Source organism: Ralstonia sp. RRA, assembly GCF_037023145.1.
GTDB lineage: Bacteria > Pseudomonadota > Gammaproteobacteria > Burkholderiales > Burkholderiaceae > Ralstonia.
Genome location: NZ_CP146093.1, coordinates 341,601 through 398,589 on the forward strand (window position 1 = coordinate 341,601; position 56,989 = coordinate 398,589).

Consider the following 56,989-nt stretch of genomic DNA (forward strand, 5'->3'; position numbering starts at 1 on the left):
TCGTCTTGGACGCCTTGATGAATACCGGCAGCAAATCCACCACGATTTTTCCTCCCCTCTTGATGCTCGCAATACGGATTTGCGACATAGCTATGGGCTGCGTTTCACAGCTTTCAGCCTATTGAAATAGCATTGTTGCAGACGTTGCTGGCCTTCCTTGGCGCTATCCCCTGGGGATAATCTCTGTTCTATGGCTTGCGAAACAACTCGCGCAGTCTGGCAATGTGCTGGCGGGCAACCTCGGGCGGCACTGGTTTACCCGGTGGTGGCGTGGGTGGGGCCGGCGGCCTTGATGGCCCCGCACTGGTTGCGGGCTTCAGCGCCGACGCAGGGTCGGACTTGGCCCATGCATTGAATTCGCCACGAATGGCCCGCTGGATGATGCCGAACAGGTATCCCGCTGGATTGCGAATGCCGTGGTTGGCGCACCGTGCGGCCCATTCGTCCAACACGGCCTGCCTCAGCGAAGCATCGACCTGCTGCAACGCCACCTTGGCACCTGTCTGTTGCTCTGACTTCAGATCCGTGAACCGCTTGGGCCATTGCAGATCGCCCAGCGCGCGCGCCTGCGCGGTAGTACGTACTTCATTCATACGACTACTACGTACTGTACGGGCCTGTTTCGGATTCCGAAGAGAGCCGTCTGGCGCGGGTTTCGACCCTGCTTCGGAATCCGAAGTGGGGTCATCACGATTCCGAAGAAAGCTTGAATCACCATCTTCGGAATCGTGAGTGGCACCCTCCTGTGAATAACTTTCGGGCGCCCCGATGCCCCGGCTGGCAAGGCGTTCGGCCAGGACTTGCAGCCTGGACGGCAGGGTGCGCCCGGCCAGCAAGGGGTCTTCACCAATTTCCCGGAGGGTGTGCAAGCCCACGACCTGCACGGCCTTGGCGGAATGGCCCAGCGCCTGGCTGACGAGCTGCAGGTAGTCCGGGTCGAGCTGCATCGCTTCAAAGGGCGTCAGCGGCTCGTCGTGCAAGACATAGAGGTTGCCGAGGATGCGGCCGGTCTTGGCGTCGCGGCGGCGCCGTACCAGGCTCAGCCAGCGGGTCAGGCGCAGTAGCGTCAGCGCCCGGGCCACGGTTTCATGCGAGGCTTGGCCGGCGCAGGGCATCGAGGCTAGCCAGGGCCGTAACTGCTCATAGGTCGGGAATGCCGTCACGCCGTCGTCGTTGAGCATTAGCCGGAACACCTGCCAGGCGTTGCGCTCCAGCGGCGTCAGCCGGCGATCGAGGAACAGTCGCCGCGGCACGGTCTCATGCCGGTTGCCACTGAAGAGGAACGCATCGCCGGACGCTGCTGGCGTTGCAGGTGACGGCGCAGGTATAGGCATGCGCGTGGGGGTGGGCGTGGGCGGGCTGGGCCTGGGCGCAAGGTCTTTCAGCGCCGCGTCGAACAGGTCCGCGAGTGCGACGGGGCCACGGCGTGGTGCGGTGTCGTCCATGGCCATGGCTCAGGCCAATCCTTGATCGACCCACGAATTGATCGCGGCCCAGACCACCGACAGTGGCAAATCCATGCCTTCGGCAAGATCCATGGTCGCGTCGAGGATTGAGGTCTCATCCTCCAGATCGACGTTTTTGCTGCTGGTGATGGCTTTCCAGCGCCGCCACAGCTCCGTGTCCTGGGTTTCGTCCAGAACGGGATGGCGACCCTTGCGCTTGGGCAGGCCCAGCACCTCACGGCGCAGGGCGACTTCCTGGTGGGTCAGGCCGTAGAAGCGGCTGACCATCTCGGTGCTGGCGCCCAGGCGCAGCATGCGATCGACGGTGGCGATCTCTTTTTCCACATCCTGGGCCTGCGCCAGCAAACGCCGCAGCACCTCACCATTTACCGTGACGGAGCACCACGAGACATTGGCGTTGGCCAGCACGCTCACCATGGCGGGGTGCTTGAGCGCATCCAGTTCGGTCTCGCTGAAGCCCATGGCCTTGCAGCGGCGCAGTTGCCCGTTGCGCAGGTCATAGAGCGCCTGGGCGATCACGGCTTGATTGAGCGGGTGGGGTGCGGACATGCGGGTCTCCTTCGCTCACGTCCCTGGGGCTGCGGCGCCGGATTCCAGATCCAGCAGGCGCCGCGCCAGGCGGAGCAATCGGAACAGCTTGACCAGTGCGGTATCGCTCAGGCGCTGAGCCGGATTGCCCTGGCCATGGAGCAGCGCCGGCAGCTCGGCGGCCAACTGCCCGCCGTCCACACCTGCCTCGGGGAAGACCTCGCCGGCCAGACACGCCAGCAGCGCAAACACCGCGCGGCCCTGCGGCGATGGCGTCCGGTCTTGGGCATGGCATACGAAGCCCACGCCGTCGGTGCGGTCCTCGATGCAGTCGCCCACACCGGCCTCGCCCGCGATCTCGCGCGCGAACTGGGCGATGTGGATGCGCAGACGGTCGGGCGTGTCGAGGCCAGGGTCGATATGCCAGATGTCGGAAATCGGATAGAGCCCGCCCGCCTGGACGGGGATGGACTGCAAGACATTCGCCGAGAAATCAGGCAGCGCATCCCCCAGCTCATCGGCGACCATCCGCTGAATGGACTGGAGCCGCTCGGTCGTTGGCGCCGGCGACACGACGTGCCCTTGCAGTCGATCACCAAATGCCGGGCTTCCTGCAGACGACTCGCCCGAATCCGAATCGTCCTCGCGTGGCTGGACGGCAGTCGCTGGCGCCGCGGTGGATGGCGTCGGTGCGGTTGGGGGACGTGCAATGGTTTCAGGCTCGGGCAGTGCAGGCGGCGCCGATGGCGGGGTGGGATCGCTGACCAGGGCGCGATGGCGACTCTCCGATTCGGTGAGATCGAGGGCCAGTACGTCATAGTCGATGCTCAGCAGTTCGGACATCTGGCCGATCAGCTCATCCTGCACGCGCTGCGGAGCGAACTCGTCGGCCTGCGTGTCGAACTGCGACAGCACCTCCTGAAAGAAGTCGTCGAAGTCCTGTACCAGGGTGCGGCCCTTGGCGTAGCGCTCCCAGGCGAACATGCAGGCTTTGCGCGTGACCGACAGGCGCTCCACCTGGTGGCGGCCGAGGCCCCCATAGAGCAAGGTGGGGATCGCGGGCAGTAGGTAGCGCACCGCGTCATTCATGCGGCTGATGTGCGACTGCTGAACGGGGAAGCCATCGGCCGCGAGGCGGCGGGCCAGTTCGGACTGGCTCAAGGCGGTGCTGCTTTCCTGCTCGTAGAACTCGCGCGCCTTCTCGACGCCGAGGGCGCGCTCGATGAAGGTGAGGCCGCCGCGCAGTTCGTTCTCGGCCAGGTGGCCGGTCAGCATGACCACTTCACCGCGGCGGGGCCACGGCCGGAACAGGCACGCTATGCGAAAGAACTGCTCGTCCTTGGTCTCCGACCACAGTTCGCGCAGGATCGCTAGCCGCGTGTTGCCGCCGTTGCGGATGATGTAGTAGTCCTCGCCGGGACGGCGGGTGATGGCCGGTGCCGCATCCAGGCCACGTTCGCGGATGGATGCCTTGATCTCGTCGTAAGCCGGGTTGCGCTTCTTGCGTGGGTCGTGGTCGTAGGGGCGCAGCTGGTCCAGCGTCACGACCATCGGTGTGTCGGCGATTGGATCGCTCAAGGCAGTGGCAGTGGGGCCGCTGCGCTCGAACCCGGCAGCGAGCAGCTTGCCGGCCATGTCCTGGGAGGTCATGTCAGCCATGGCGGCCTCCGCAGGCGTTGGATGCCATGGCTTCGCGTTCTGCACGGCGGATTTGGGCACGGGCGTTCAGCGCCGCCCGGTGGTCGCTGGCTGTCGAGCTGGTGTAAATCGCAGCGCAGCCGGCCTTGGTGAATTTGAGGTGTCCGCCCGGCGTACGCTTGACGTGCCAGCCTTCGCCCACGGCGAACTCGATCAGGGCGCGCAGCCGCTTGTGGCCCCGGGCCAGTTCATGTGCGTTCGCCATGGGGCCTCCCAGTATCAAGAGGGAGTGGCCCAATTGGGTGGGGCGGACGGCCCGACACCGCGGCAAATCGGTGGTGCCACTGCGGGAACAGTTCGCCCGCGAGGCCGCGCATGGTGTCGAGCGCGGCAGAGGCGACTCTGCCCGGCGGCTGGCGGTGTTCGACCCGATGCACCGGCATGCCGCGCGTCGCGGCGCGCGGGTAGGCCTCGATGGCCGGCACGTCGGTGGCCAGCACGCGGATGCCGGCGTGGTCCTGGAACAGATCGCGCAGGGCTTGCTGGATCAGCCGGGCGTTCGCGGACACTGGATGGACACGGTTGATGAGCAGGTGCAGCGGCGGCGGCTCGATGCCCAGGTGCCGGTACGGCGCAATGTCTTCGAGTAACTGCATGGTGCCGCGCCGAAGCTCTCGGGCCGCAAGGATCTCAGGCGTCACGGGCGACAGCGCGAGGCCGGAAGCCAGCACCGCCATCTCCAGCAGCACCGAGCGCGCGCCCTGGGTGTCGATCAGCACCAGGTCATAGAGCGGAGCCAGCACCGGCAGCAGATGCCGCAGCCGCAGGCGTCCATCCGGTGCGTGTAGCAGCATGGTGTTCAACTCGCCCCGGTGGTCGTTGGAGATCACCAGGTCTAGGCCCGCCACGATGGTGCGGGACACGAGCTGGCCGAGGTCGCGCTCGTTGAAGGCCAGCAACTCGTAGATGCCACCAGGCGCGCGGTGGGTCAGCTCGTAGTACGAGGACAAGGTGGGCTGCACGTCGAGATCGAGCAGCAACACGCGCAGCCCCGCGTCCGCGGCGAGCCCGCCCAGGTTGGCGGCCGTGGTCGTCTTGCCGACGCCGCCTTTCGTTGAAATGATGGATACGACCTGCATGGCGCTCTCCGTGTGAGGATGGGAAATCCGCGCGAGAACGGATCAGGTCCGGCTGTTGACGCGCTCGGCGATCCACTGGTCGATCTCGATAGAGTCCCAGCCCACGGCGCGCACGCCCAGGCGAAGCGCCTGCGGGAACTGGCGCTTTTTCATCAGGTTGTAGATGTGGGCGCGCTTGAAGCCGGACTTCGCTTCGACTTCATCCAGGCGCAGAATGCGACGCTCGCTCGGCGGCAGTACGGGGGATTGCGACATGGCGGTCACTCCTGAACGCTCAGTGGCGTTTGTTGGCGTGATCTCTATTCAATAGACATGGATGCCAAAAGACATTGCATATGCAATCTCCTGGATTGCACATACAAGCTGGAAGATTTCACTCGGATGCGCTACGGACGTTCTTCCTAGCGTTGGCGAACTTGCCATTCAAGGTTCGCTCCGTGATGCCCACGGCGCCACCGCAGTTGGCAAGCATTGCAGAGACGATGGCCTCCTGCGTTCTGAATCTGGAGTAAGGCACACCCGCAGGAGACTGGCCGAGCATCAGCGCCAGCATCGCGCCGATGATGTTCAGGTACGTGGTCTCTGCCCGGTGGCTGATTGCGCGCTGATTGGAAGCCAGCAGCACGGTTGATTGCTTCAGCAGGGTTTCGTGCTGCTCTCGCAGTTCGTGCATCTGATGCTGGGTATGGTCCAACGCTGCTTTGAGAGCCATTCGCTCCAAGAGGAGCGCCTCTCCTGTTTGTATGGAGATGAACGGGTGGGCCATGCGCTCGCCACGGCTGAAGAGAAAGGCGGGGCGATGCTCAGGATAGTGGGCGCGCATCCAGCGCTTGAGATCGACATGGCGGATGGTCAGGTCCGGCGAACTCACCAGCGCTGGGTCGTTGAGCGTGATCCCGTTCTTGCCGTAAGGAAGCTCAGCGTGGAGGATGCCGTCGTAGATGCGTTCCGAATACAGCCGACACTCATTCCATCGCGGGCAGTCCAGTGTCTGTGGCAGGCGCAGCGGCGATGTGATCGATGCGAGGATCATCGTCTTGAACCGCAACAGCCCGGCCCACCGTATGGCAGCTTCGATGGGGCGATAGAACACCTTTGATAATGGAGGTTCCTTGTGCATGGTCTCGTCTCCTTTCGGAAGCGCTACATCACCGGCTCCTTTTCTGCCCCATCAAGGGCTATTGTATTGATTGGCCTGTGGCGCATGCCTGAGACGACTCTCAGGAACATGGGGGAGGCGATCATGGCGTTCGCCACAGGTGGTCCTCTCTTGTCTGTTGTGCAAGAATTGACCGGTTGCCGGCGCATCGAGCCACGAGGAAGAAGCCCGCTCGATTGGCGCTCACGGTGCCAGCGTCACGGGGGCGGGCAAGCCCATCAAGACTGATTCGATATGGTCTGATATCCAGGCGGTTTCAGAAGACGCATGGTCCAGCTTTTTACGGATCAACGTCGATCTGAATGGAGAAGAAGCGGCACACGTCATGCTTGTTTCGACATCCTGATATATCGATAAAGCATTACCGCGCCGGCCGTCATTCGTCGCTGTTCCCTGCTTCTTATTCTTCGAATGTGGAGCGCACGGCCTGCACAACATGTTCTGCCCGTTGGGCCGCGCTAAGCTGAGAGTAGGTCTTTCTCAGCTTGCCCGATACCTGCTAGCCGTTTTCCTTGATAGAGTCGATGATGCGGTTCGCATCCTCAGCCTATGCCTGCAAGTAGGCGTCTAGCAGATCGGCAGTGACGTGAGGCAGGAGCGCTTCGACGGGAGAAAGTTTGTAGGTATAGGAGACGGGAGCTGGGCCATGCAGAGCGAACCCTGAAGCACGCATTCCTGCCCAGAACAAAGCGAGGTTCTTGTCCCCTGTACACAGCATGATCTGCTCTTGCGGAAATAGAGCAAAGAAATTGATCAGCAGCTCCAGCGCCCTCAGATCGGCCAGCGCGTTGTAGGCGTCCTGTTCGGAATACTGTGCGGAAGGCTTGACCAGACGCTTGGCGGGGCCTGCGCCGTTTTCAACGCAGACAATGCTCAGGGCAGCAAGCACCGCCAGCGTATTTCGCTGCAAGCCGCAGCGCTGGGCAGCTTCAAGAACCTGGTTCCACATCTCGGGGCGTCGGGCTGCGCTGATGGGCGACTGCAGTGCAGGGGCCACCTGACACAAGAATTGGACTTTGCGCTCCATGCTCTCGCGCATTTCCTCCAGGAGTCCGGTCAAGCCAGCGACTGCCGAGTCGGGGGTGAGTTGGGCTTGCGGAAGCGCCGAGCGGATTTTTCTGCAGGCTTCAGCCCATTGGTCCTCGACCTCTTGCGGCGTGGGAATCTGCCGCTTGTTGCCTTCCAGAGCGAACAGGCCGGGATTGATCCGCACGGGCTTGTCTTGGAAGAGGTCGAGAAAATCGTCCCCGCCGCGGACCTTCCGTCCATCTTTGTAGCGTGACGCAAGCTCGCTGATGGTGCAGCGATCGGGCATGACAAGCATGTTCGACCGCAAAGCCAGGCCGGATGGCAGCCAGCCGCCGCGAACGAGGCCGATGGCCTTGTTCGAGTATTGGCTCTCCAGCGTTGTGCGAAGATTTGCGGCTGCCTCTACCGACAGTTCCGGAATGCTGCTCTCGACGATGCGTGCATGGGACCAGTTCAGTGGAATGTTGACAGGGCCATTGAGCTTCATCCCGTCAAGGTCCGAGTACCGCAGCGGCTGTAGATCCACGCCGTCAAATGAGGCCGTTCGGCCCGTGGGCACGCCTTCAGCGTCTTGCTCTTTGAAGATCCAGACCCCTGCTGTCTGGGGTACTTGCTGATTGGTCATAGTCACTGCTCGATCAAGGGGGGGGAAGTCCTGGAGCCTGCAGGCCGACTGAACTCTGCGTAGAGGGCTTCTGCCAGCTCCTAGCCATCAATGAAGCCAGCCTCTTCGGATGTCAGGCAGATCGCCAAGACTTTGATACCTCCATTGTCCAGGTGCTGCTGGATGCCTGCGTGGTGATATCCATGGTGTAGCCGGGCCGAGTCCGCCATGTTGTACGCACGGAGCGACGGGTAGCTGCTCCTGGACCTTGATGGAAGTCTTTGGACGAACTTTGTTGTCGAGGGCAAAAAACAAGGCTATAATCAAGTTCTTCGCTGCTCACCACAGGGAAGGAAGTGATTGGGAAACAACGACTTAGCGCTCAGGTGTTTGTCTGTTTTCCGACTCCATACGCCGGACCGGCTTACCCGAAGGCCTATCGGCCCACTGCAGTACCTGGGCCCATCTACCTCGCAACAGCGCGCTTGCGAATCTGATCCTCCCCACACGCGGCGACCCATTGCCGCGAGCCTTGATTTCAGCCGCCTCCCGGCGGGATGTCTGCGGATTCCCGTCTGGATCGGGCCCGAAGGAAACCTTGTGTGGGGAAGACCATCATGCATTCCGTTCTCAGAATCGCCGCATCTCTTTTGTTCGGTGTCGCCGCTAGCGCCGCCTTCGCGGGTCCCAACTGGGACGCCATCAACAGTGCACGCGCGGCTGCAAAGCATTCTGCCGCCGTTTCCGGCACCGCGTCGAGCAAAGAGGCGATGCAGAAGCAGTGCGCTGAAATGATGAAATCGACGGATGCCCGTCCGATGGACGGCGTCAGCCCGAAGGGCGCTCCCGAGGCGAAATGAGCGCGTGCGCTTCGGCCTGATGGCCGGGCCGCCCATATCGACGCCACCGGCTCCTGGAGTTAAGCCGCTTGATCTTGCGGCACATGGCATCGGCGGCGAACAGCTTCAAGCTCAATCGAATATGGAGATCGACATGAAGACGAGATCACACGTGGCCGCAACGCTTGTGCTTGCCCTACTTGGGGCCGGTGGCTGGAGCGTGGCAGCCAGCCCTAGCCGTGGCGCCGACGGCACCAAATCGGGGTCACCAGACCCCATGCATTCCATGATGATGAGCCACATGATGGACAGCGGCATGATGGGCGGTTGTCCGATGATGGGGCAACTGCCGCCCGGCAACGAGAAGCTCTCGATGCAGATGCACGGCGAGATGATGCAGGCGATGGGAGAAATTCTGCGCAAGTACGCGGACAATATCCAGACACCCTCGTCGAAATGACGGTGGCCGGCCGTATCGAGAACCACCGAGTACCACAGGAGTACCGCTATGAAATGCAATACGAGAACCATGGCCGCTGTGGGCGCTGCCCTGGTGGCGATCCTGGCGATCGCCTATACCGTTTTCCCGTCAGTTCGTGCCTTCGTGCTGGGCATTGGCCCCTACCTGTTGATTCTGGTCTGCCCGCTATCGATGTGGCTGATGATGAAAGGCATGCAAGGTCAAGACGACCAGCGGCGTTCGACAACCGACGACACGCCTGAGCGGAAGCAGCCGTTTCGGATCGAAAAGTGAATCGTGGCGCGGTGCAGGCACGTATCACAGATGCGAGCACCGCCACGAGCACGCCAAGGACAGGAGGTGGCGTGATGGGCGAACTATCGACATGGAAGGTGGTCTGGATCGTCCTGGCCGTCGTCGGCGCCATCGCGATCCTCGGGGGATTGGGCATGCTGGCGATGCACCGTTGCATGACAGGCAGTTGGACGTGCTGCCAACAGACTAGCCATACCGTTGGTTGGGTTGGGCCGACTGCGTTGGAAGCTGGAAGCTCACAGGACTCGAGGACACGCGACGTTCAGCACGCGTGATAGCGCCGCTGATGGCTTCCTGGACGTGCAGGACTTGAAGACATCGAGAGCGTAACGAAAACTGGCGCAGCAGCCGGGGTATCAAGGAGACGGTCATGAGCATCAAATGGGTGATTGCCATTGTTCCCACCGAACTGCTGGAGCAGCTAGAAAGGAAGCTTGCGACCGTCCACGCCCCGGACCTGACGATCACAAGGGTCAAGGGGTATGGCGAGTACAAGAATTTCTTTTCCAGCGACCTGACCAGCGTGCATACCAAGGTTGAAATTTTCGCGGACGAGGCCGACGTCGAGGCCATCACCAACGCCATCGTCGAGGTCGGAAAGTCGACGGTGCCGGGTGCCGGGATCGTGGCGGCTGTTCCCGTCGAGAAGCTCTTGCACCTTCACATCGAGTCCAAGTGATGTGACAGGCAGTACTCACGTGCGCAGCCCCCAGCCTGCGGTACTCCACCACACGTCCAGGCACGTTCACCATTGCAAAACGTTTATACCAAGATGACATTTCTGTCATCTTTGGTTGCGGCGATGCTTTCCGGTCTACGCTGGTGCCGAAATCTGGAGCCTCCGGACAACCGGTGGCTCCAACCGTTCGAATCGCACTCAGGGCGCCATGCCGAACTATCGTGTCAGCTTTCAAGAACCATCAAATCATGCACGGTCCCCGCTCGTTGGCGTGGCGGACAAGTGCACTTGCGACGTTGGGAACGATGGCAGCAGTAGTCGTCCAATCGGTCTTTGCGGGCTCAGGACAGATCGCAGCGACCCCAAGTCTCACCTGGGCTCTCATCTGGGCGCTGATCCTGCCGCTGATTGTGGGTATGTGCACCCATCGTCTGGTCTCGCGCAGCCTGTCGCCAATGCGGTGCCTCGCAGCCAAGGGCGATCAGACAGCCTTTGGGATTGTTCATCTTTCGCTGTCGGGAAGCATACCGACCGAAGTTCAACCGTTGGTCGATGCCTTGCGCGACGTTTCGTCGAAGCACGAAGAGACCGTGGCGGCTGTGCGCTCGATTTACACCGATCTCAATCACGACTTGCGCACTCCGCTGCATACTCTCGCCTTGCAAACAGAAGTGACATTGATTGCCCCTCGCAGCGCCGAAGAATATGAGGCCTTGTTGCGCTCGAACCTGGAGGAGTTTGCGCGGCTAGCGACTGCTACCGACAGGACGCTGCAGGCGCTACGCGAGCTCGCGCTGCGGCGCCATGAATCGTGACGATGCGACTCGCGCGCACGGACACCGGAGCCAAGCGCCGCTCGGCGCTCTACATGACAAGATTGTAATAAGGTCGTCATGAGCGTGCGGGTGCCGTCTCCGTAGACTGCTCACACGGTCAACCACGGTGGTTGACCACTGACACGGAGAACAAAGCCATGAAGACCACGTCCAAGATTGCAGTTGCCGGCATCCTGCTGTTTGCTTCGACGATGCCTTCGTTTGCGGCCGGCATCGGCACCCAGGTGAACTCGGTTCTCGAGAACGCTCGCGCCCAGGGCCCGCGCGACCCGTACACCGATGGTGGCCGTGCGCAGTCGCGTGATCCGTACACCGACGGCCAGAGTGTCACGCAGCGGGACGTCTATACCGGCGGCGCGAACGTTGCACAACGCGACGTCTACACCAACGGGCTGTAACTCAGTCATTGGAATTGACGATCGCTGATGCTTTCAAAGGCCGGCGACTCGCCAATCGCAGCGGGTCCCGCAGGGCAGCCCCTGGTCCTCCATACTGAAGCGCTACAAAACTACGGATGTAAACGCATGAGTCTGCTCAAGCGATTGTTCGGCGGTCACCACGGTGGCCACCGCCCGAACGGCGGTCACCACGGCAGACGCCATGGTGACGCTCACGACCGCGCCCAGGCGGGGATCCCCTCGAATCCTTGGCCCACCACTTGTCTCGGGTGTGGCTCGATTGCATCTCAGCGCGCCCAGTTTTGTCCGCAGTGCGGCAAGTCACTGGCTGGGGTGGTGTGCGGCCAATGCGGGAGCGCGGCCCAGCCGGGCGCAAAATTTTGTGCCGAATGCGGCACCGCGCTGTAGCGCCGACCTCGTCGTGCACTGCGCGGCTCTCTCCGACAAGCAGGCCTTTTGGTCTCGGTCGTAGCCGCCGGATTCGCTCCCGGATGCAGTCTTGTGTTGGGCGCGCGCGCCGCTAGACCTCGCCCTGTCATCATCCGTATCCCGCTCTTCGAGTAAACTGACGCGCAAATTCGTAAAGCGGTGCCATTTGCGCGCGCCAGCCAACACTTCTTCAGCCATTCATGCGGCGGTTCTGCTTGATCCTGCTTTTGTTGATCCTGCCATTCCAGTTCAACTGGGCGGTAGCGGCCGCCTATTGCCAGCATGAAGAGGCCAGCCAATCCAAGTGGCATTTCGGCCACCACGAGCACCACCATCAATCCAGCACAAAAGCGGGGCATGACAAGAAGGCCGTGATCGATACGGACTGCGGCGTATGTCATCTGGTCTCCGCTGCGATGGCCTGCGGTCAGCCGCTTCGCCTCGACACGGTCGATCGCGCCCAGACGCCGCCCGTTTCACATGCGTTGAAACTGACCTCATCTAGCACCCGCGCACCGGATCGCCCCCAGTGGCGCCGTCTCACATAGACGGCGAGACCCACTGAGCCTGCGTCTCGCCGAATTCCCACGGTTTGTATCCTGGTGCAATTCGATGCGACGACTATTTTTGCCGCTTGGGCTAGCGGCTGTTGTGATCAGCCCATCTTTTGCTGCGAATTCCAACGCGGCACCCCTTGTTTCTTCCGGCACAGTACTGGAGGCTCCTGGTCCTTTGACGCTTGAGCGCGCCATGGAATTGGCGAGTGCAGGTAACTTCACGCTTTCTGCTGCGCAGAAAGAAGTCGATGCCAATGAAGGTGCGGTCATGCAGGCACGCACCATTCCCAACCCCGAAGTGGCCGCGACCATGGAGGACACGCGCTCGGAGTCGCGCACGACGACCGGACAGCTCAATATTCCTGTGGAGCTGGGCGGCAAGCGTTCGGCGCGTATCGTCGCGGCCGAAAAAGGCCGGGAACTCGCGCAAGCGCAACTGGCGACAACGCGGGCCGAACTGCGATCCAACGTGATTCGCGGCTTCTTTGAAGTGCTGGTTGCCCAGGAACGGGTCAAGCTCGCGCAGGCCTCGGCGGACTTGGCCGCCAAGGGCGCGCAGGCAGCAACGCGCAGAGTGGCAGCGGGCAAGATCTCGCCGGTCGAAGAAACCAAGGCAAAGGTCGAGCAAGCCAACGCCGAACTCGAACTCGACAACGCCAACGCCGAACTGCGTTCCGCACGGGCCTCGCTTGCAGCGCTCTGGGGCAACGCCACGCCGCAGTTCTCCGCGGCGCAGGGTAGCCTCGACGCGCTGCCGTCACGGCCCGGTCTCACGGAGCTGCTGACCGAGCTCGACCACTCGCCGCTCGTATTGGCCGACCAGGTCGAGCTGGATCGCCGGCAAGCCCTGGTGGGCGTGGAGCGCAGCCGCCAATACCCCGATGTGACCGTCAGCGTGGGGGCCAAGCGCGACAACAGCGCGAATCGCAATATGGCGGTATTGGGCGTATCGATTCCGCTGCCCTTGTTCGATCGCAATCAAGGCAACCTGTACGAGGCCATCCGGCGTGCCGACAAGGCGCAGGACGAGGTGCTGGCTAATCGCATCCGGCTGGCAAATGAGATGCAGCAAGCGTCGAACGAGTTGACGGTCTCTCGTCGCTCCGCGCAGACGCTCAAAGAGACGATCCTGCCGGCCGCCGAGCAAGCCTATAGCGCAGCGGCACGGGGCTTCGAAGCCGGGAAGTTCAATTTTCTGGATGTGCTGGACGCACAAAGAACGTTGTTCCAAGCACGTATCCGTTATCTCGACGTGTTGGCGAAGGTCTATCAATCCGTGACGACCATCGACCGCCTGTTAGGCCGCTAACTCAGAATCCGAACCATGTCTATCACGAATAAGCAGAAGACTGCGATCGCAGCTCTAGTGGCTGCTGGCCTGATCGCCACCGGCACCGTTCTATTGTTGGGGCCCTCGACAGAGGGCAATGAGTCCGCTCGCGAGGCGGCCGAACACGCAGAGTCCGCCGGTCACCAGGACCGCGAACACCACGGCGAGCCGTCGAAGGACAAGCATGAAGACACGGCAGCACATGGCGACCAGGAGCACCATGACGCGCCGAAGAAGGGTCCACACGGCGGCAATGTCTACGCTGCTGGCAACGCTACCGTCGAGTTCGGCATGGCCGAGGACGGTGGGGAGCCCAAGCTAAGGCTGTGGGTCGTCCGAGACGGTAAGCCTTTGGTTGCCAATATCTCGGCCACTGGTGCCATCAAGCGAGCGGCGGGCGAATCGACGCCGATCAACTTCATGGCTGGGAAGGACAGTCTGGAGAGCGAGGCCGCTATTGCCGAGCCCCACGTGTTTGACGCGACCGCGTCCGTCACGTTGCCGGGCGTTCAGAAACCGATGACGGTCGCCTTCTCCAAGGAGGAGGGCAAGATCGAATTGACCGTCGACCAGGTCGCCAAAGCCGGCGTGGGTGTGGAAGTCGCAGGCGCTGCAGCCGTCCAGTCGGGCGTGCAATTCCCGGGAGAAATCCGCTTCAATGAAGACCGTACGGCGCATGTGGTACCGCGCCTTGCGGGGGTTGTCGAGCGTGTCCCCGCCAATATAGGCGAGCAGGTCAAGAGCGGACAGGTGCTGGCGGTCATTGCGAGCACTGCACTGTCCGAGCAACGCAGCGAGCTGCTTGCCGCCCAGAAGCGCTTGAACCTGGCTCAGACGACCTACGCGCGCGAGAAGCGCCTGTGGGAAGAGAAGATCTCCGCTGAGCAGGACTACCTGCAGGCCCAGACTGCACTGCAAGAGGCGCAAATCGCCGTGCAGAACGCGCAGCAAAAGCTGGTTGCGATCGGGGCCGCACCGGCCACGACGGCCCTGAACCGATTCGAGCTGCGTGCACCATTCGACGGCATGGTGGTGGAGAAGCATCTGGCAATCGGCGAAGCCGTCAAGGAGGATGCGAACGTCTTCACGATTTCTGACCTGTCCTCCGTGTGGGCCGAGTTCGTGATGGCGGCCAAGGATCTGGGCAATGTTCGCGTCGGTCAGCAAGTCACGATCAGTTCGACTGCCTTCGACAGCAAGGCGACCGGCACGGTGTCCTATGTGGGCTCTCTGCTTGGTGAGCAGACGCGCACGGCAAAGGCGCGCGTCACGCTGGCGAACCCCGACATTGCTTGGCGCCCAGGCCTGTTCGTGACGGTGCAGGTTTTAGGGCCAGCCGTTCAAGTCCCTGTTGCAGTCAGGGCGGATGCGATCCAGGAGGTCAATGGCAAGCCGGCAGTGTTCGTTGCGGTGCCGGGCGGTTTCGTCGCCCAGCCGGTCAAGACCGGGCGCTCCACTGGCAAGGTGGTGGAGATCACGGAAGGCCTGAGCGCCGGCGCGCGCTATGCCACCGCGAACAGCTTCGTCCTCAAAGCCGAACTCGGCAAGGCTAGCGCCGAGCATGAGCACTGACACGGAGACGGGCATGTTCGAACGCATCATCCGGTTTGCCATTGAGCAACGTTGGCTCGTCATCCTCGCCGTGCTCGGGATGGCGGCGCTCGGCGTCTACAACTACGGGAAGCTTCCCATCGACGCGGTGCCTGACATCACCAACGTCCAGGTGCAGATCAATACCGCGGCGCCCGGGTATTCTCCGCTGGAGACCGAGCAGCGGATTACCTACCCCATCGAGACCGTGATGGCCGGCTTGCCGGGGCTCGAGCAAACGCGCTCGCTGTCCCGGTACGGCCTGTCCCAGGTGACAGTGATCTTCAAGGACGGCACGGACATCTACTTCGCCCGCCAACTGGTGAACCAGCGGATCCAGGAGGCCAAGGAACGGCTGCCCGGCGGGGTCACGCCCGCCATGGGTCCAATCTCCACGGGGCTGGGGGAAATCTACCTGTGGACCGTCGAAGCGGAAGACGGCGCTCGCAAGCCCGACGGTGCAGCCTACACGCCCACCGACCTGCGGGAAATTCAGGATTGGGTGGTCAAGCCGCAACTGCGCAACGTGACCGGTGTGACCGAAATCAATTCGATTGGCGGCTACGCCAAGGAGTACTTGGTTGCGCCCAGCCTGGAACGGCTGGCTTCCTACGGGCTGACGCTCACGGATCTGGTGAGCGCACTCGACAAGAACAACAGCAATGTCGGCGCCGGCTACATCGAGCGCCGCGGCGAGCAGTACCTCGTACGCGCCCCTGGACAGGTCAAATCGCTCGACGATATACGCGACGTCATCGTGGGCACGGCGCAAGGGCAGCCCATTCGCATCCGCGACGTCGCCGATGTTGACATCGGACGGGAGCTGCGCACCGGTGCCGCCACGGAGAACGGCAAGGAGGTCGTGCTGGGTACAGTGTTCATGCTGATCGGCGAGAACAGTCGGGCGGTATCCCAGGCCGTCGACAAGAAAATGGCGGAGATCAATCGTACGCTGCCCGCCGGCGTCAAGGCGGTGACTGTGTACGATCGGACCGTGCTGGTCGACAAGGCGATCGCGACGGTCAAGAAGAATCTGCTCGAAGGCGCGATCCTCGTTATCGCCATTCTTTTTCTGTTCCTGGGCAACATCCGCGCCGCTGTCATCACGGCGATGGTTATCCCGCTGGCGATGCTGTTCACGTTCACCGGCATGGTCAGCTACAAGATCAGTGCGAACCTGATGAGTCTGGGGGCGCTGGATTTCGGCATCATCATCGATGGTGCCGTGGTGATCGTCGAGAACTGCGTGCGTCGCCTGGCGCACGCCCAGGAGCACCACAAGCGAGAGCTGACCCGCAGCGAGCGCTTCCACGAGGTGTTCGCAGCAGCGCGGGAAGCGCGGCGACCGCTGCTCTTCGGCCAGTTCATCATCATGATCGTGTACCTGCCGATCTTTGCCCTGACTGGCGTGGAGGGCAAGATGTTCCACCCCATGGCGTTCACGGTGGTATTGGCGTTGCTTGCAGCCATGGTGTTGTCCATGACGTTCGTGCCGGCTGCGGTCGCCCTGTTCATCGGGCGCAAGGTGGCGGAGAAGGAAAACCGGCTGATGGAGTGGGCCAGGCATCGCTATCAGCCGATGCTCGACGCGTCATTGGCCAACACGCCCATCGTGCTGACTTTTGCGTGCATTGCGATCGTCTTCTGCCTGGCCGTGGCATCCCGGTTAGGAAGCGAGTTCGTGCCGAATCTGAACGAAGGCGACATCGCTATCCAATCACTGCGCATCCCCGGAACGAGCCTGTCTCAATCGCTGGAGATGCAAAAGCAAGTCGAGTCGACGCTCAAGGCCAAGTTCCCCGAGATCGAGCGCATCTTCGCCCGTACCGGGACGGCGGAAATCGCCTCCGACCCGATGCCGCCCAACATCTCGGACGGCTACATCATGCTCAAACCGCAGGCGCAGTGGCCCAAGCCAAAGAAGACAAAAGAGGAGCTGCTCAGTGCGATTCAGGCGGAAGCTGAGAGGATTCCCGGCAACAACTACGAGTTCTCGCAGCCGATCCAGCTGCGTTTCAACGAGTTGATCTCCGGCGTTCGCTCCGATGTGGCGATTAAGATTTTCGGCGACGACAACGATGTGCTCAATGAAACCGCCGGCAAGGTTGCGGCGGTATTGCAAGGCATACAGGGCGCTACGGAAGTCAAGATCGAACAGACCACGGGGCTTCCCATGCTGTCGGTCAACATCGATCGTCAAAAGGCGGCCCGGTATGGATTGAACATGAGCGATGTGCAGGATGCGGTTGCGATTGCGATCGGCGGGAAGGAGGCAGGCACATTCTTCCAGGGCGACCGACGGTTCGACATTCTGGTGCGCCTGCCCGATACCGTGCGGGGTGACTTGGAGGCGTTGCGTCGCTTGCCGGTGCCACTACCAAAAAGCGCTGCTGGCGAGTCGAAGACGACCTACATCCCCTTGAGTGAAGTGGCCTCGCTCGACTTGGCCCCCGGGCCAAATCAGGTGTCGCGCGAGAATGGCAAGCGCCGCATCGTCATCAGCGCCAATGTGCGAGGCCGGGACATTGGGTCGTTCGTTCCGGAGGCCGAGGCCGCAATTGAGCGGCAAGTCAAGATTCCCACGGGGTACTGGATAACCTGGGGCGGTACGTTCGAGCAATTGCAGTCCGCAACGACGCGGCTGCAGATCGTCGTGCCGGTTGCGTTGCTGCTCGTGTTCGTCCTACTCTTTGGGATGTTCAACAGCGTGAAAGACGGGCTTCTCGTGTTCACCGGCATTCCGTTTGCGTTGACCGGCGGTATTCTCGCGTTGTGGTTGCGAGGCATACCGCTCTCCATTTCGGCAGCGGTCGGCTTTATCGCGCTCTCCGGTGTCGCGGTGCTCAACGGTCTGGTGTTGCTGTCGTTCATCCGATCGTTGCGCGAAGAAGGCCAATCGCTTGATACCGCGATCCGCACCGGGGCCCTCACGCGCTTGCGGCCCGTGTTGATGACAGCGCTGGTCGCCTCGCTTGGCTTCGTCCCGATGGCCATTGCGACTGGAACGGGAGCCGAGGTGCAACGACCGCTGGCCACCGTGGTCATTGGGGGGATTCTGTCTTCGACGGCACTGACCCTGCTGGTATTACCGGTCCTCTATCGCCTGGCGCACCGCAAGGACGAAGCCGAGGACATGGAGCGGACGGGCGAGATGGCACCGCGGTCCGCCTGACGGAGATGGAGTTGACGGCGCGGACCCCGATGGTCCGCGCCGCTTACGCAAGGAGCTTTCGCCATGGGCGCAGGACATGACCACAGCCATGCAACCGGGAACGAGCGTGCATTGAAAATCGCGCTCGCGCTGACCAGCACGTTTCTGCTCGCCGAGTTGATCGGCGGCATTTTGACCAAGAGCTTGGCGCTGATCTCCGATGCCGCGCATATGTTCACGGATGCCGCGGCACTGGCCATTGCGCTCGCAGCGATCCAGATCGGCAAGCGGCCGGCAGACAAGCAGCGGACGTTCGGGTACTACCGTTTTGAGATTCTGGCGGCGGCCTTCAATGCGCTGTTGCTGTTTGGGGTAGCGCTGTACATCCTCTACGAGGCATATCAGCGCTTGCGCGCGCCTGCCGAAGTGCAATCGTTGGGCATGCTGGGGATCGCCACCATCGGCCTCGTCGTCAACATCGTCAGCATGCGAGTTCTCGCAGGCGGCCGAGAACAGAGCCTCAACATCAAGGGGGCCTACCTGGAGGTCTGGAGCGATCTGCTGGGCTCGATCGGCGTCATTTTTGCGGCGATCGTTATCCGGTTCACCGGTTGGACCTGGGTCGATTCGGCTATCGCCGTGCTGATTGGGCTGTGGGTGCTGCCTCGCACCTGGATCCTGCTCAAATCCAGCATCAACATTCTGCTTGAAGGCGTGCCAGAGGATATCGACTTACCATCCGTGGAGCAGGCGCTGTTGACAATTCCCGGCGTTCGCAGCATGCACGACCTGCATGTGTGGTCCTTGACGAGCGGCAAGACCAGCTTGACGGTGCACTTGGTCAACGAACCCGCCGTCAATCCCGAACGCGACATTCTGCCGGTCGCCCGAGACCGGCTTGCCGAACGCTTCGGCATCACGCATATCACCATCCAGTTCGAACTGCGGCCGTGCGCGCAGGCGGATGCCGTGACGCATTTCCGGCCCAGCGAGCCTATTGCTGCTGCGACGAGCGGCCAACCCGACGAACGCCACGGTCATCAAGGACACTCTCATTGAAAATACTGGTCATCGAGGACGAGGCTCGAACCGCGGAATACCTGCTCAAGGGCCTGACTGAATCCGGATTTGTTGTCGATATTGCCGCAAACGGCATGGACGGGGCGCATCTCGCCAGCGAGGTGCGGTACGACCTGATCCTGCTGGATGTCATGCTGCCGGGTGCAGACGGCTGGAGCGTGATCAAGATGATCCGGCAGAAGAGTGATGTCCCGGTTCTGTTTCTGACGGCGCGGGATGACGTGGCCGATCGGGTACGTGGTTTCGAACTCGGCGCCGACGACTACTTGGTGAAGCCGTTCGCGTTTGCCGAACTGCTCGCCAGAATTCGCCGCTGCCTGCGGCAAAGCAGCGGTCGCGAATCCGAGCATCTGAGCGTCGGCGATCTCGATATCGATGTCCTTGGCCGCAAAGTCGTACGCGCCGGCGTCAAGGTGGAGTTGACCAGCCAGGAGTTCGTCCTGCTCCATCTGTTGGCTCGCCGCAGTGGGGAGGTGCTTTCCCGCACGTCCATCGCCTCGCACGTCTGGGATGTCAACTTCGATACCGACACGAACGTCGTGGACGTGGCGATACGCCGTCTTCGCGCCAAGCTCGATGAGCCGTTCGATACCAAACTGATCCATACCGTCCGGGGCATGGGTTATGTCCTTGATCCTCATCGCGGAAAATGAGACGTGGCGCGTTCACTGATCGGTCGGCTGACCTCGCTATTCTCGATCCTGGTCACGTTTGCGCTGGCTAGCATGGGGGCCTACGCCTACTACGCCCTGGATACTCAACTACGCTCGCGGGACGTAGAAATCATCGAGGCCAAGCTGACGCAGGTGAGCCACCTGGTCCGAGACGCTGGCAGCCTTGAGCAGACCGAGAAATTCGAACACAGCTTGTTCGATCTGGTCAGGGGATACGATGGTTTGACGTTGAGACTCCGAACACCGCAAGGCCGGCTCGTCTATCGAACGGCTGACGACCTGCCATCGGATTTCGATCAGGCGGCCACTGGGGTGGGAATTCATGACGACGGCACATGGATCATTGGAAAGCGCCTCGTCGAGGCGAGTGATGACGTACCGTTCGCCACGGTATCGGTGGCCAAGAGCGGTAACGATAGGCGCCAGGTGGTGACCCGACTGGGCAATAGCATTGTCGTCGGCATTCTGGTGGGCGCGGTTTTCACCGCGCTTCTGGGCGCCTTGATCACCCGACGAGAACTCAGGCCAGCACGGGCATTGATTCAGCAGGTGCACCGGATTAACGTCGAACGACTCAGCTACCGCATCGACGCCCCCAGTGCGCCAACGGAGGTCCACGAAATTGGCGTCGCATTCAATGCCATGCTGGAGCGACTGGAGTCGGGCTATGAGCGGTTGTATCGTTTTTCCGCCGATCTCGCGCACGATTTGCGCACGCCATTGAACAACCTGATCGGCCACACCGAGGTGGCGCTCTCGCGTGAACGAGAAGCAGCCGACTACGTGACCCTGCTGGAGGACAACCTGGCGGAGTATCAGCGCCTCTCGCGCATGATTGACTCTATGCTCTTCCTGGCACGCGCCGACGCGGCGACGGTCGAACTGGGTCGTGTGCCAATCGAGCTCAGCACCGAGTTGTCCAAGCTGGCGAGTTACTTTGCCGTGCTGGGTGAAGACAAGGGCGTGAAGATTGAGGTCTCGGTGTCCGGCAGCGTGAGTGCCGACCTGACCATGTTCCGGCGCGCCGTCGGCAACCTGCTCTCGAACGCGGTCCGCCATGCTGACAATGGCTCGGTCGTGAGCTTGAACTGTCAGCGTGACGAAGACTCTGTCACAGTGCACGTATTGAATCAGGGCGTCCCGATACCTGACAAGGATAGGGAACGCGTTTTTGATCGGTTCTATCGTGGCGACCAAGCGCGTTCCCACTCTGATCAGTCGACCGGTTTAGGGCTCGCCATCGTGAGATCTATCATGGAGTTGCATGCGGGCACTGCATCGGTCGCGACATTCCCTGGCAGCGTCACCCGGTTCTCACTCCGGTTTCCGTTCGTCGATTAGCGAGCTGGGTGCGCGTATAGCGAGGCTTGGCGTCTCGCATTTGACAAGCATGCGAGCCGGCCCGACAGATGCAAGACCAGCGGAGATTGGCTGCTGGGGCACCACCATACGTTGCCGTGGAAAGGTGAACGTTTTTGGGGTGTGGCACTTGGCATCTCGCCTAACGACGAACCGCGGCTACGCAAGGTGAGTTTTCGCGTTGCCGGCCGCAACGTACTGTCGCCTTCCGCCGTGAGACAGGTGAGCGCGGCCAGCATTTCGAGAATCGCGCTTTTCTGGAGTTTCGTACCGAAGGTTTGGACTGGAGCCCTATGTGAGAGGTTTCACACGTGATAATCCGCCATTATCACGTGTGAGGAACCGCCTCCGAGGAGCCACCTTGACGCATCGATTTGGTACGTATATACATAGTACGTAATACGGTATCAAATACTAACGCCATGGCCCGTGCCGGACTCAGTCGTATTGACATCAAGCGTGCCCGCGATTCGCTGCTCGCCCAGGGGCAGCACCCGTCGATCGATGCGATACGTATCGCGTTGGGCAACACGGGCTCGAAAACGACCATCCACCGCTATCTGAAGGAACTGGAAGAAGAGGAAGGCGTAGCGCTCAAGCGGGCTGGCACGACCTCCGACGCCATCCTCGACCTGGTCGGCAGATTGGCGGCGCGCCTGCATGAAGAAGCGCAGGCGGTGGTTGACCAGCAGGTTACGGCTGCCACGGCACAACGCCAGCAAGTCCGGGCAGAAGCAGACAGGCTGTCGGCGGACCTCGCCGTGCTTCGCGCCGAGCTGGCGCAGGCTCACGCCACCATTACCAACGTGCGGGCTGCGCTCAGCGACACGCAAGCGGCGCTGCAGCAGCATGCCCTGGAGGCCGAACGGCTGGCGCAGCAGGTCCGGGACCTCACTGAACGGCAAGCCGAGCAAGAAGGCTTCCGGCGCTCACTGGAGGAGAAGCTGCAGCACGCGCACCAGGCGCTGGAACACTTCCGCAACGCCAGCAAGGAGCAGCGCGATCAGGACACGCGGCGGCATGAGCAACAGGTCCAACAACTGCAGGCGGAAATCCGGCAGGCCAACCAGGCGGTGATCGTCAAGCAGGGCGAAATCACGCTGTTGAACAAGGACGGCGCACGGCTGGTTGCGGAAGTTGGAGCGGCAACCAAGCGCGTCCGCGAACTGGAAGCACGCGGCGAGCAAACAGTGGCGGCGCTGAACCAAGCGCGCACCGACCACACGCGGGCGGAAGCAGAACGGGATACGTTGCGCGCGACGGTGCAGGCCCAGGCGGATGAGCTTGCGGCCGTGCGTGCGGAACGTGAGCAGACGGCGACCGAGTTGGCCAGGTTGGCTGCACGGCTCGAAGCCCAGCAGACGCTACTGACTGACTACCGGACACAGCTCGGGGTGGCGGGGCCGGCGGCCTGAAACCGTAAGATTCGGCACGAAAAGGACGTGCTCTTACGAAATCAGCATTTCCCCAACTTATTGATTCACAAGGTAAATTCGAACGAAACCGTAAGAAATTGCACGAAAAGGACGACTACCCCCACGTGGCGAAGTGTTCGACCTCGGCAAGAGCCTTTTCCAGTTTGCCGGCGTCGACGTGCAGGCTGGGCTCCATCATCCAGACAGAGCCCATGTCCATTCCGTTCGCCTCCGCTTCGACGAGTAGCTCGCGCTCGCGATCGTCCAGGAAAAACAAACTGCGGTGCTTTGTGAGTTCAATCGGCGCGTGCGTCGGCCTGACACGCGTCAGGCTCCCTGGGTGCTGTGAGCGGTTCCGCGCCAGGATGACCTGCTCAAGCAGATCCAAGTCTGCGCCGCTGTCCAAGAACTTCACGCCCAGGTGCTCCGCGAAAACAGCCTCGTACCCTCGGAGCCATCCGTGTTTGAACACGCGTTTCCGCACATCTTGGTCGACGTTGATAGCCGAGCAACCGCTGGCGCGTGAGGTCCGAGAGCGGCCCAAGCTCGTGCGCGCCGCACCAGCGCATCAGGCGGCGCAGTTCGGCGCCATAGGCGCGCAACGTGTGGGGCGAGCGCCCGGTTCGGTCGCGCAGGAAGAGCGCCAGCGCCTGTGCATCGTCGGCGGCGCCGAGCGTGTTGGCCGCCGCGTGCGGCTGGGCGAAGCGGCCGGCGCGCGTGAGCCACGCGTGGTCAGCAGGGCCGTAAGCGGCCAGCCACGGGTTCGCCGCGACAGCTCCCCTCGCTTCCGCGGCGGTCGGCACCGTTGCTTCGCTCGCTAAGGCGGCGGTGGACCGGATGCGGCGCCGGTGCGTGTGCAGCAGCCGCGCGAGGACCGTCTCCGGGCGGGGCGCCAGATCCGCCGTCACCGTGCGCAGGCGCCCGCGCTCCCAGTATTCGACTGCCCCATCGTGCGCCAGCAGCAGCTTGAGCACGGTCGGCTGCGCGGCCTTGGCGTCGGCCAGCGAGCCATAGCGGCGCTTGACGCGCGCCAGCGTCCAGTGCGCGTAGACCGGGTGCCCGAGTGCCTCCGCCAGGTAGGCGAGGGCCGCCGCGACGGTGGCCGGCAGTGGGCGCGGCGGCACCGCGCCCGTATCGATCCAGTCGGCCGGCTTCATGACTGGGCGGTCCGCTTGGCGGCCGCCTTGCCCGTCGATCTGGGCACGCGCGTCTTGGCCGCTGGTGGCGCCGCGGCCAGGGTCGCACGCAGCAGCTCGTCGAGCTGGGCGCGCTGGCTGGCGGTGACGGCCTTGAGTGCGCTCGCCTCGCCCGCGGCGGTCTGGCGCGCGGCCCGCTCGCTGGCCAGGTCGGCGTCGAGTCGTGCGCGCTCGTCTTCCAGCGCGGCGATGCGCCGCTCGGCGAATTTGAGTTGGGAGGCCAGTTGCGCGCGCTCGGCCCGCACCGCGTCGCGCTGGTGCGCGGTTTCCTGCAGGAGCTGCTTCGACAGCGCCTCGTAGCGCGCCTGGGTGGTGGCGATCGCCTCGGTGTGGGTGCGCTCGCCCGCCGTGGCGCGCTCCTGGGCGGTCGCCAGCGCCGCCTCGAGCTCGCCCCGGCGTGCGGCTTGCTCATCGGCGCGCGCGCACGCCGCCGCCTGGGCGGCGCACGCTACGGCCAGCGCGGTGTCGCGCGCGGCGAGCTGGCCGCGCACCTCGCTCAGTTCGGCCCGCAGCAGCTCGACCCGCAGTTCGGCCTCGGCGCGGGCGGCCTCGGCGGTGTCGGCTGTGGCTTGCGCCTCGCGCTTCAGGCGCACCACGTCGTCGAGCTGCACCGCGACCGCGGCCTGCCACAGCGCGCGCATCGCTTCGGCGATCTCGACCGGAATCTCGGGCAGGGCGAGGTCGGCCAGGCCCGAGCGCACCACCTCGGCCTCGATCGCGTTGAGCGTACGCGACAGCGTTGCAGGGTCACCGCCGCCCAGGCGGTCACGCAGCTTGCGCACCGACACCACGCGGCGAAAGCGTGCGGCCGTGGGCGGCGCCGCGTCGCCGGCCTCGGTGAGCATGGCCAGCACGGTGGCGCGGATCTGGTCGGGGGTGGCGGCGAGGCGGGGCATGGCAGTTTCCGGAGGCGCATTTCAGCCTATCTTACGCACATACCTAACGTTAGAAAAGCCATTTATGTGTTGCTTGGGAAAACCAAAGACGGATAAATCTAGTTATCTTGCGGAAACAATGGCTTCCAGCCACAGGGCGCGCTTGGCCGCGCGGCGGGGGCGGTCAACGTTCCAAAACCAAGGGGAAAAGGACCAGTCAGCAAGTGACTGATTTGACTAGGGTTTTAGGGTGGGCATCACCCTGGAACCCGCATGGCTGCTACGGGTGGCTACCCCGGTAAATTGCGGCGAAATCAAGGGGACCCCTGATCCAGACATTCGTCTATTCGCTGGCCTGGCCGCATATCCAGTGGGCGGCGATGCTGGTGGTGCGGCTGCGCCCGGGTGCGGGTAACTAGTCGCTGGACGAACTGTAGGGGGCGAGCACTAACCGTCTCGCGCGGCGGCTTGCGAACCATAGGTCGGCCCGCGGCCGGAAAAATGCTTGACCTTCCCTGCCGTGGGAACGTCCATATTAACCATGGGGGACAGAAGCCCCTGCGGCGTGGCAGGACCAAGTCGGCAGAGAGCATCGGATTTTCCGCCGGAGGTTAGTCAAATGGGCGTTCCGGGGCGCACGTTGTATGAAGAGGTCTTTGCGGTGTTCGAAAGGGCATGCCAGGAAAGCGATTTCGAGCTGGCCGAGGACCTCCTGCTCGCCCTAGAAGCGATGGATCGCCGGCAGGAAGCTCATCGGCAACTCGACCGCGCCTACCTGCTGCTAGCCGATCTCTGAGAACGGGAGTCCCCCGACTTTGGTTTCTACCTGCTTGCCATCGGCTGGCCAATGCCCCTGGGGACAGCAGTGGTCCTCTTCCATGCCTTAGCGTGCAATATTTTCCGTTTTCTGAAGTGACCCCTTCTTTACGGAGTCCCGCGTATACCAGTCGTTCTTCTCGACAACCGGCTCTTTGCGATAGTGCCGCATGACCCGAAGAAAGCACTCGAGAGGCTGTTCTTCTTTCGTAACCATCGGGCCTAACGTCGTCGGAGACAATTGCACGTTCCGGCTAATTCGAGAAACATCGTCTATTTTGCAGAAAGCGGCCGCTAACCGATCGAGCGGGGGAGTATCCGAAGGTCTTGCGAGCGCCGAGGCAATTTCTTCCATGTGCGCCGGGCTGCAAGGAAACTCATGTCGATCGGACAGTGCGCTCACTTTGGCTTGCAGAGCCGGGTTCGTGCCCTCGTGAAGGTACGCAAACAGGTTGTAATCCAGGTAAATTCTCATGCGATGGAGTTTGCGTATTGTTAAGCGCGCTCATACGTTTGGGAAATGCTGGCCGAACCTGAAGTTGGCGCATTCGCGCTGCACGTGGCTTGGGAGCAGTGGGAGTCTTACTTCTTCGACATTTGAAGGATTCTGAGCACGATGAGTGCGAAGGCAGTCGCGACGATGGCCGTCACCGCATGGCCCATGCCGGCGGCCACGCCGATCGCGGCAGCAATCCAGATGCTCGCGGCAGTTGTGAGCCCCCTGACGTGTGTCTCATTGTCCGGCTTCAGGATCGCCCCTGCACAAAGGAATCCGATGCCTGACGTGAGACCCTGAAGCACGCGGCTCATGTCGGCAAGCTGCACGCCCGCCTGGAGGGGAACCACGACAAAAACGCATGCCCCCAGCGCGACGAGCATGTGAGTGCGCACGCCTGCGGATTTTCCCGAGCTCTCCCGCTCGTACCCCAGCAAGCCCCCCAAAACGATAGAGACGGTCATTCGAACGACGGCACGTACTGCCTCGGCAGCATTAGCGAGATCGGAGAATTCCGAGCTCAATGTGCGGATGATGTCGTTCATTGCGGAGCGTCTCTGGGTGTGTCCTGAAAATGGCCAAGACAGTCTATGTCGCAGAAGATGACTGTCAGATTGCCGAGCTATGACACAACCGGATTCGCTGGCCCGGGGGCAAGATTAACAACGTATTACATTTCGGCAATAAAGCCTGACAACGGAAGGGCAACCTTAGAATGCCGGCCATTAGTGCTCGTTTTCGCGCCAGTGTGTCCACTCGAAGTGCGCGACATTCTCCTCCAGCCCCCGAACCGCATGACCGATTCTTCAATCTCCCCGTCCCAACCCGCTGGTCTCTCGAGGGCGCTGGACAATTTCCTGACACGCCACCGCATCGGCGTTTGGCGTGTTGTCGTAACGTTTGTCCTGGCAAGTCTGGTCTTTGGCCATTCTCGCTGGGACGGTACCTGGGTGTCGCCGCTGCTGCTGACGCTGGGGATGTTGGGGGTGAGCCTGGCCACGGTCGGGCGGCTCTGGTGCGCGTTGTACATTTCCGGGCGCAAGAACAATACCTTGGTGACCTCGGGTCCATATTCACTGTGTCGCCATCCGCTCTATGTCTGCAACTTGCTAGGCATTATCGGACTAGGGGCGATGACCGAGTCGCTGGCGGTTACCGCAGTCCTGGCGCTCGCATTTGCGCTGATGTACCCGGCTGTCATCCGGACGGAAGACCGCTTTCTGGCTTCCGCCTTCCCGGAATTCGCCGAATACGCACGCCGTACACCAGCGTTCTTTCCCCGTCTGTCGCTGTATAGGGGGGAGTCGACATGGACGGTCCATGTGTCTTCCTTTCAACGCAATATTGCGGACTCGGTCTGGTTTCTCGGCCTGTCGGTGGTCGTGGAGTCGTTTGATTTGTTCCATGACGCCGGCGTCCTCCGGGCGGTCGTGACGCTTGCCTGATGCGGGCAACTCCGCATACACGTACAGCCATGCACTACGCTCACGTCTCCGATTCTGTTGTCGAGAGCATGCTCGTGATGCTGGTCGGCCTGATCGTCCTGTATGTGGGGTTCGCTGTCTATTTGCGGTGGAAGCATGGGCCCGCCCCCAAGCGTAAGACTGATGAGGGGCGAAAGCGGCACCCCAAAACGAGCAGGCGAAAGCGATAATCGTAATCTGCTCTTAATGCTGGTGATCGAGGATTCATGTAAACTTCGGCGACGGCCCAGCCGTTAGTACTTCAACCCCAAGCCCCCCGCACAGTCTCCCAAGGAATGCGACGTTTCGTTCTGATCTTCGTGCTGCTCATTTTGCCGTTCCAGTTTTCCTGGGCGGCAGCGGCACGCTATTGTCAGCACGAGAAAGCCACGGCCACTTGGCACCTTGGGCACCACGAGCATCGTCATCAGCAGCCGGAAGGTAAAACGGATGCCGAGAAAAAGCCATTCGTGGATACAGACTGCGGGGTATGCCATCTGGTCTCCCTCCCGTTCGTCTATGGACAGACGCAGGACGTGTTGATAGCGAATCGGGTAGAAGTGACCGATACTCAACATGCGTCCGAGTTCTCGTCTCTGAATGCCAGGGCTCCCGACCGTCCTCAGTGGCAGCGTCTCGCTTGATCGGCGAGACGACGACTCTTTTTCTCCTTTCGTCTCTCGCCGAATTCTCCTGGTCACATACCTTGGTGCAATTCGATGCGAAGACTATTTCTGCCGCTCGGGCTGGCGGTAGCATTTCTCAGCCCAAACTTTGCCGTAGCGCAATCTGACACCGGCACGTCCATGGTGCCCGTCTTCCCAAGGGAAGCGGCGGGACCGTTGACCCTCGAGGCCGCGTTGTCGCTGGCGGCAGGAAGCAATTTCAACCTGTCCGCCGCCGCCAAGGAACTCGATTCCACAGAAGGTGGGATCATGCAGGCCCGGGTTATTCCGAACCCGGAACTCCAGACGCTGGTCGAGGACACGCGGAAATCCACCCGTACATCCACCGCCCAGATGAATATCCCCATCGAACTGGGCGGCAAGCGCTCGGCTCGTATCAATGCCGCGGAAAGGACGCGCGAACTGGCGCAGGCAACGCTGGCTGGCGTTCGCGGTGACATTCGGGCGCAGGTAATCGAGAGCTTTTTTTCCGTCTTGATCGCACAGGAACGCGTCAAGCTGGCAACTGGCTCCGCGGATATCGCTGCGAGGGGCGCGCAAGCCGCTTCACGCCGCGTCGCGGCCGGCAAGATCTCCCCGGTTGACGAAACTAAGGCACGTGTCGAACAGGCCAACGCCGAACTTGAATTGGCCGAAGCAACGGCGAGCCTGCAGTCCGCCCGTCAGGCGTTGACGGCGTTGTGGGGCAATGCATCGCCGCAGTTTACCGAAGCACAGGGCAATCTGGACGCGCTGCCATCCAGGCCGGCGCCTGAACTCCTTCTGAAGGAGCTGGAAAACTCACCGCTGGTGGCCGCAAGCCGCGCTGAACTTGACCGCCGCCAGGCATTGGTGGGCGTTGAGCGCAGCCGCCAGTATCCGGATCTGACAGTCAGTCTGGGTGCCAAGCGAGATACAGAAGCCAACCGCAACATGGCGGTGATCGGTGTGGCGATCCCGTTGCCGATTTTTGACCGGAATCAGGGCAACTTGTATTCGGCCATTCGCCAGGCGGACAAGGCCCAGGATGAATATCTGGCCAATCGCATCAGCCTGACCCGAAATCTCCTGATGGCATCGAACCAGCTGTCGGTATCGCGCGCCTCGGCACAAACGCTGAAGCAGACCGTCTTGCCAGGCGCCGAGCAAGCCTTCAACGCGGCGACCATTGGCTTCGAGGCCGGCAAGTTCAATTATCTGGACGTCCTGGATGCCCAGCGCACGCTGTTCCAGGCACGCATCCGCTATCTCGGCGTGCTTGGACAAACCTATCAGGCGGCGACCACGATCGATCGCATTCTGGGACGTTAAGACGGGATTCATAAAACATGGCTATTTCGAACAAACAAAAGGCTGCCATTGCGGCCATCGTACTGGTGGGCGGCGTCGCGACTGGTGGCGTTCTGCTGAGCGGGCGCTCTGCGCCGGAAGAGCAGGGTGGGCACTCGGAATCCAAGGGGCATGGCGACACCGAGCACCATGGCAAGCAGGCGGCGGAAGCCGACCACAAGGATGACAAGTCACACGGCGACGGCGAGCATCACGAGGTCAAGAAGGGCCCCAATGGTGGCGCGCTCTTTTCGCGTGATGGCTATGACGTCGAAATTGGCACGGCCGAATCCAAGGGCGAGGCCCGTATTCGGCTCTGGGTTAGCAAGTCTGGGAAGGCGGTGGCAAATGGCGTGGCAGCGACAGGCCAGCTCGTGCGGGCTACGGGCGAGTCTCAAGCGCTCAAGTTCGTGGTGTCTGGCGACGCGCTGGAAAGCCAACAGCCAGTTGCCGAGCCCCATGTCTTTGACGTGACCGCAAATGTGACCTTGCCCGGTTCGTCTTCGCCACTCGCCGTGCGGCTCTCGAAAGAGGAAGGCAAGATTGAGTTGACAGCGGACCAGCTGGCCAAGACAGGGGTAGTGGTTCAAACCGCGGGCTCGGCAAAGGTCCAGGCTGGCGTCCAGTTCCCCGGCGAAATCCGTTTCAACGAAGACAAGACAGCCCACGTGGTGCCGCGACTGGCTGGCGTCGTAGAGAGCGTTCCGGCCAATATTGGGCAACAGGTTAAGAAGGGACAGGTTCTCGCGGTCATCGCGAGCACCGGACTTTCTGACCAGCGCAGCGAACTGCTCGCAGCACAGAAACGTCTGGATCTGGCGCGTGTCACTTATGACCGCGAGAAGAAGCTCTGGGAACAGAAGATCTCTGCGGAGCAAGATTATCTGAGCGCCCGCAACGCGCTGCAGGAAGCGCAGATCAGTGTCCAGAACGCGCAGCAGAAGCTGACCGCCATTGGCGCCAGCAACAGCTCGACGGCACTCAATCGCTACGAGCTGCGCGCACCGTTCGACGGCATGATCGTTGAAAAGCATATCTCGCTTGGGGAAGCGGTGGCGGACAACGCCAACGTGTTCACGCTGTCGGATCTGTCGTCCGTCTGGGCCGAGTTCGTGGTGTCTGCCAAGGATGTCGAGCGGGTGCGCATCGGCGAAAAGGCGTCGATCAATTCGGCATCGTCCGATGTGAAGGCAGATGGCACCGTTTCATACGTGGGTTCGCTGCTGGGCGAGCAGACGCGGACGGCGAAGGCCCGCGTAACATTGACCAATCCACAGATGGCTTGGCGACCGGGTCTCTTCGTCACGGTCGACGTATTCGGTGCTGATGTCGAGGTGCCCGTTGCGGTGAAGACCGAGGCCGTCCAGGACGTCAATGGCGAGAGCGTAGTCTTTGTCGCGGTTCAAGGTGGATTCGTGCCGCAGCCGGTGAAGGTCGGCCGGACAAACGGCAAGGTCATCGAGATTGTCGAGGGCCTGAAGCCGGGCGCACGTTACGCCGCCGCCAACAGTTTTGTTCTGAAGGCCGAACTTGGCAAATCCAGCGCCGAACACGGCCATTGATACGGGGGAAACAGCAATGTTTGAACGTATCATTAGTTTCGCCATCCAGCAGCGATGGCTGGTCCTGCTCGCCGTGTTTGGAATGGCCGGGTTAGGGATTTTCAGCTACAACCGACTACCGATCGACGCGGTCCCTGACATTACCAACGTTCAGGTTCAGGTCAATACCTCGGCACCAGGCTATTCACCGCTCGAAACCGAACAGCGTGTTACGTATCCGATCGAGGTCGTGATGGCCGGCCTGCCGGGACTCGAACAGACGCGTTCCCTGTCCCGCTATGGCTTGTCGCAGGTGACGGTCATCTTCAAGGATGGCACGGACGTCTATTTCGCGCGCCAACTCGTCAACCAGCGCATCCAGGAAGCCAAGGACAATCTGCCTGAAGGCGTTGTGCCGGCGATGGGGCCTATTTCGACCGGCCTCGGGGAGATCTATCTATGGACCGTTGAAGCCGAAGAGGGTGCTCGCAAAGCTGACGGGACTGCCTATACGCCGACAGATTTGCGCGAAATCCAGGATTGGGTGGTACGGCCGCAACTGCGTAACGTGCCCGGTGTCACCGAGATCAATACTATCGGTGGTTTCAACAAGCAGTACCTGGTCGCGCCGAGTCTTGAACGGCTAGCGTCGTACGGGCTGACGCTGACCGACGTCGTCAATGCGCTGAACAAGAACAACGACAACGTGGGTGCGGGCTACATCGAGCGTAGGGGCGAGCAGTATCTGGTTCGTGCGCCGGGTCAGGTTGCGTCCGAAGACGACATCCGCAACATTATTGTCGGTACAGCGCAGGGGCAGCCGATCCGCATTCGCGACATCGGGGATGTGGAGATTGGCAAGGAACTGCGTACCGGTGCGGCAACCGAGAATGGCAAGGAAGTTGTGCTGGGCACGGTATTCATGCTCATCGGCGAAAACAGCCGGGCTGTGTCAAAAGCGGTCGATGAAAAGGTCGCTTCCATTAACCGTACGATGCCGGAAGGTGTGAAGATCGTAACGGTATACGACCGGACACGTCTGGTCGACAAGGCCATTGCGACCGTCAAGAAGAACCTTCTTGAAGGCGCGGTGCTCGTCATCGTAATTCTGTTCCTTTTCCTGGGTAACATCCGCGCGGCGCTGATTACCGCGACGATCATTCCGCTGGCGATGTTGTTCACCTTCACGGGGATGGTGAACTACAAGATCAGTGCGAACCTGATGAGCTTGGGCGCGCTCGACTTCGGCATCATCATCGATGGCGCGGTGGTGATTGTCGAAAACTGTGTGAGGCGACTGGCGCATGCGCAGGAACACCATGGCCGGCCATTGACGCGCTCCGAGCGGTTCCATGAGGTGTTTGCCGCAGCGAAGGAGGCGCGTCGCCCACTGATCTTCGGTCAGCTCATCATTATGATCGTCTACCTGCCGATCTTTGCGCTGACGGGGGTGGAAGGCAAGATGTTCCACCCGATGGCGTTCACGGTCGTCCTGGCGCTGCTGGGCGCGATGATTCTGTCCGTGACGTTCGTTCCGGCTGCGGTCGCCTTGTTCATCGGCGAACGGGTGGCCGAGAAAGAAAATCGTCTCATGCTCTGGGCGAAGCGTCGCTACGAGCCGCTGCTGGAAAAGTCGCTCGCGAACACGGCCGTTGTATTGACGTTTGCCGCGGTGTCAATTGTTCTGTGCGTGGCCATTGCGGCCCGCCTGGGCAGCGAGTTCATCCCCAATCTGAACGAAGGCGACATTGCCATCCAGGCGCTGCGCATTCCTGGCACGAGCCTGTCGCAGTCCGTGGAGATGCAGAAGACGATCGAGACGACCCTCAAGGCAAAATTCCCCGAAATCGAGCGCGTGTTTGCGCGGACAGGTACGGCGGAGATTGCATCCGATCCGATGCCGCCGAATATTTCGGATGGCTACATCATGCTCAAGCCTGAGAAGGATTGGCCAGAGCCGAAGAAAACACATGCCGAACTGCTGTCCGCCATCCAGGAGGAAGCCGGCAAGATCCCCGGGAACAACTACGAGTTCTCCCAACCGATCCAGCTGCGGTTCAACGAGCTGATCTCCGGGGTCCGCTCGGACGTCGCAGTCAAGATCTTCGGCGATGACAACAACGTGCTCAGCGAGACGGCGAAGAAGGTATCGGCCGTGCTGCAGGGCATCCCCGGCGCGCAGGAGGTGAAGGTAGAACAGACCACCGGCTTGCCGATGCTGACGGTCAAGATCGATCGGGAGAAGGCGGCGCGATACGGGCTTAACATGAGCGACGTGCAAGACGCGGTGGCAACGGGCGTCGGAGGCCGTGATTCCGGAACCTTCTTCCAGGGCGATCGTCGTTTCGATATCGTGGTCCGCCTGCCCGAAGCTGTGCGCGGCGAGGTCGAGGCTCTGCGCCGATTGCCGATTCCGTTGCCAAAAGGAGTGGACGCGAGAACGACGTTTATCCCATTGAGCGAGGTGGCGACGCTGGAAATGGCGCCCGGCCCGAACCAGATCTCGCGCGAGAACGGCAAGCGCCGCATCGTGATCAGTGCCAACGTTCGTGGACGTGATATTGGTTCATTCGTGCCCGAGGCGGAAGCGGCTATCCAAAGCCAGGTCAAGATCCCGGCTGGCTACTGGATGACATGGGGTGGCACCTTTGAGCAACTGCAGTCCGCCACCACCCGCCTGCAGGTGGTAGTGCCGGTGGCGCTGTTGCTGGTCTTCGTACTGTTGTTTGCGATGTTCAACAACATCAAGGATGGCTTGCTAGTCTTCACGGGCATTCCCTTTGCGCTGACTGGCGGGATTCTTGCCCTGTGGATACGCGGCATTCCGATGTCCATTACTGCAGCGGTGGGCTTCATCGCGCTGTGCGGGGTGGCGGTGCTCAATGGTCTGGTGATGCTGTCGTTTATCCGATCGCTGCGCGAAGAAGGGCATTCCCTCGACAGCGCGGTCCGAGTTGGCGCCCTGACGCGACTGCGTCCGGTGCTGATGACGGCCCTGGTGGCATCCCTGGGTTTCGTGCCGATGGCCATCGCCACCGGTACGGGCGCTGAGGTGCAACGTCCCCTCGCAACGGTGGTAATCGGTGGCATCTTGTCGTCCACGGCGCTGACCCTACTGGTGTTGCCGGTGCTCTATCGACTTGCTCACCGCAAGGATGAGGACGCGGAAGATACTCGCGAGCCAGTCACTCAGACGCATCAACCGGATCAAGGCCGCCAGCCTGCATGACGTAAATCCTTGGGCGGTCATCGTACCGCCCAATTTTTATAGGAGTTTCTATGGGCGCAGGTCACTCACACGACCATCCCGGTGGCAACGAGCGATCGCTCAAGATCGCCCTTGCGCTGACCGGTACGTTCCTGATTGCCGAAGTGGTCGGTGGTGTCATGACGAAGAGCCTGGCGTTGATCTCCGACGCCGCGCACATGCTCACGGACACCGTCGCACTGGCCATCGCACTGGCTGCTATTGCGATCGCCAAGCGACCCGCGGACAAGAAGCGGACATTTGGCTACTACCGTTTTGAGATTCTTGCCGCGGCCTTTAACGCATTGCTGCTGTTCGGTGTGGCTATCTACATCCTGTACGAAGCCTACCTGCGGCTGAAATCGCCACCTCAGATTGAGTCAACCGGCATGTTCGTCGTGGCTGTGCTGGGCCTGATCATCAATCTCATCAGCATGCGCATGCTGTCCTCCGGGCAAAGCAGCAGCCTGAACGTGAAGGGTGCTTATCTGGAAGTCTGGAGCGATCTGCTCGGGTCGGTTGGCGTCATCGCCGGTGCGATCATCATCCGCTTCACGGGCTGGGCGTGGGTCGACTCCGCCATTGCGGTGCTGATCGGCCTCTGGGTACTGCCTCGCACGTGGATCCTGCTGAAGTCGAGCCTGAATGTGCTGCTCGAAGGCGTACCCGATGACGTGGATCTGGCAGAGGTTGAGAAGCAAATTCTGGCGACGCCCGGGGTAAAAAGCTTCCATGACCTCCACATCTGGGCACTTACCAGCGGCAAGGCGAGCTTGACGGTTCATGTCGTGAATGACACGGCCGTCAACCCGGAAATGGAAGTGCTACCGGAATTGAAGCAGATGCTGGCTGACAAATTCGATATCACGCACGTGACCATTCAGTTCGAACTGGCACCATGCGAACAAGCGGATGCAGCTCAGCATTTCAATGCATCGCCAGCACTGGTCGGATCGAAGTCGCTTGCTGCAGGAGGAAACTAAGGTGCGGGTACTTGTTGTAGAAGACGAACCGCGTACTGCGGAGTATTTGCAGAAGGGATTGTCGGAGTCGGGTTTCGTGGTCGACATCGCGAACAATGGTGGCGATGGGCTCCACATGGCGGAAGAGACCGACTACGACGTCATCATCCTGGACGTCATGCTGCCAGGTATGGACGGGTGGACGGTCATCAAGTCCATTCGATCCAAGTCCGAGACACCCGTACTGTTTCTGACGGCGCTGGATGATGTGGCGGATCGTGTCAGAGGCTTCGAGTTGGGGGCAGACGATTACCTGGTCAAGCCCTTCGCCTTTGCCGAGCTCCTTGCCCGTATCCGGCGTTGCTTGCGCCAAAGCACCTCGAAGGAGTCCGAGCGATTGCGCATTGCCGATCTGGACATCGACGTGCTTGGAAGGCGGGTATTCCGGGGAACTACCCGCATTGAATTGACGAATCAGGAGTTCTCGATGTTGCACCTGCTCATGCGCCGGAGAGGGGAGGTGCTGTCGCGAACCACGATCGCGTCCCAGGTCTGGGACGTCAACTTCGACACGGATACCAATGTCGTTGACGTCGCGATCCGGCGCCTGAGATCCAAGGTGGATGATCCCTTCGATCAAAAGCTGATCCATACCGTACGGGGAATGGGCTATGTCCTCGACCCAGAGCGCGGCCGGTGACGGAATGAGGCCCGGGACTTCGATAACCCCGCTGTCACTGACGAGGCGGCTTGGGCTCTTCTTTGCATTGGTACTGTCTATCGCGCTGGCCAGCATGGGCGCCTTTGCTTACTACTCGCTCGCCGCGCAACTCGAGGCCAGAGACGATGAGGTTGTAAAGGGAAAACTCGAACAGGTCGAGCATTTCTTGCGCGAGGTGGACGGGGTGCAGGGCGTCCCGGCGGCGCAGCATCGCTTCGATGATCTGGTGCGAGGTTACTCGGACCTCATCGTTCGCGTCACGGCGCTGGATGGCCGGCTTTTGTTTCGCACGGGCAACGATGCATTGCTGGAAGGCACTGACCAAGCGGCGGTCACGGGAAAGTCATCGCTCATGTTCCAGTCCGCCGATGCGGTGTTGGGGCGAGACGGTACGCGGGCGACGGTGTTCGTGGCGAAGTCTGGCGAGGACAGGAAGCAGGTGACTGCGCGATTCCGGACGACGCTCGTGCTTGGTACCACCGTCGGTGTGATATTGACGGCCCTGGTGGGGGCGGCCATTACGCGCCGTGAGCTGGAGCCGGCGCACGTACTTATCAAGCAGATCAACCGGATCAGTGTGGAACGGCTGAGCTACCGGGTGGACATGCCACCCAAGCCCACCGAAGTGCGTGATATCGCCTCTGCGTTCAATGCGATGCTGCAACGCCTCGAGGATGGTTATCAGAAGCTGTCGCGGTTCTCCGCCGATCTTGCCCATGATTTGCGCACGCCGCTTAACAACCTCATTGGACATGCCGAGGTCGCCTTGTCACGAGACCGCACCGGGCCCGAGTATGTCGCCTTGGTGGAGGAAAGCCTGGTCGAATACCAGCGACTTGCGAGGATGATCGATGCGATGTTGTTCCTCGCGCGAGCTGACAGTGCCAATGTGGCGCTCGAGTTGACGGAACTCCAGTTGAATGCAGAACTTCGCAAGTTGTCCGCCTACTTTTCGGTGCTTGCAGAGGAGCGAAGCGTCGTAATCAGGGTAAGCGGGGATGCCACCCTGGTCGCTGATGCCATTCTGTTCCAGCGTGCGATCAACAATGTTCTGTCAAATGCGGTCCGTCATGCGTGGCCGAATTCGATGATAGATCTGGTGGTGCGCCGCGAAGCGGCACATTGTTGCATCGACATCACGAACGTTGGAGACCCAATCCCGGAGCGGGAACTTTCCCTCATCTTTGATCGGTTCTTCCGTGGGGATAGGGCGAGATCCAACTCGTCACAGTCCACGGGGCTGGGCCTGGCCATCGTCCTGTCGATCATGGAGCTCCATGGCGGCGACGCGTCAGCCGTGAGCGGCTTGGATGGGAAGACACGCTTTACATTGCGCTTCCCGCTCAACGGTGCTGAAGCCTCAGCGCGGGTTTCGGTGGGTAGGCCGAGTCAGGACCGACCAGTCGTTGGGTAGAGTGGTGCAATGAGCCCGATTGCCTATTTGTAATCGCCGGGCAAGGCTGCAGCATGCGTACAATTTATACACTCGTTTTCATAGATCAACGAAGTCTCTAGAAAGGAGATGACTATGAAAACGAAGAAACACGCCTTGCTGTTTGCGGCGTTGCTGTTGGGTGGGATGTCGGCTTCGTATGCTTTGGAAATGACCGGGTTGAAACCGGGCGTGCCTGCGTCGACGGCGACGGCGCAGGCGATGGCGAAGCGTCACGCGACCTTGTATGGCGATCCAGCCGGCCAATCTCAGGCCAGTCGCATTATCGACGTGAAGCCAGGGATGCGGTATGTCAACGTGGACTCTGGCGAGACGGTGGCGTTTCGGGCCGGCGAGAAGATCGTCGCATGGACCTTCGCCCAGATGGTCAGGGATACGAGTGTGGACCTTGGCTTGTTGATGCCGGATCTGCCGGGTAGCGCTGGCGTGCGCGTCTATATTGATAGAAGCGACCTCTTCACAGGTGGCTGAACGTTGCTGAACCGGTGAACTACAGGCCCCGCACAATGCGGGGCCTTTTTCATCGTCATTGGCGTCGGTTCTGCCGCTTAGCAATACACGAGGCGATGGGAAGTTGTAGCACGCGCCACCGCATCATGAACGGCACCGGATTGACGCCGATGGAGGGAAAAAAAGCTTGCCCTCCGGGGAGGGCAAGCTTCGGAAGCTTTCGCCATCGGGATAAAGCGAAAGAGCACCAAGAGCCAAGCAACTGACGGGTGCCTGGCTCCCCCACAGAGGTCGGTCTGAGTTTCAGGGACGGCTTGCGTCAAATTCCGCGTGCGCCATCGGTGAACACATCACGCGGCCCAATACGCGAGCCGTCGGTAAATACGTCACGCTGGCCGAGGCGTGCGCCGTCGGTGAACACGTCGCGCTTGTCGATGCGTGCACCGCCGGCGTAAATGTCGTTGACTGCGGCGCGTCCGCCGTCGGTGTAGGGGTCGCGGGGACGGTGGATCTGGCCATCAGGGGTAGCAGCGATGGCGGAGCCGGCGGCAGCAATCGTGAGGGCAGCAGCAATCAGGGCAGTGTGAATCGTCTTCATGGAATCTCTCCGGAGTCAATGTTTGTGAGTCTCTAATCGCTCACCGTGTTCACAGTCTAGCTACCGGACCTGCTCCACTGAATTACCCGCGTATTACGATCCTGTCATAAAAAAATGCCTCCCGGTTGGGAGGCACAAACTCTCTTGAATTAACAAGAAAGTGTCGATTCTTTTGAGCTCGCTCAGAACTTGTGGCGTACGCCTACGACGACGCCGGTCTGATCCTTGCCAGGGACAACGTTGGTCGGGCTGCCGGTCGTCGAGTTGTAGCCGTTCATGCCCAGCTGCGAGTTGCCGCGGTTCAGTGCATAACCGACGTTCATATACACATCGGTACGCTTCGAGAAAGCGTAATCTGCCGAGGCAACGAACAGGAACGGGTCTGCGCCAGAATTGCGGCTGTCCGTGTAGTAGGCGGCGCCGGTCAGCGTCAGTGCGGGCGTCAGGCCATAGCGCAGGCCGGCCCAGTAAATGTTAGAACCGTTCGTCGGCAGCGCACCGACATTGCCGTTGTACCAGCGATAACCAATAAATGCCTTAGCCGGTCCGAAAGCGTAGCTCGCGCCAATTAGAGCGCGGCGGTCCTTGCGGTCGGCCGTGGCGACGGTGCTGCCCTGGATCTCGTCGTACACCGCGCCGACAGCGAGGGCGCCGGTTTCATACATGAGCGATACGCCCATGTTTCGATCGACCTTGTAGTTCCCCGGCACTTCGCCGCCGCCGGTGCGGCTAAAGCTGTAGAGGCCGGTGACCGTCAGGCCACTGAAGATGCCACGGTACTTGATAGCATTGTCAGCGCGACCCGCCAAGACGTCATCCATCTTGAAGAGCGAGTAGCGCGGCGCGAAGCCCATCGGGTCGAGTTGCAGCGTGGTGTCATACATTGGTGTCGTTTGACGACCCAACGTCAGTTGACCATATTTGCTACCCAATCCTACGAAGGCACTACGATCAAAAAGACGGGTGCTGTTGTTCTGTGCGCCGGTGTCGAACGAAATGCCGCTTTCCAATTCGAAGATGGCTTTCAGACCGCCGCCAAGGTCTTCGACGCCACGCAGGCCCCAACGCGACGTCGACATGTTGCCGGAGGTCATGCGAACCTGGTTCGAGCCACCGGGCGAAGCCGATGGGACGTTGCTCAGATACTCGATACCCGCGTCGGCCACACCATACAGCGTGACGCTCGATTGAGCGAATGCGGTTGTAGCGAACAGACCGAGGGATGCGACGGCAATGCGACTAATCTTCATGGATTCTCCTCATTAAGACCCGAAATTAATTTGGTGGGGGCGAGTATAGAAATCTGCAGATGACGGTCAGATTGCGAAGTAATTACGTGGGGTCACTTCGTCGCGTGATGACGACAAGGTGGAACGTACCGGGGTTATGTGGATTGACATGGCTTTCGCGCGGACGCGTCAACCTGTGTGCGCGCGAACATTGCGGGCCGGTAATGGGAAACTCACGAAAAGAGGTCGCTTCTCTCGAAGCAAGATCGACTGCCTTTGCAATACGCTGCGGGTTCCGATCTAGTTGGAGAGTAAGGATGGACACGCCATACGTCGCAAAATGGGCGCGTAGCGAAGACAGCGTTCATGAGCAAGCGCTGCGACTTCGCACACGGAGGTTCGAGCTGCTGTCTGCAAATATTGCAAATGCGGATACGCCGAACTACAAGGCGCGCGATATCGACTTCAGCGCCGAGTTGGATAGGGTGATGGGCAGTGGCCAGAATTTTGCGGGCATGACCATGACTTCGCCGCGACACATCGAGGCAAGCAAGCCCGCGCTGGAAGAGGATCTGATGTATCGCGTCCCCCTGCAGTCGAGTATGGACGGCAACACCGTGGAGATGGACGTCGAGCGTGTGGCGTTTGCAGAGAACGCGCTGCGGATGCGGTTCTCCATTCAAAAGACTGCCGACGAGTACAAGGACATGCTCAAGCTCTACCAGGACATGCGGCCCTAGCGGGGAAACCGCGACTACTGGCAGGGCGGCTTGGGTGCGGCGACAGCGCTGGACGCGTCTCTGGAAGACGGCTCCGGTGTGCTCGCTGCGGATTCCTGCTTCGACGGATGTTTGGCTGTGCGATGTCGCGGGTTGGCCGCCCAGGCAACCCGTTGGTCGCGGGAGGCGTATCCCGTGTCTGAATGTCCAATGGCGAGGGTGTGCCACTGGGTCGGCTTCTCGCTGAGTCGATCACCGGTCGCAGGAGCCGGCAAAGCGTAGGCCAGCAAGGCAGAGCATGCGACGGCGCTAATCATCTGTATGGTTCCTGGACGGATGACATGAGGATCCTGTCATCCGCAAGATAGTACGCTCAGATTGCGGGCACATTACCAACGCATTACGGCGGGGCATTGGGGCGCTGACTCGTTGAGCTTTGTTGTTGCAATGCGGGGCACACTAGTTGCTAATAGTGTGCAACGGCGTGAATGCCGATTCAGACTGACTGGAGCCCGCGACAATGACCGAAAAGCTGCGCCTGGACATTCCTGTCTTGCTTCCTGGCCTTCCCGATTCCTCTGATCCCTGTGTAGAACGGTTGCTGTCCGAACTGAGAGGGAAAGAGGGCGTCGAGGCGGCGCATATAAAAACTGCAAATGTTGATAGCGATTCACAGATATGTGTCCACTACGATCCCGCAGCGATTTCCCTTGCCCGCATCCGGGAGCTGGTGACAAGCACGGGTGCGGTGATTTCGTCGCGGTTTGGTCATGTGCTTTGGCAATTGAAGGGCGTCTGGCACGAACGACGAGCGCGAACCGTAGCTAGCCAACTGCGGGCCTTGCCCGGCGTCATCGAGGCCGAAGTCAGCGCCTCCGGCATAGCGCGCGTCGAATTCGACAACGATCGGATCTCCGCGGCAGGGATCGAGCAGGCCCTGTCAAAACGCGGGCTCGCGCCGGTTGAGATCGGTGCCCGGAAGAGCGGTCATGCAGACCATGAACACCGCGAAGGCGTCAAGGATCATGCACATGGGGAAGGCGAGGGGCATGAGGCCCACGCACACGGCAGCGTGTTTGGCCCGAATACTGAGCTAATCTTCTCCCTGATCTGTGGGGCCTTGCTTGGTCTCGGATTTGCCGTTGGTAAGCTGTTCGGCAGCCTGCCAGCATGGATTCCGGTTGCCTTCTTTGTCGGCGCGTATTTTTTTGGTGGTTTCTATACCGTTCGGGAAGCGATAGAGAACCTCCGGCTAAAGAAGTTCGAAATCGACACACTGATGCTGGTAGCCGCCGCAGGGGCGGCGGCGTTAGGCGCTTGGGCGGAAGGCGCGCTACTTCTCTTTTTGTTCAGTCTCGGCCACGGGCTCGAACACTACGCCATGGGGCGCGCCAAGCGGGCGATCGAAGCGTTGGCGGCGCTCGCACCGGCTACAGCAAGTGTGCGGCGTGAAGGCGAGGTACGAGAGGTCCCCGTCGAGGAATTGCAGGTGGGGGATGTGGTGGTGGTTCGGCCGAACGAACGCCTCCCCGCCGATGGTTTTCTGGTAAAGGGGGCTTCCGCAGTCAATCAAGCGCCGGTTACTGGCGAAAGCATCCCGGTCGACAAGCAGCCCGTGGATGACGCCGCCGCAGCCAGGAGGAAGCCCGATGCCGTAGGGGCCGTGTCCCGCGTGTTCGCCGGAACCATCAATGGCGCCGGCGCCATTGAAGTGGAAGTGACGCGCCTTTCCACGGACAGCGCCCTGGCGAAAGTCGTCAAGATGGTCAACGAGGCCGAAGCGCAAAAGTCACCGAGCCAGCGGTTCACTGAGAAGTTCGAACGGATCTTTGTTCCTGCAGTGCTTGTGCTGGCGGTATTGCTGCTGTTTGCAGGGCTAGTGATCAATGAGCCGTTCAGTGCGACCTTCTACCGCGCCATGGCGGTGCTGGTTGCCGCCAGCCCATGCGCGCTCGCCATCGCGACACCGAGCGCGGTGCTGTCGGGGGTAGCGCGCGCCGCTAGAGGGGGTGTACTGATCAAGGGCGGGGCGCCGCTCGAAAACCTGGGTTCACTGAAAGCCATTGCATTCGATAAGACGGGGACGCTGACGGAGGGGCGCCCCCGTATTACCGATGTGATGGTCGCCGAAGGAGTAGCTGAAGCGGAATTGTTGAGCGTAGCGGTCGCCGTGGAGTCGCTCAGCGACCACCCGTTGGCTGCGGCCATTGCCCGCGATGGCCGCAAGCGCCTGGAAGGCAGTTCCATCCCGGAAGCGTCTCATCTCCAAAGCTTGACCGGACGCGGGGTCACGGCGACGTTGTGCGGTAAGACCGTCTGGATTGGCAAGCCTGACATGTTCGGCGCCGACGGGATTGCACCGCTTAGCGAATCGATGGCGAGCGCAGTGCAGACGCTGCGCAGCACTGGCCGCACGACAATGATCGTCAGGCAGGGAGATCGGGACCTCGGCGCCATTGGGCTGATGGACACGCCGCGCGCCTCGGCGCGCGCTGCCCTCGAGGCACTGCGCAGGCTGGGTATCACACGCATGATCATGATCTCCGGCGATCACCAGCGCGCAGCCGAAGCCGTCGCCAAGGACGTAGGTATCGATGAAGCCTGGGGCGATCTGATGCCTGAGGACAAGGTCAAAGCCATCCAGACGTTGCGCGCGGAAGCCAAAGTGGCCATGGTCGGCGACGGCGTCAACGACGCGCCGGCAATGGCCAACGCCACGGTGGGCATCGCAATGGGTGCGGCAGGTTCAGATGTGGCACTGGAAACGGCGGATGTTGCGCTGATGGCCGACGACCTCCAACACCTGCCTTTTGTGGTCGGTTTAAGCCGACATACGCGGGCCATCATCCTTCAGAACGTGTATATCAGCCTCGGCGTCGTGGCGTTCCTTCTGCCAGCCACGATCCTCGGCCTCGGTATCGGGCCCGCCGTGGCCATGCATGAGGGGTCGACGCTGATCGTCGTGTTCAATGCGCTTCGACTGCTAGCCTATCGCGACAAATCCCCATGACGGGCCCCGGCCGCAATGATGGCGATGCCAGATGCGGCGGCAGCTATGGCCGCCGACTCATTTGGCGGCATTGCCGCAACTTCCACAGAACTTTGCGTCGCGTGGGAGTAAGGTGCCGCATCGACTGCACGGCGCCGGAGCCAGTGAACTGCCGCATTGCTGGCAGAAGCGCGCGCCCTGGGCGCTCACCGTGCCGCAGTTGGGGCAGTGGACGCCGGCGGGGCTTTGTGGTGGCAAAGGATTCCCATAGCCGTAGCTGCCGCCACCATCATGATGACCTCCTCGACGACCGTGCTCACTTCCGCCGCCGTGATGACCGCCGCTGTGACGGCCCATGAGCCTTTCCAAGAAACCCATCATTCCTCCTAAGTGGATGGATCGTCGCTGCGGCCCCGTGGTGTCGGGTGCTGCGACGACTTGCGCTGCTACGCGTCAGCCAATGCCTGTAGTAAATAGTCTGTAGTGACTACAGGGTCAATGGTCGGTGGATGCGAAGAACGGAATAAGTTGAATACGAGGCTCTTTCTTTCGAAAACGTCATGATCCCGATAGTTGCTGGCCATGTCGTGAGAGCGCATGGAAGGCGGGCTGTCTATCGGCTTGGCGCAAGGGTTTCCGTGAGGATGGCATCCCGCTGAGGAGCCTCGGGGAGGCCAGGAGCTTTGCCTTCCGGGCATCCGGGTGCGTGAAAGATTGCTGCAGGCGGGGTGCCACCCCGTGTCGCTGCGGCCACCTGCCCCGGCTCAGCGGTGGGGGTGCCGGGGCCGATCGGCGCCGTATAGCTTGCCACCAGATACACCGGCCGCCGCTTGACTTCATTGAACAGACGCCCAACATATTCCCCGAGCACGCCTAGGAAAACCAGTTGCAGGCCGCCCAGCAGAAGCAGGGCGGTCATCATGGATGGGTAGCCGTGTACGGGGTCGCCGTAGAGCAGCGTCTTGCCAACGATGAAGGCGGCCATGCCAAAGGCGGGAACGGCAACAAGCAGGCCGATCGAGGTTGCAAACTTGAGCGGCACGGTGGAAAAGGCAGTGATGCCATCCACGGCAAAACGCAACAGCTTGCGGTAGTTGAACTTGGTCGTCCCGGATGCCCGCGCGTCACGCCGATACAAGACGGCCGTCTGCCGGAATCCTATCCAGGCATACAGCCCCTTCATGAAGCGGTGCTGCTCCCGGAGTTGTCCGAGTGCGGCAACGGCACGACGGCTCATGACGCGGAAGTCGCCGGTGTCGGCCGGAATCTCCGTATCGCTGAGCTTGCCCATCAGGCGGTAAAACCAGTGCGCGGTGAACTTCTTGAGGAACGATTCGCCATCCCGGGAAGTGCGCGTGGCGTACACCACGTCGAACCCCTCGCGCCATTTCTCGATCAACGACGGAATCAGTTCGGGCGGATCCTGCAGATCGGCGTCGATGATCACAACGGCGTCGCCGCTTGCCACGTCGAGGCCCGCCGTTAGCGCGGCTTCCTTGCCGAAGTTGCGACTCAGCTCGACAATGCCGACGCGCGCTTCGGCCGCCTTGAGATTGTGTGCAACCGCCAGTGATCGATCGCGGCTGCCATCGTCCACGTAGATAATCTCGTAGTCCGATGCCAATCCATCCATCACGCGGAGAAGCCGAAAGTGAAACTGTGGCAGGACAGCTTCTTCATTGAAGAGCGGTACGACGACCGAGATCTTCTCTGGCAGCAGGCTGGCGGCATTCATCGCATCGCTCCATTCATGAACGTCCAATTTGCATGGAGTACGTAGTTGACCAACATGACGAAAATTGTCGAGAGGATTTGAGCAACCAGGTAGTGAAGCCCCAATGCTAGTCCAGCCCACATCAGAAGTGAGTTAAGAAAGAACGCCAGCGCGGAAACGAGAATGAACCGTCCGAAAGTGGCGCGTTGTGGTCGGACTGGTGTGAACACCCATCGGCTGCTGATGCAGTAGTGCGTCAGAAGGCCTGCAACACTGCCGGCGGCAGACGCCGGTAGCGCTGCAACCCCGAAACCGACCAGCGTGATCAGTGTTGCGTAGTGTGTAGCGGTTGCCGTCGCCCCCGCGCCCAGAAACCGTACAAATCGTGATGGGATGTTCATGGTTTTTGCACCAGAACGTTGACGCCATGTCGTCCGATCACAGTTGTGTTGCCGCCGAGCAGCGGTCTCAGTCGATGAAACGTCTCGTGCCGCATGACCGCGAGCTTGTGACCAGGGGTCAGCCATCGCTGCGCAAAAGCTTCTTCATTAGCAATCCACTTGTCGGGCTCGACCGAGAAGCCGAGATCCAGCTCGGATCTGGCCCCGACAATGATCGGTTCTCGTTCGGCGTAAAACGCCAGACCTCGGTCAATCTGGCCCACGTTGAACAGTTGTGTGTTGTCGCGGGACGCCGCCTTGGCTTCCAAGCCAAGTGGTTTGATGGAGAGGGACCCAAACGCCCGAGACGCCATCAAGCCAGCCTGAAGGCTGGCCAGCGTCGCCAGCGAAGCGACGGCAACCGCGCAGAGCCTGTGGCCGCGCAGGGCGATCCCAAAGGCCAGGAAGCCACCGATGACCAGAATGCCCATCGTGATGGCGCCCCAGGTATGCAATGAGGCCGGATTGCTGATATTGAGCTTCAGTACCGCATTCGACATTGTCGGATGCCATAGCAGCACGGCGATGGCAACGCCGAGCACAGGCATGGCAAGAAAGCTTGCCGCCAGTGTGGGGCGGGCTGCAGTCATGGATCTGTACGCGAGCAAGACGGCCACCGGTGGTAAGGCGGGCAGGATATAGAGCGGCAGCTTCGAGCGCGAAATCGAAAAGAAGGCAATGACAACGACTACCCACAGCGACAGAAACAGTCGTGCGTCGAAGCCAGGCGTTGCCTGTGCGCTGCGAGAGCGGAGTGCGATAGCACGGGGAATCAAGCCCATGAACGGCAGGACGCCTGCCGCACCAACGGCCAGGAAGAACCAGAATGGCTTGTCCCGCTCGTGAACCGAGGACGAGAATCTCGCGAAGTGTTCGTGGATGAAGAAGTAATTCAGAAATTCGGGGTTGCGCTGGGACACCACGACAAACCAAGGCATGGTGATGGCCACCGCAAGCAGGCTCCAGCGCCAGAATCTCGCGCTAAAAAATGCGGAAAATTGTCGAGTGACCGCCCCGTATAGCAGCAGCGTGATTCCTGGCAGTACCAGGGCAATCAGGCCTTTGGCAAGAAATGCCAGACCGACCAACAACCAGATCAGGGGGTATAAGCGAGGTTCCCGATTCTGGTAGGCCACGGCGAAAACGAGAGCGGCACTGCCGAGCAGTGCGCCGACACCAATGTCTGTTGTTGTCAGATTCGAGCCGAGAATCCAGAGGGGAGCGCCGATGAGCACCAGCGCTGAGGCGAGGCCTATGCGCGTGTCATAGAGCGATCGCGCCGCCCACCATGCGGCGAGTGCGCCCAGCAGTCCCACAAGCGCACTCCAGATCCTTGCTGTCCACTCGGACGGCCCGAAGAGCGTATAGGCGCTGGCGGTCGCCCAATACTGCAGGGGCGGCTTGTCGAAGAACTTGATGCCGTTCAACCGCGGCGTGACCCAATCGCCGGAGACGAACATCTCGCGCGGAACCTCGGCGTAACGACCCTCGTCGGGTTCATAGAGGGGACGCACGGATAGCGTGGACATCCAGAGGACCACCGTGAGTGCGATGGTCAAAGCCATGAAAATCTGTCGCTTCAAGAGACTGCCCGTCCAGGTGTGCGGTGGCCACTGCTACCGCGCTTGGTCAAATGCTCTCAGGGCGCAACGACATAGATGCCGGATGTGGTTCGTCGCCGTCGTGATGTTGGATCATGGAGCAGTTCACGCGGCGCCGCTTGACGCCCCACGAGCCGAGGATGCGATTCACGCGGGAGTCCGAAGGATGGCGACTTGGCCAGCAGAGAGCGAACAGCGGGATTCTAGGGCGCTCACCTGTCGGGGGGGTTACGAGATGATGACGGCGCAGTCCGCCGTCGAGTGCTTTGCGGCAGAAGAAGTTGCCTGACGAAGCGTCAGCGTTAGCTCATGGTAACCCAAGTGCTTCGGAGAACGGGCGTCGGGTTCGATGCGTTGGTGCGTAACCATTCGGCAATGTCGCCGCAATGTTCTGCATAGTAAACTTGACGCCCCGCAGTTGTCAGCGGGCCTCATCACCCTTAGTGCTCAAGCCTAGGAAGTCGCTTTCCATCAGATGTTCTTAGGCGCAGCCTCTTTCGAAGGTGCTTGTCTTTCGCGCTGCGCTTAGATCCGGGGTGTTCGTTGTCAACCCCAAAAAGTCGCAAGGACTTCGCTGCTATGCGGTCGAGACTGACGGCACTTCTGATGGCAATCTCGACCTATCAGGCGTGGGATTTCTACCACCTTGCAACGCGAACACCGGACGCTCATGTCGTCGCCGACGCAGTCGCGTAGGTAGTGGGCGGCCTCGCGATCCTTTGGTTCGTGATTCGAAAACGGTGTCGTCGTGTCAGCCCAAACCGACCTGTTTCTGAGGCGCTACCTGGCGCAGCCAAGGTACGAGGGCAGGTGATGGCGGAACGAAACGAGGTGGCAATTCAGGCGACGCGGCAGTTGTTGCAGTCGATGCTGCTGCAGTTCGAGCGCTGGAAATATACGCCATCGGAAACGGAAGTGGCGATGCTTCTCATAAAAGGGTTGACCCTTGAAGAGTGCGCTCACTCGCTAGCGTGGCATGATGTGACGGTGCGGACAATTGCCGCGGGCGTATTCGCCAAGGCGAACCTCAGCAATCGCCATCAATTTGCCGCCTACTTTTTCGGTGATCTGTTGGTTGAGCCGATCGAGCCTGCACCTCGATCAAAAACCGGTGAGTGTAGGCACGACGCCGGCATGTAAGTTGTCGCGCTTGACCTTCAAGCAAAGACCGGAACGGTAAAAATCCGATTATTGGTATCTGTGCCACAGTACGGTGCTGTGGCTGTATCTCTATTTCGATGAACAAACTTCTTCAAGCTATACACGAAAGCTTGCCGCAGTGGCTGGCAGATTGGTTCGACATTCTTGTTCCCGCTATCGAGGTCGTGCTGATTGCGGCTGGCGCATGGTTAGCAGTGCGCATCGCGCGGCGGTTGCTTAGAAAGCTGACCAATACATATTCTCTGCCAGGAAAAGTTGCGGCGCTGTCTTTGCGTGTGGTCGCGACCATCGTGTACGTAGCTGCCACGCTCTGGGCTCTGGAGCGAATGGGCGTGTCTGGAACCGTCCTGTGGACCGCATTCACGGGATTTGCCACTGTCGGGGCGGTCGCGTTTTTCGCCGCGTGGAGTGTACTCTCGAACCTGTTCTGCGCGCTCCTGATATACGTCACCGGTGCGTTCCGCATTGGGGATGTTGTGGAGCTTCTTGAGAACGGGGAAAAGCCGGGAATTAAGGGCCGTGTGCTCGACGTAAATCTCGTCTATACCACCTTACTGGAAACAACAGTCGAAGGACAAGAGGTGGTGCTGCAGCTGCCGAACAGTCTGGTGTTTCAACGTGTGCTACGAAGGTGGAAGTAACCGCAAGGGTGGCGCGGTCAGGCAAGGACGGAGACCGGCGCAAGAAGGGAAGCCCCGCTTCGCTTTTTTGAGGCCGAGCAAACTACTCAAGACCTTAAGCCGCTGGCGTCCGCGATGTCGGCGGACGCCGCAATACTGCTTGACTTCAGTGGCAGTGACGAATGCCGGTCTTGTGGTCCATATGGCAGCCTTGGCTGTCAGTCCCACCACTATGCGCCCACACGCCGCCCGACGCACAGGCCAGAACGGCCGTGAGAATGATGGTGATCCGTTTCAAGAAAGGTCTCCCTGGAGTGTTGGTTAGCGGTCTCAGTCTGCCGCAAGTTCCACACTATCATCACTGCGATTGCCAGCCCTCCCCGCCGCGGTAGGGCTGTTGCGGCTGTGTCACAACTGTCTGCGCTCGCTACGGCCAACGCACCTCAGCAACTTAACGAAAATGCTGACGGCCGCTGGCGCCCAAGTTTGTAGGTGAATCGACGCATAGCGTCCCCGCAATCCCGATGGCCTCGCCGATGGCCAGGCCATCAGGGTTCTGCGTGCTCTGCCTGCGCCGCAGCCACAGGTCACCGACGACATTGAACTGTGGCTGGCACCGCGGGCCGTGCGCGCATTGCGAGCCCACGGCATTTCCACACTGGCGGACCTGACCGTGCGCGTGCCGCGCCGGCGCCGCTGGTGGGGCGCGATCCCGGGGCTGGGGCAAGCGAGCGCGCGGCACATCGAGGCCTTCTTCCACGCCCATCCGCGGTTGACGGAGCGTGCGCGTGCCCTGATCGTCGGCGCGCCGCCAGGCGAGGTGGTCCCGTGGGAGCGGCTGAAACTGCCCGACGAGGTGGACGGCTCGCGAGGCAGCTTCCGGGCACCGCGACAGGCCTGCACGCTCGACGCATCGAACGACTACGAAGCCGTGCAGGCCTGGCTCGCCCTGCACGAAACCCAGACCACGCAGCGCGCCTATCGCAAGGAGGCGGAACGCCTGATCCTGTGGGCGATTATCGAGCGCGGTCGGGCGCTGTCGTCGCTTACGACCGAGGACGCCATCGCCTACCGCGGGTTCCTGCGGCGACCAACTCCGCGTGAGCGCTGGATCGGGCCACCGCGGGCACGCAGCGCGCCCGACTGGCGCCCCTTCGCACGGGGGCTATCGGCACGTTCGACGGCCTACGCCCTCACGGTGCTGGGCGCCATGTTCCGATGGCTGATCGAGCAGCGCTATGTATTGGCCAACCCGTTTGCCGGCATCAAAGTCCGCGGCCGCACGCGGGTCGCGCCACTCGATACCACACGTGGCTTTACTGAGGGCGAATGGCTGCTGGTGCGCACCATTGCCGATGGCCTGGAATGGTCGTACGGGTGGGACGTGCCCGCAGCGCAGCGCTTGCGCTTCATTCTCGATTTTGCCTACGCGACCGGCCTGCGGGCCAGCGAACTGGTTGGCGCGACGCTGGGCGATATCCGCACTGACGAGCGCAACGACCGCTGGCTGCACCTGGTCGGCAAAGGTGGGCGCCCGGGAAAGGTGGCGCTACCGCCACTTGCGCGAACCGCACTCGATCAGCATCTTGTACAGCGCGGACTGCCGGTGACACCAGCCCGTTGGGACCCCAGGACACCCTTGATCGCCAGCCTGGAGCAGGACAGCGTCACTAACATCACCGGCACCCGGCTGTGGATGGTAATGCGGCGCTTCTTTGGCCAGGCCGCGGACATCATCGCCGGCGACCACCCGACACTCGCCGAAAAGCTGCGCCGAGCCAGTCCCCACTGGACGCGGCATACCCACGCTACACACGCCCTCGCTCGCGGCGCGGAACTGACCACCGTGCGCGATAACCTACGCCACGCGTCGGTGGCCACCACCTCGATTTACTTGCAAAGCGACGAAGTCAAGCGGGCACACCAAATAGGTCAGGCCTTTGCCGCTCGGTAGCCGACGTCCGTGCCGACTGGCTTAGCGTGCAATATTTTCCGTTTTCTGAAGCGACCCCTCTTTGAACAGACTGACGATGGTTTGATGATCAAGACACCGCCATTCGAGACATTTGGTGGCGACGTGCAGCGCATTTCCTCGTATGTCTTCGGCGACAAAGCTCTGTCCAAGCCCTACGATGAATGGGTACAAGAGCAGCTACGAGATCGCGGTTCAGCCGAAGAGCTGATCCAAGCGCTTGGCAAGGACATTAACGAAGAGTTGATTATCTAAATCCACGCCATGGAGCGCGGTGAATGGTAAAGCGATTGAATCAACCCGATGGTGACCAAGACGCGTTCATTGATCAGGTCGTTATTGAACGCCAAAAGGGAAAAAACGCTCAATTCTTCACCGGCATCAAGGCTGATCGGAACGCCCGTGTGCAGGCGTACCTCGCGGCCAGCGGCGACCCCGCCCTGATCCAGCCGTGGCAGGCTGCGCAGCCAGACGCGCAGAAATTTCAAAATCTTTACTCACATCCAACCAAAGGATCGATTCAGGAACCCGTTTTGGCTTCACTTCGATCGCGAGAGTTGCAAATGTGCCCGACATGCGGCGAGGATGGCACGCCCAACACGCTCGACCACTATCTGCCGAAGCAGACCTATCCTGAGTTCTCCATCACTGCGTGCAATCTCGTCCCGATGTGCGATATCTGCCAGGGGGAGAAGCTCACGGACACAGTCAATGCTGCAAACAAGCGTCTATTTCTGCATCCGTACTTCGACCAGTTTATCGACCAGCAGGTGCTTCATCTCGATATCGGCGAGCCCTACGACGCACCAATGACCATCACGCTCACGCCGCATCCTGGGTTGGATCCCCTGCAGACGGCACTCGTGGCGCGCCACTTGGAACACCTTGCGATTGCTAAGCGCTATCACCGCTTCTTCAAAGACGAATACCTCGGATTGCTGCGGCTTGTGCGTACGATCCGTACAAAGGATATGGATGTGACGGCCAACCTCGTGACGCGGCCGCAGATCAATCTGGAAGCAGTCAACGGGTGCCGAGTATTCTCAGATGTCCAGGCGGCGGCGGAATACGTCGGACAACTCTAGTCCATCCGCGGAATGGCTGTTCCAGTTGCATCGACAACCGCCGCTGGGTGCCTGCTGTGCGCTGCAGCAATTCCCGGAGTCGATCCAGTGACTGTCCCGGACGAGATGGAAGGGGAACTGGGTGAAGTCCTAAGAACGCTTCGCCTATTCAGGAATCTCGAACAAAAGACGCCAGCTGAACGGGCCGGCGTAAGCGTTCGGGCATTGCGTAACCTAGAGAGCGGCTGCGGCTCGACGGTTAAGACCTTAGTCTTCGTGCTCAGTGCTTTGGGGCGGCAGGATTGGGGCAACGCCGCTGCGCCGATGGACACCGATAATCCGTTGACTCTCGGCCGTGAGGCCCAACCTCGGCAGCGCGCTTCCCATTCGCGTCTGCGTCGTTCTACTTGATCTGGGTGCAGCGTACCTGCACCAAGGGTTTCGGCGCGATCAATCTCGCGCGGCCGAGGCCAGTTGGCCGCCGTTTACTGAGATTCTCGGTTGCCACAAGAGCATTGTTAGCCGTCGTTCTACTGCTGAAGCTTTGCAAACTGCGCGGCGAGGAAGTCGACGAACAAGCGAATCCTCGACGACAACTGGTGCCGATGAGGGTACACCGCGTAGATGCTGGCTTCTGGTGTTGCGTACTGCGGAAGCACCTGAACGAGACGGCCACTGCGCAAATAGCGTTCAACATCCCATTCCGCTCGCATCACGATACCGAGGCCATCTAGTGCCCAACTCACCGCGATTTCTCCGTCGTTGGTCGTGAGATTGCCACGCACGTGCACAGCGTCAGTACGCGCTTTGGCGCCCTTGATTGGAGTTAATCGCCACACACCGTAAGCATCGCTTCCCTGCCGAATGCCAATGCAATTGTGGCGTTGCAAGTCTGCGGGAGTCTGTGGGATTCCATGTTCACGCAAATACTTGGGCGAGGCGCACAGTAGGCGGCGGTTGGGGGCCAGCAGGCGTGCAACGATACGTGCATCCGGTGGCTGACCAAAGCGCACGCAGACGTCGAAGGCGTCGTCCGAGAGTGGAGGTGGATCCGCTGACAGCTGTAGCTGCACGTCGACATCTGGATAAGTTCGACTGTATTCCGCGATCACTGGCGCAACGTGCATACGCCCAAATCCAAGTGTTGCGTTCACGCGCAACAGACCGCTTGGCGTACCTTTGGCACTAGTCAGCAACTGCTGCAGATCATCAACCTCTCCTAGGATGCGCCGCGCATGCTCAAGGAACACTTCGCCCTCCGGGGTCAAGCTCATGCGTCGTGTGGTTCGGACAATCAGCGGAAGCCAATATCAACACCGAGGTCGCACGCACGTTAAGCGGCATGCGCGCTGCTGACCAGGCGGAGGTGGATCAATGTCTGATCAGATTGGACGGCACGGCCGACAAGTCTCGGCTGGGTGCCAACTCACTGCTGGCGGTATCACTTGCCACGGCCCGTGCCGCGGCGGCCACCGCCAATCTCCCGCTGTATCGGGCGATAGCGGGTTCCGATCGAGCACTGCGATTGCCCATGCCGATGATGAATATCATCAACGGTGGAGCGCACGCGGACAACAACGTCGATATGCAGGAGTTCATGATCCTGCCCGTCGGTGCTCCTTCCTTTGCGGAAGCGGTTCGATGGGGCGCTGAGGTTTTCCACACGCTGAAGGAGCGACTGAAGCGACAGGGCTTCTCGACGGCGGTCGGCGACGAAGGTGGTTTCGCCCCAGATCTGAAATCGAACGAGCACGCCCTCGAACTAATCATGCATGCGATTCACGACGCCGGCTTCGTCGCGGGCGTTGACATCGCCCTGGGCCTGGACGTGGCAAGTTCGGAGTTCTATCGCAATGGCGCCTATGTCCTTGCATCTGAGAGTCGCACTTACGACGCAACGCAACTGGCCGAACTGCTAGCCGGTTGGGTCAGAGACTACCCGATTGCCACCATCGAGGACGGCATGGCCGAAGGCGACTGGCAGGGTTGGACGCTGCTGACCGAGCGTCTGGGCCAGCAGGTCCAGCTTGTGGGAGACGACCTGTTCGTCACGAATACCGCAATCCTCGCCGAGGGCATCCAACGCGGCGTCGCTAACGCGATCCTGATCAAGCCCAACCAGATAGGCACGCTGACAGAAACGCTGGCGGCCATCGATCTTGCTGAGCGCGCTGGCTATGCCTGTGTGATCTCACATCGCTCTGGCGAGACCGAGGACACAACCATTGCAGATTTGAGTGTGTGCACGTCAGCCACGCAGATCAAGACGGGATCGCTATCGCGTTCTGACCGTGTGGCCAAGTACAACAGGCTTCTGTACATCGAGGCGGAACTTGGATGTGCAGCCGCTTTTGCTGGCCGCGCAGCACTGTCGGTCCCCAGCCGGCCAGCTGGCGAGGTGGCTTGCTTGACACCGTGAACGCCTGACTACTTAGGGCGCGGTGACGAGACAGACCTATGGCGCACAACTATCCATGCGCATCAATTAGTCAGTCGCTTTTTTGCCCTGCAAGTTGCGATGAGAGCTCGATAGAGAACGAGCCCACGCTGTGAATGAAATTGTTTGAAGAACCAAGGAGACAACAATGGAACTAGACATCGAAAAGCGCACGCTGCGCAAGATCAGTTGGCGCATCGTGCCGTTCATCATGTTGCTGTATTTCGTCGCCTACATCGACCGGGTCAACATTGGTTTTGCGGCCCTGACGATGAAGGCAGACCTGGGCTTTACGGCATCGATTCTTGGCTTTGGCGCGGGCATTTTCTTCTGGGGCTATTTCTTGTTTGAAGTGCCCTCCAATATCGTGCTGCACAAGGTGGGAGCGCGCCTTTGGATCGCCCGCGTCATGGTCACGTGGGGGATTATCTCGGCGGCGATGGCTTTCGTCCAAGGGACGACCAGCTTTTACATCATCCGCTTCCTCCTCGGGGCTGCAGAGGCGGGCTTCTTCCCCGGCATCATCCTGTATCTCAGCTATTGGTTTCCGGCGCGTCACCGGGCAGGCGTCACCGCATTCTTCATGGCTGCCGCACCGTTGTCCACTGCGCTCGGCTCTCCGATTTCTGCGGCACTGCTGGAAATGCATGGAGTGATGGGGCTGGCTGGCTGGCAGTGGATGTTCATTCTTGAGGCCGTCCCTGCATTCATCCTCGGCGTGGTGGTGTTCTTCTACATGACGGATCGCCCGGAACAGGCTTCTTGGTTGAAAGAAGACGAACGCACTTGGCTCGTCAAGGCCATGCAGGAGGAATCCAGCAACAAGGCAGCAGGCGGCAATCACAGCATTCTGCGTGGTCTGGCCGACCTGCGGGTGATTGCATTGGCGCTGATCTATTTCGGTACTTCTGCCGGCCTCTACACGCTCGGCATCTGGGCGCCACAGATCATCAAGCAGTTGGGCATGTCGTCCATGAAAGTCGGTCTACTGAACGCGATTCCGCCAATTGTTTCGGTGGTCGCCATGGTCTTCTGGTCTCGTCATTCCGATCGGACCGGCGAGCGCACGTGGCACGTTGTGATTGCGTGTGTGGCTGCTGCCGTGGGTCTGGTGGTTGCGGGCAATGCCAATGGGGTGGTTGGTCTCATTGCGGCGTTGACGCTCGTGAACGTGGGGATCAGCTGCGCCAAGCCACCGCTCTGGAGCATGCCGACGATGTTCCTGTCCGGTGCGGCAGCCGCCACCGGCATCGCGACCATCAACTCAATCGGCAATCTCGGCGGCTTCTTTGGCCCCGCGATGATCGGCTGGATCAAAGACCGGACCGGCAGCTTCGCAGGCGGACTTTACTTTGTCGCCGGCCTGCTCATACTTTCGGCAGTACTTACGCTGGTGTTGTCCAGCACGCAGAAATCGAAGGCGGCTGCGGCTGAGGCCGCAGCGCACTAAACAGACCTTCGCCTCTAGTCCTCCCCAAATTTGAATGGAGCACCACATGGATAAGGAAGTTGCCGTTCAGTCGTTGACTGACACCATGGCCAAATTCACTGCCTACATCGGAAAGCGGCTACCCAAGGACGTGAAGAGCAAGCTGGCCGAACTTCGCACGATGGAGACGAATCCTCTGGCCAAGTCCATCTACGATTCGATGGCCGGCAACCAGGAAGCGGCGGACAAACTGGATCGCCCCAGCTGCCAGGATACGGGCGTTATCCAGTATTTCGTGGAGGCGGGCGCCAACTTCCCGCTGCTGGGCGAGTTGGAAGAGGTGTTGAAGGAAGCCACCGCTGAAGCCACCCGCATCGGACCGCTGCGCCACAACGCAGTTGAGACATTTGACGAAAAGAACACTGGTACCAACACGGGCACGCAGATTCCCTGGCTGGACTGGCGCATCGTGCCAGGGCTGGATAGCTGCACCATCGATGTCTACATGGCGGGCGGCGGGTGCACCTTGCCGGGTGCCGCCAAGGTTCTTATGCCGGGGCAGGGCTACGAGGGCGTTGCCGAGTTCGTCATGGACGTGATTACCGAGCGTGGCGTCAATGCCTGTCCGCCGCTTCTGGTGGGGGTGGGTGTGTCCACTTCCGTGGAAACCGCGGCGCGTCTGTCCAAGCTCGCGATCATGCGCCCCGTGGATTCCAAGAGCGAGAACCCGCGCGCGGCACTGATGGAGGAGCTGCTCGAGCAAGGGCTTAACGAAGTCGGCATCGGCCCACAGGGTCTGACCGGCAACAACAGTGTCATGGGCGTGAACATTGAGTCGTCTGCCCGGCACCCATCCACCATCGGCGTTGCAGTGAATACCGGTTGCTGGGCGCATCGACGCGGCAAGATCCGGATCAACGCGGACATGTCCTACGACATCATTTCCCACGAAGGAGTGACCCTGTGAAAAAGATTCTGACGACGCCGATCAAAGACGAAGATCTGCTGAGCCTCAATGTTGGTGATGTTGTCTACCTGACCGGTCGCTTGGTGACCTGCCGTGACGTGGCGCACCGGCGCTTGATCGAACAAGGGCGCGAGCTTCCGGTCAACCTCGAAGGCGGTGC

Annotated in this window: 55 protein-coding genes and 3 pseudogenes (2 of these 58 only partly in view); 36 read left to right on the plus strand and 22 right to left on the minus strand. The window is 60.9% G+C overall.

The window, feature by feature from the left end; all coding sequences use genetic code 11:
• From V6657_RS28655 to V6657_RS28695, 9 genes are all read right to left on the minus strand, one after another.
• Positions 1-88, minus strand: partial view of a hypothetical protein gene (locus V6657_RS28655; protein WP_039016637.1) — the start only. 935 nt of this gene lie to the left of the window's left edge; the window shows 88 of its 1,023 coding nt (coding positions 1-88); its start codon is at positions 86-88; its stop codon lies beyond the left edge, outside the window.
• A 100-nt stretch (positions 89-188) separates the two neighbouring features.
• Entirely contained in the window at positions 189-1,451 is a 1,263-nt protein-coding gene (locus V6657_RS28660) for an STY4528 family pathogenicity island replication protein (RefSeq protein ID WP_039016638.1), read from the minus strand.
• 3 nt (positions 1,452-1,454) lie between these two features.
• Positions 1,455-2,015, minus strand: a complete 561-nt coding sequence (locus tag V6657_RS28665; RefSeq protein WP_039016639.1) for a DUF2857 domain-containing protein — start codon at positions 2,013-2,015, stop codon at positions 1,455-1,457.
• Between the two features lie 15 nt (positions 2,016-2,030).
• On the minus strand, positions 2,031-3,653 hold the full coding sequence (locus tag V6657_RS28670; protein WP_039016640.1) for a ParB family protein: 1,623 nt from the start codon (positions 3,651-3,653) through the stop codon (positions 2,031-2,033).
• On the minus strand, positions 3,646-3,897 hold the full coding sequence (locus V6657_RS28675) for a hypothetical protein (RefSeq protein WP_039016641.1): 252 nt from the start codon (positions 3,895-3,897) through the stop codon (positions 3,646-3,648). The genes V6657_RS28670 and V6657_RS28675 overlap by 8 nt, the downstream gene beginning before the upstream one ends.
• Complete coding sequence (locus V6657_RS28680) at positions 3,881-4,771, minus strand: ParA family protein (RefSeq protein ID WP_039016642.1); 891 nt, start codon at positions 4,769-4,771, stop codon at positions 3,881-3,883. Before V6657_RS28680 ends, V6657_RS28675 begins: the two co-directional genes overlap by 17 nt.
• Positions 4,772-4,813: 42 nt before the next feature.
• The gene (locus V6657_RS28685) at positions 4,814-5,026 is read right to left on the minus strand and encodes an AlpA family transcriptional regulator (RefSeq protein WP_039016643.1); all 213 of its coding nucleotides are present in this window, start codon (positions 5,024-5,026) and stop codon (positions 4,814-4,816) included.
• A 118-nt stretch (positions 5,027-5,144) separates the two neighbouring features.
• On the minus strand, positions 5,145-5,891 hold the full coding sequence (locus tag V6657_RS28690) for a hypothetical protein (protein WP_039016644.1): 747 nt from the start codon (positions 5,889-5,891) through the stop codon (positions 5,145-5,147).
• Positions 5,892-6,477: 586 nt separating this feature from the next.
• Entirely contained in the window at positions 6,478-7,584 is a 1,107-nt protein-coding gene (locus tag V6657_RS28695; RefSeq protein ID WP_048935056.1) for a hypothetical protein, read from the minus strand.
• Positions 7,585-8,165: 581 nt separating this feature from the next.
• On the opposite strand from V6657_RS28695, the gene V6657_RS28700 reads away from it, so the two are divergent.
• From V6657_RS28700 to V6657_RS28770, 15 genes are all read left to right on the plus strand, one after another.
• Entirely contained in the window at positions 8,166-8,423 is a 258-nt protein-coding gene (locus tag V6657_RS28700; RefSeq protein WP_024979372.1) for a hypothetical protein, read from the plus strand.
• A gap of 4 nt (positions 8,424-8,427) precedes the next feature.
• Positions 8,428-8,862: a hypothetical protein gene (locus V6657_RS28705; protein WP_231973573.1), complete on the plus strand. Its 435-nt coding sequence runs from the start codon at positions 8,428-8,430 to the stop codon at positions 8,860-8,862.
• Positions 8,863-8,910: 48 nt separating this feature from the next.
• Positions 8,911-9,156, plus strand: coding sequence for a DUF2933 domain-containing protein (locus V6657_RS28710; RefSeq protein ID WP_024979374.1), 246 nt, complete (start codon positions 8,911-8,913; stop codon positions 9,154-9,156).
• Positions 9,157-9,547: 391 nt separating this feature from the next.
• Positions 9,548-9,856 carry a P-II family nitrogen regulator gene (locus V6657_RS28715; RefSeq protein ID WP_009240715.1) on the plus strand — a complete coding sequence of 103 codons (309 nt, stop codon included), beginning with the start codon at positions 9,548-9,550 and terminating at the stop codon, positions 9,854-9,856.
• Positions 9,857-10,077: 221 nt separating this feature from the next.
• On the plus strand, positions 10,078-10,671 hold the full coding sequence (locus V6657_RS28720; protein WP_139181143.1) for a histidine kinase: 594 nt from the start codon (positions 10,078-10,080) through the stop codon (positions 10,669-10,671).
• Between the two features lie 158 nt (positions 10,672-10,829).
• The gene (locus V6657_RS28725) at positions 10,830-11,090 is read left to right on the plus strand and encodes a hypothetical protein (protein WP_009240713.1); all 261 of its coding nucleotides are present in this window, start codon (positions 10,830-10,832) and stop codon (positions 11,088-11,090) included.
• Positions 11,091-11,216: 126 nt separating this feature from the next.
• Positions 11,217-11,498: a zinc ribbon domain-containing protein gene (locus V6657_RS28730; protein ID WP_080693739.1), complete on the plus strand. Its 282-nt coding sequence runs from the start codon at positions 11,217-11,219 to the stop codon at positions 11,496-11,498.
• Positions 11,499-11,734: 236 nt separating this feature from the next.
• On the plus strand, positions 11,735-12,067 hold the full coding sequence (gene czcI / locus V6657_RS28735; protein ID WP_223293269.1) for a cation efflux protein, CzcI family: 333 nt from the start codon (positions 11,735-11,737) through the stop codon (positions 12,065-12,067).
• Between the two features lie 64 nt (positions 12,068-12,131).
• Entirely contained in the window at positions 12,132-13,385 is a 1,254-nt protein-coding gene (locus tag V6657_RS28740) for a TolC family protein (protein WP_024979375.1), read from the plus strand.
• 15 nt (positions 13,386-13,400) lie between these two features.
• Entirely contained in the window at positions 13,401-14,978 is a 1,578-nt protein-coding gene (locus tag V6657_RS28745; protein WP_024979376.1) for an efflux RND transporter periplasmic adaptor subunit, read from the plus strand.
• Between the two features lie 13 nt (positions 14,979-14,991).
• A complete protein-coding gene (locus V6657_RS28750; protein ID WP_024979377.1) occupies positions 14,992-18,168 on the plus strand; it encodes a CusA/CzcA family heavy metal efflux RND transporter in 3,177 nt (1,058 codons plus the stop codon).
• A gap of 63 nt (positions 18,169-18,231) precedes the next feature.
• Positions 18,232-19,206: a cation diffusion facilitator family transporter gene (locus V6657_RS28755; protein ID WP_009240708.1), complete on the plus strand. Its 975-nt coding sequence runs from the start codon at positions 18,232-18,234 to the stop codon at positions 19,204-19,206.
• Entirely contained in the window at positions 19,203-19,880 is a 678-nt protein-coding gene (locus V6657_RS28760; RefSeq protein WP_009240707.1) for a heavy metal response regulator transcription factor, read from the plus strand. Before V6657_RS28755 ends, V6657_RS28760 begins: the two co-directional genes overlap by 4 nt.
• A 3-nt stretch (positions 19,881-19,883) precedes the next feature.
• Entirely contained in the window at positions 19,884-21,242 is a 1,359-nt protein-coding gene (locus V6657_RS28765) for a heavy metal sensor histidine kinase (RefSeq protein WP_024979378.1), read from the plus strand.
• A gap of 440 nt (positions 21,243-21,682) precedes the next feature.
• A complete protein-coding gene (locus tag V6657_RS28770) occupies positions 21,683-22,675 on the plus strand; it encodes a DNA-binding protein (RefSeq protein WP_012435778.1) in 993 nt (330 codons plus the stop codon).
• A gap of 115 nt (positions 22,676-22,790) precedes the next feature.
• On the opposite strand, the gene V6657_RS28775 is transcribed toward V6657_RS28770, so the two are convergent.
• From V6657_RS28775 to V6657_RS28785, 3 genes are read right to left on the minus strand one after another with little or no spacing between them, the layout of a single operon-like run.
• Complete coding sequence (locus V6657_RS28775; RefSeq protein ID WP_024541899.1) at positions 22,791-23,063, minus strand: hypothetical protein; 273 nt, start codon at positions 23,061-23,063, stop codon at positions 22,791-22,793.
• Positions 23,050-23,832, minus strand: coding sequence for a site-specific integrase (locus V6657_RS28780; RefSeq protein WP_024541900.1), 783 nt, complete (start codon positions 23,830-23,832; stop codon positions 23,050-23,052). Before V6657_RS28780 ends, V6657_RS28775 begins: the two co-directional genes overlap by 14 nt.
• Positions 23,829-24,767 (minus strand): DNA-binding protein, encoded by a 939-nt coding sequence (locus V6657_RS28785; protein WP_004635320.1) that lies wholly within the window; start codon positions 24,765-24,767, stop codon positions 23,829-23,831. The genes V6657_RS28780 and V6657_RS28785 overlap by 4 nt, the downstream gene beginning before the upstream one ends.
• A 598-nt stretch (positions 24,768-25,365) precedes the next feature.
• Between V6657_RS28785 and V6657_RS28790 the strand changes: the two genes are divergently transcribed.
• Positions 25,366-25,542, plus strand: a complete 177-nt coding sequence (locus tag V6657_RS28790; RefSeq protein ID WP_004635326.1) for a hypothetical protein — start codon at positions 25,366-25,368, stop codon at positions 25,540-25,542.
• An 87-nt stretch (positions 25,543-25,629) separates the two neighbouring features.
• On the opposite strand, the gene V6657_RS28795 is transcribed toward V6657_RS28790, so the two are convergent.
• The gene (locus V6657_RS28795) at positions 25,630-26,037 is read right to left on the minus strand and encodes a hypothetical protein (RefSeq protein ID WP_004635327.1); all 408 of its coding nucleotides are present in this window, start codon (positions 26,035-26,037) and stop codon (positions 25,630-25,632) included.
• 107 nt (positions 26,038-26,144) lie between these two features.
• Positions 26,145-26,603, minus strand: a complete 459-nt coding sequence (locus tag V6657_RS28800; RefSeq protein WP_004635330.1) for an MgtC/SapB family protein — start codon at positions 26,601-26,603, stop codon at positions 26,145-26,147.
• 249 nt (positions 26,604-26,852) lie between these two features.
• On the opposite strand from V6657_RS28800, the gene czcN reads away from it, so the two are divergent.
• The 9 genes from czcN (at position 26,853) to czcE (ending at position 37,910) form a co-directional block, all read left to right on the plus strand.
• Positions 26,853-27,503 carry a heavy metal efflux RND transporter CzcN gene (czcN, locus tag V6657_RS28805; RefSeq protein WP_020206397.1) on the plus strand — a complete coding sequence of 217 codons (651 nt, stop codon included), beginning with the start codon at positions 26,853-26,855 and terminating at the stop codon, positions 27,501-27,503.
• 314 nt (positions 27,504-27,817) lie between these two features.
• The gene (gene czcI / locus V6657_RS28810) at positions 27,818-28,165 is read left to right on the plus strand and encodes a CDF family cobalt-zinc-cadmium transporter CzcI (protein WP_137924345.1); all 348 of its coding nucleotides are present in this window, start codon (positions 27,818-27,820) and stop codon (positions 28,163-28,165) included.
• A 75-nt stretch (positions 28,166-28,240) separates the two neighbouring features.
• On the plus strand, positions 28,241-29,497 hold the full coding sequence (gene czcC, locus V6657_RS28815) for a heavy metal efflux RND transporter CzcC (RefSeq protein WP_004635338.1): 1,257 nt from the start codon (positions 28,241-28,243) through the stop codon (positions 29,495-29,497).
• Positions 29,498-29,514: 17 nt separating this feature from the next.
• Positions 29,515-31,077, plus strand: coding sequence for a heavy metal efflux RND transporter CzcB (gene czcB / locus V6657_RS28820; RefSeq protein WP_004635340.1), 1,563 nt, complete (start codon positions 29,515-29,517; stop codon positions 31,075-31,077).
• A gap of 16 nt (positions 31,078-31,093) precedes the next feature.
• Positions 31,094-34,285: a heavy metal efflux RND transporter CzcA gene (gene czcA, locus V6657_RS28825; protein ID WP_004635342.1), complete on the plus strand. Its 3,192-nt coding sequence runs from the start codon at positions 31,094-31,096 to the stop codon at positions 34,283-34,285.
• 50 nt (positions 34,286-34,335) lie between these two features.
• Positions 34,336-35,286, plus strand: a complete 951-nt coding sequence (locus tag V6657_RS28830) for a cation diffusion facilitator family transporter (protein WP_004635344.1) — start codon at positions 34,336-34,338, stop codon at positions 35,284-35,286.
• A gap of 1 nt (position 35,287) precedes the next feature.
• Complete coding sequence (gene czcR / locus V6657_RS28835) at positions 35,288-35,965, plus strand: heavy metal homeostasis two-component system response regulator CzcR (protein ID WP_012435775.1); 678 nt, start codon at positions 35,288-35,290, stop codon at positions 35,963-35,965.
• Positions 35,966-35,969: 4 nt separating this feature from the next.
• Positions 35,970-37,400 carry a sensor histidine kinase CzcS gene (gene czcS / locus V6657_RS28840; protein ID WP_011229349.1) on the plus strand — a complete coding sequence of 477 codons (1,431 nt, stop codon included), beginning with the start codon at positions 35,970-35,972 and terminating at the stop codon, positions 37,398-37,400.
• A gap of 108 nt (positions 37,401-37,508) precedes the next feature.
• Positions 37,509-37,910 carry a copper-binding periplasmic protein CzcE gene (gene czcE / locus V6657_RS28845; protein ID WP_011514820.1) on the plus strand — a complete coding sequence of 134 codons (402 nt, stop codon included), beginning with the start codon at positions 37,509-37,511 and terminating at the stop codon, positions 37,908-37,910.
• A 298-nt stretch (positions 37,911-38,208) separates the two neighbouring features.
• On the opposite strand, the gene V6657_RS28850 is transcribed toward czcE, so the two are convergent.
• Positions 38,209-38,487 carry a hypothetical protein gene (locus tag V6657_RS28850; protein WP_008646716.1) on the minus strand — a complete coding sequence of 93 codons (279 nt, stop codon included), beginning with the start codon at positions 38,485-38,487 and terminating at the stop codon, positions 38,209-38,211.
• Between the two features lie 182 nt (positions 38,488-38,669).
• Positions 38,670-39,737 carry a porin gene (locus tag V6657_RS28855; RefSeq protein ID WP_011229350.1) on the minus strand — a complete coding sequence of 356 codons (1,068 nt, stop codon included), beginning with the start codon at positions 39,735-39,737 and terminating at the stop codon, positions 38,670-38,672.
• A gap of 296 nt (positions 39,738-40,033) precedes the next feature.
• Between V6657_RS28855 and flgB the strand changes: the two genes are divergently transcribed.
• Entirely contained in the window at positions 40,034-40,456 is a 423-nt protein-coding gene (gene flgB / locus V6657_RS28860; protein ID WP_008650726.1) for a flagellar basal body rod protein FlgB, read from the plus strand.
• A gap of 499 nt (positions 40,457-40,955) precedes the next feature.
• Positions 40,956-43,445 (plus strand): heavy metal translocating P-type ATPase, encoded by a 2,490-nt coding sequence (locus V6657_RS28865; RefSeq protein WP_011514822.1) that lies wholly within the window; start codon positions 40,956-40,958, stop codon positions 43,443-43,445.
• 57 nt (positions 43,446-43,502) lie between these two features.
• Here the strand turns inward: V6657_RS28865 and V6657_RS28870 are convergent, their stop codons facing one another.
• The 4 genes from V6657_RS28870 to V6657_RS28885 form a co-directional block, all read right to left on the minus strand.
• Positions 43,503-43,805, minus strand: a complete 303-nt coding sequence (locus tag V6657_RS28870) for a zinc ribbon domain-containing protein (RefSeq protein WP_008650724.1) — start codon at positions 43,803-43,805, stop codon at positions 43,503-43,505.
• A 232-nt stretch (positions 43,806-44,037) separates the two neighbouring features.
• On the minus strand, positions 44,038-45,159 hold the full coding sequence (locus V6657_RS28875; RefSeq protein WP_008650723.1) for a glycosyltransferase family 2 protein: 1,122 nt from the start codon (positions 45,157-45,159) through the stop codon (positions 44,038-44,040).
• Positions 45,156-45,539 carry a GtrA family protein gene (locus V6657_RS28880; protein ID WP_008650722.1) on the minus strand — a complete coding sequence of 128 codons (384 nt, stop codon included), beginning with the start codon at positions 45,537-45,539 and terminating at the stop codon, positions 45,156-45,158. Before V6657_RS28880 ends, V6657_RS28875 begins: the two co-directional genes overlap by 4 nt.
• Positions 45,536-47,143, minus strand: a complete 1,608-nt coding sequence (locus V6657_RS28885; RefSeq protein WP_008650720.1) for a glycosyltransferase family 39 protein — start codon at positions 47,141-47,143, stop codon at positions 45,536-45,538. Before V6657_RS28885 ends, V6657_RS28880 begins: the two co-directional genes overlap by 4 nt.
• Before the next feature lie 849 nt (positions 47,144-47,992).
• On the opposite strand from V6657_RS28885, the gene V6657_RS28890 reads away from it, so the two are divergent.
• A complete protein-coding gene (locus tag V6657_RS28890) occupies positions 47,993-48,319 on the plus strand; it encodes a hypothetical protein (RefSeq protein WP_049768032.1) in 327 nt (108 codons plus the stop codon).
• Positions 48,320-48,417: 98 nt separating this feature from the next.
• The gene (locus V6657_RS28895; protein ID WP_012435773.1) at positions 48,418-48,981 is read left to right on the plus strand and encodes a mechanosensitive ion channel family protein; all 564 of its coding nucleotides are present in this window, start codon (positions 48,418-48,420) and stop codon (positions 48,979-48,981) included.
• 145 nt (positions 48,982-49,126) lie between these two features.
• Here the strand turns inward: V6657_RS28895 and V6657_RS28900 are convergent, their stop codons facing one another.
• Complete coding sequence (locus tag V6657_RS28900; RefSeq protein ID WP_232346528.1) at positions 49,127-49,225, minus strand: YHYH domain-containing protein; 99 nt, start codon at positions 49,223-49,225, stop codon at positions 49,127-49,129.
• 179 nt (positions 49,226-49,404) lie between these two features.
• Between V6657_RS28900 and V6657_RS28905 the strand changes: the two are divergent.
• The 3 genes and pseudogenes from V6657_RS28905 to V6657_RS28915 all read left to right on the plus strand — a co-directional run.
• Positions 49,405-50,914 (plus strand): annotated as a pseudogene (locus tag V6657_RS28905) (phage integrase family protein); the annotation flags it as partial.
• Between the two features lie 84 nt (positions 50,915-50,998).
• The gene (locus V6657_RS28910) at positions 50,999-51,187 is read left to right on the plus strand and encodes a hypothetical protein (RefSeq protein ID WP_024541903.1); all 189 of its coding nucleotides are present in this window, start codon (positions 50,999-51,001) and stop codon (positions 51,185-51,187) included.
• Positions 51,188-51,222: 35 nt separating this feature from the next.
• Positions 51,223-52,017, plus strand: a complete 795-nt coding sequence (locus V6657_RS28915; RefSeq protein WP_338755848.1) for a hypothetical protein — start codon at positions 51,223-51,225, stop codon at positions 52,015-52,017.
• 509 nt (positions 52,018-52,526) lie between these two features.
• On the opposite strand, the pseudogene V6657_RS28920 reads toward V6657_RS28915, so the two are convergent.
• Positions 52,527-53,300: pseudogene (locus V6657_RS28920) on the minus strand (LysR substrate-binding domain-containing protein); the annotation flags it as partial.
• A gap of 2 nt (positions 53,301-53,302) precedes the next feature.
• Between V6657_RS28920 and eno the strand changes: the two are divergent.
• The 4 genes and pseudogenes from eno to ttdB all read left to right on the plus strand — a co-directional run.
• Positions 53,303-54,415, plus strand: a pseudogene (gene eno / locus V6657_RS28925) (phosphopyruvate hydratase); the annotation flags it as partial.
• A 166-nt stretch (positions 54,416-54,581) separates the two neighbouring features.
• Positions 54,582-55,883 carry an MFS transporter gene (locus V6657_RS28930; RefSeq protein ID WP_024541908.1) on the plus strand — a complete coding sequence of 434 codons (1,302 nt, stop codon included), beginning with the start codon at positions 54,582-54,584 and terminating at the stop codon, positions 55,881-55,883.
• Between the two features lie 46 nt (positions 55,884-55,929).
• Positions 55,930-56,829 (plus strand): L(+)-tartrate dehydratase subunit alpha, encoded by a 900-nt coding sequence (gene ttdA / locus V6657_RS28935; protein ID WP_024541909.1) that lies wholly within the window; start codon positions 55,930-55,932, stop codon positions 56,827-56,829.
• Positions 56,826-56,989, plus strand: partial view of a L(+)-tartrate dehydratase subunit beta gene (gene ttdB, locus V6657_RS28940; RefSeq protein WP_024541910.1) — the 5' portion only. It continues 445 nt past the right edge of the window; the window shows 164 of its 609 coding nt (coding positions 1-164); the start codon lies at positions 56,826-56,828; the stop codon falls past the right edge of the window. The genes ttdA and ttdB overlap by 4 nt, the downstream gene beginning before the upstream one ends.

Excerpts from the sequence above, each read along its gene's own strand:
- V6657_RS28660 (WP_039016638.1), bottom strand. The coding sequence starts at position 1,451 with ATGGCCATGGACGACACCGCACCACGCCGTGGCCCCGTCGCACTCGCG.
- V6657_RS28665 (WP_039016639.1), bottom strand. The coding sequence starts at position 2,015 with ATGTCCGCACCCCACCCGCTCAATCAAGCCGTGATCGCCCAGGCGCTC.
- V6657_RS28670 (WP_039016640.1), bottom strand. The coding sequence starts at position 3,653 with ATGGCTGACATGACCTCCCAGGACATGGCCGGCAAGCTGCTCGCTGCC.
- V6657_RS28675 (WP_039016641.1), bottom strand. The coding sequence starts at position 3,897 with ATGGCGAACGCACATGAACTGGCCCGGGGCCACAAGCGGCTGCGCGCC.
- V6657_RS28680 (WP_039016642.1), bottom strand. The coding sequence starts at position 4,771 with ATGCAGGTCGTATCCATCATTTCAACGAAAGGCGGCGTCGGCAAGACG.
- V6657_RS28685 (WP_039016643.1), bottom strand. The coding sequence starts at position 5,026 with ATGTCGCAATCCCCCGTACTGCCGCCGAGCGAGCGTCGCATTCTGCGC.
- V6657_RS28690 (WP_039016644.1), bottom strand. The coding sequence starts at position 5,891 with ATGCACAAGGAACCTCCATTATCAAAGGTGTTCTATCGCCCCATCGAA.
- V6657_RS28695 (WP_048935056.1), bottom strand. The coding sequence starts at position 7,584 with ATGACCAATCAGCAAGTACCCCAGACAGCAGGGGTCTGGATCTTCAAA.
- V6657_RS28710 (WP_024979374.1), top strand. The coding sequence starts at position 8,911 with ATGAAATGCAATACGAGAACCATGGCCGCTGTGGGCGCTGCCCTGGTG.
- V6657_RS28715 (WP_009240715.1), top strand. The coding sequence starts at position 9,548 with ATGAGCATCAAATGGGTGATTGCCATTGTTCCCACCGAACTGCTGGAG.
- V6657_RS28725 (WP_009240713.1), top strand. The coding sequence starts at position 10,830 with ATGAAGACCACGTCCAAGATTGCAGTTGCCGGCATCCTGCTGTTTGCT.
- V6657_RS28730 (WP_080693739.1), top strand. The coding sequence starts at position 11,217 with ATGAGTCTGCTCAAGCGATTGTTCGGCGGTCACCACGGTGGCCACCGC.
- V6657_RS28740 (WP_024979375.1), top strand. The coding sequence starts at position 12,132 with ATGCGACGACTATTTTTGCCGCTTGGGCTAGCGGCTGTTGTGATCAGC.
- V6657_RS28745 (WP_024979376.1), top strand. The coding sequence starts at position 13,401 with ATGTCTATCACGAATAAGCAGAAGACTGCGATCGCAGCTCTAGTGGCT.
- V6657_RS28750 (WP_024979377.1), top strand. The coding sequence starts at position 14,992 with ATGTTCGAACGCATCATCCGGTTTGCCATTGAGCAACGTTGGCTCGTC.
- V6657_RS28755 (WP_009240708.1), top strand. The coding sequence starts at position 18,232 with ATGGGCGCAGGACATGACCACAGCCATGCAACCGGGAACGAGCGTGCA.
- V6657_RS28770 (WP_012435778.1), top strand. The coding sequence starts at position 21,683 with ATGGCCCGTGCCGGACTCAGTCGTATTGACATCAAGCGTGCCCGCGAT.
- V6657_RS28780 (WP_024541900.1), bottom strand. The coding sequence starts at position 23,832 with ATGAAGCCGGCCGACTGGATCGATACGGGCGCGGTGCCGCCGCGCCCA.
- V6657_RS28785 (WP_004635320.1), bottom strand. The coding sequence starts at position 24,767 with ATGCCCCGCCTCGCCGCCACCCCCGACCAGATCCGCGCCACCGTGCTG.
- V6657_RS28790 (WP_004635326.1), top strand. The coding sequence starts at position 25,366 with ATGGGCGTTCCGGGGCGCACGTTGTATGAAGAGGTCTTTGCGGTGTTC.
- V6657_RS28795 (WP_004635327.1), bottom strand. The coding sequence starts at position 26,037 with ATGAGAATTTACCTGGATTACAACCTGTTTGCGTACCTTCACGAGGGC.
- V6657_RS28800 (WP_004635330.1), bottom strand. The coding sequence starts at position 26,603 with ATGAACGACATCATCCGCACATTGAGCTCGGAATTCTCCGATCTCGCT.
- czcN (WP_020206397.1), top strand. The coding sequence starts at position 26,853 with ATGACCGATTCTTCAATCTCCCCGTCCCAACCCGCTGGTCTCTCGAGG.
- czcI (WP_137924345.1), top strand. The coding sequence starts at position 27,818 with ATGCGACGTTTCGTTCTGATCTTCGTGCTGCTCATTTTGCCGTTCCAG.
- czcC (WP_004635338.1), top strand. The coding sequence starts at position 28,241 with ATGCGAAGACTATTTCTGCCGCTCGGGCTGGCGGTAGCATTTCTCAGC.
- czcB (WP_004635340.1), top strand. The coding sequence starts at position 29,515 with ATGGCTATTTCGAACAAACAAAAGGCTGCCATTGCGGCCATCGTACTG.
- czcA (WP_004635342.1), top strand. The coding sequence starts at position 31,094 with ATGTTTGAACGTATCATTAGTTTCGCCATCCAGCAGCGATGGCTGGTC.
- V6657_RS28830 (WP_004635344.1), top strand. The coding sequence starts at position 34,336 with ATGGGCGCAGGTCACTCACACGACCATCCCGGTGGCAACGAGCGATCG.
- czcS (WP_011229349.1), top strand. The coding sequence starts at position 35,970 with ATGAGGCCCGGGACTTCGATAACCCCGCTGTCACTGACGAGGCGGCTT.
- czcE (WP_011514820.1), top strand. The coding sequence starts at position 37,509 with ATGACTATGAAAACGAAGAAACACGCCTTGCTGTTTGCGGCGTTGCTG.
- V6657_RS28850 (WP_008646716.1), bottom strand. The coding sequence starts at position 38,487 with ATGAAGACGATTCACACTGCCCTGATTGCTGCTGCCCTCACGATTGCT.
- V6657_RS28855 (WP_011229350.1), bottom strand. The coding sequence starts at position 39,737 with ATGAAGATTAGTCGCATTGCCGTCGCATCCCTCGGTCTGTTCGCTACA.
- flgB (WP_008650726.1), top strand. The coding sequence starts at position 40,034 with ATGGACACGCCATACGTCGCAAAATGGGCGCGTAGCGAAGACAGCGTT.
- V6657_RS28865 (WP_011514822.1), top strand. The coding sequence starts at position 40,956 with ATGACCGAAAAGCTGCGCCTGGACATTCCTGTCTTGCTTCCTGGCCTT.
- V6657_RS28870 (WP_008650724.1), bottom strand. The coding sequence starts at position 43,805 with ATGATGGGTTTCTTGGAAAGGCTCATGGGCCGTCACAGCGGCGGTCAT.
- V6657_RS28875 (WP_008650723.1), bottom strand. The coding sequence starts at position 45,159 with ATGAATGCCGCCAGCCTGCTGCCAGAGAAGATCTCGGTCGTCGTACCG.
- V6657_RS28880 (WP_008650722.1), bottom strand. The coding sequence starts at position 45,539 with ATGAACATCCCATCACGATTTGTACGGTTTCTGGGCGCGGGGGCGACG.
- V6657_RS28885 (WP_008650720.1), bottom strand. The coding sequence starts at position 47,143 with ATGGCTTTGACCATCGCACTCACGGTGGTCCTCTGGATGTCCACGCTA.
- V6657_RS28890 (WP_049768032.1), top strand. The coding sequence starts at position 47,993 with ATGGCGGAACGAAACGAGGTGGCAATTCAGGCGACGCGGCAGTTGTTG.
- V6657_RS28895 (WP_012435773.1), top strand. The coding sequence starts at position 48,418 with ATGAACAAACTTCTTCAAGCTATACACGAAAGCTTGCCGCAGTGGCTG.
- V6657_RS28910 (WP_024541903.1), top strand. The coding sequence starts at position 50,999 with ATGATCAAGACACCGCCATTCGAGACATTTGGTGGCGACGTGCAGCGC.
- V6657_RS28930 (WP_024541908.1), top strand. The coding sequence starts at position 54,582 with ATGGAACTAGACATCGAAAAGCGCACGCTGCGCAAGATCAGTTGGCGC.
- ttdA (WP_024541909.1), top strand. The coding sequence starts at position 55,930 with ATGGATAAGGAAGTTGCCGTTCAGTCGTTGACTGACACCATGGCCAAA.